The organism is Salinibacterium sp. SWN167, assembly GCF_015864665.1.
In the GTDB taxonomy this organism is placed as follows: Bacteria; Actinomycetota; Actinomycetes; order Actinomycetales; family Microbacteriaceae; genus Rhodoglobus.
Map to the genome: position 1 here is coordinate 227904 of NZ_JADYWU010000001.1, position 56602 is coordinate 284505.

At 58.5% G+C, this 56602-nt stretch carries 56 protein-coding genes, 2 tRNA genes and 1 pseudogene (1 of these 59 running past the window's edge); 32 read left to right on the plus strand and 27 right to left on the minus strand.

Going from position 1 to position 56602, the window contains the following annotated elements; translation table 11 throughout:
* Positions 1–520: the 3' end of a protein kinase gene (locus tag I6E60_RS01060; RefSeq protein WP_197122263.1), read on the plus strand. The gene continues 1163 nt to the left of window position 1, outside the view; 520 of the gene's 1683 nt are visible here — the last part of the coding sequence; its start codon lies beyond the left edge, outside the window; its stop codon occupies positions 518–520.
* Positions 521–588: 68 nt separating this feature from the next.
* Complete coding sequence (gene pknB, locus I6E60_RS01065; protein WP_197122265.1) at positions 589–2313, plus strand: Stk1 family PASTA domain-containing Ser/Thr kinase; 1725 nt, start codon at positions 589–591, stop codon at positions 2311–2313.
* Between the two features lie 77 nt (positions 2314–2390).
* On the opposite strand, the gene I6E60_RS01070 is transcribed toward pknB, so the two are convergent.
* From I6E60_RS01070 to I6E60_RS01080, 3 genes are read right to left on the minus strand one after another with little or no spacing between them, the layout of a single operon-like run.
* Positions 2391–3026 carry a gamma-glutamyl-gamma-aminobutyrate hydrolase family protein gene (locus tag I6E60_RS01070; protein ID WP_197122267.1) on the minus strand — a complete coding sequence of 212 codons (636 nt, stop codon included), beginning with the start codon at positions 3024–3026 and terminating at the stop codon, positions 2391–2393.
* Complete coding sequence (locus I6E60_RS01075; protein WP_197122269.1) at positions 3023–3181, minus strand: hypothetical protein; 159 nt, start codon at positions 3179–3181, stop codon at positions 3023–3025. Before I6E60_RS01075 ends, I6E60_RS01070 begins: the two co-directional genes overlap by 4 nt.
* Positions 3181–3954: a class E sortase gene (locus I6E60_RS01080; protein WP_197122271.1), complete on the minus strand. Its 774-nt coding sequence runs from the start codon at positions 3952–3954 to the stop codon at positions 3181–3183. Before I6E60_RS01080 ends, I6E60_RS01075 begins: the two co-directional genes overlap by 1 nt.
* 81 nt (positions 3955–4035) lie before the next feature.
* On the opposite strand from I6E60_RS01080, the gene I6E60_RS01085 reads away from it, so the two are divergent.
* The gene (locus I6E60_RS01085) at positions 4036–4266 is read left to right on the plus strand and encodes a cell division protein CrgA (RefSeq protein ID WP_197122273.1); all 231 of its coding nucleotides are present in this window, start codon (positions 4036–4038) and stop codon (positions 4264–4266) included.
* A gap of 59 nt (positions 4267–4325) precedes the next feature.
* On the opposite strand, the gene I6E60_RS01090 is transcribed toward I6E60_RS01085, so the two are convergent.
* Both I6E60_RS01090 and I6E60_RS01095 read right to left on the minus strand, forming a co-directional pair.
* On the minus strand, positions 4326–4922 hold the full coding sequence (locus tag I6E60_RS01090; RefSeq protein ID WP_231601088.1) for a rhomboid family intramembrane serine protease: 597 nt from the start codon (positions 4920–4922) through the stop codon (positions 4326–4328).
* 242 nt (positions 4923–5164) lie between these two features.
* Positions 5165–5704 (minus strand): peptidylprolyl isomerase, encoded by a 540-nt coding sequence (locus I6E60_RS01095; RefSeq protein WP_197122277.1) that lies wholly within the window; start codon positions 5702–5704, stop codon positions 5165–5167.
* A 133-nt stretch (positions 5705–5837) separates the two neighbouring features.
* Here I6E60_RS01095 and I6E60_RS01100 point away from each other — a divergent pair, with 133 nt between their 5' ends.
* Positions 5838–6389, plus strand: a complete 552-nt coding sequence (locus I6E60_RS01100; RefSeq protein WP_197122279.1) for a hypothetical protein — start codon at positions 5838–5840, stop codon at positions 6387–6389.
* Between the two features lie 105 nt (positions 6390–6494).
* Here the strand turns inward: I6E60_RS01100 and I6E60_RS01105 are convergent, their stop codons facing one another.
* From I6E60_RS01105 to dnaA, 12 genes are all read right to left on the minus strand, one after another.
* Entirely contained in the window at positions 6495–7283 is a 789-nt protein-coding gene (locus I6E60_RS01105) for an SDR family oxidoreductase (protein ID WP_197122281.1), read from the minus strand.
* Positions 7280–8065 (minus strand): TetR/AcrR family transcriptional regulator, encoded by a 786-nt coding sequence (locus I6E60_RS01110; RefSeq protein ID WP_197122283.1) that lies wholly within the window; start codon positions 8063–8065, stop codon positions 7280–7282. Before I6E60_RS01110 ends, I6E60_RS01105 begins: the two co-directional genes overlap by 4 nt.
* Positions 8066–8197: 132 nt before the next feature.
* Positions 8198–8270, minus strand: a tRNA-Ala gene (locus tag I6E60_RS01115).
* Positions 8271–8300: 30 nt separating this feature from the next.
* Positions 8301–8374 (minus strand) — tRNA-Ile (locus tag I6E60_RS01120).
* Positions 8375–8422: 48 nt separating this feature from the next.
* Entirely contained in the window at positions 8423–8830 is a 408-nt protein-coding gene (locus tag I6E60_RS01125) for a DUF3566 domain-containing protein (protein ID WP_197122285.1), read from the minus strand.
* Complete coding sequence (gyrA, locus tag I6E60_RS01130; protein ID WP_197122288.1) at positions 8823–11399, minus strand: DNA gyrase subunit A; 2577 nt, start codon at positions 11397–11399, stop codon at positions 8823–8825. Before gyrA ends, I6E60_RS01125 begins: the two co-directional genes overlap by 8 nt.
* 59 nt (positions 11400–11458) lie before the next feature.
* Positions 11459–13453, minus strand: a complete 1995-nt coding sequence (gene gyrB, locus I6E60_RS01135) for a DNA topoisomerase (ATP-hydrolyzing) subunit B (protein WP_197122289.1) — start codon at positions 13451–13453, stop codon at positions 11459–11461.
* A 166-nt stretch (positions 13454–13619) separates the two neighbouring features.
* Complete coding sequence (locus I6E60_RS01140) at positions 13620–14120, minus strand: DUF721 domain-containing protein (protein WP_197122291.1); 501 nt, start codon at positions 14118–14120, stop codon at positions 13620–13622.
* A complete protein-coding gene (recF, locus tag I6E60_RS01145; RefSeq protein WP_197178436.1) occupies positions 14113–15276 on the minus strand; it encodes a DNA replication/repair protein RecF in 1164 nt (387 codons plus the stop codon). Before recF ends, I6E60_RS01140 begins: the two co-directional genes overlap by 8 nt.
* An 11-nt stretch (positions 15277–15287) precedes the next feature.
* Positions 15288–16172: a phosphogluconate dehydrogenase (NAD(+)-dependent, decarboxylating) gene (gene gnd / locus I6E60_RS01150; protein WP_197178439.1), complete on the minus strand. Its 885-nt coding sequence runs from the start codon at positions 16170–16172 to the stop codon at positions 15288–15290.
* 15 nt (positions 16173–16187) lie between these two features.
* Positions 16188–17333 carry a DNA polymerase III subunit beta gene (gene dnaN / locus I6E60_RS01155; protein WP_197122295.1) on the minus strand — a complete coding sequence of 382 codons (1146 nt, stop codon included), beginning with the start codon at positions 17331–17333 and terminating at the stop codon, positions 16188–16190.
* Positions 17334–17659: 326 nt separating this feature from the next.
* On the minus strand, positions 17660–19075 hold the full coding sequence (gene dnaA, locus I6E60_RS01160) for a chromosomal replication initiator protein DnaA (RefSeq protein ID WP_197122297.1): 1416 nt from the start codon (positions 19073–19075) through the stop codon (positions 17660–17662).
* A 287-nt stretch (positions 19076–19362) separates the two neighbouring features.
* On the opposite strand from dnaA, the gene rpmH reads away from it, so the two are divergent.
* From rpmH to I6E60_RS01200, 8 genes are all read left to right on the plus strand, one after another.
* Positions 19363–19500, plus strand: a complete 138-nt coding sequence (gene rpmH / locus I6E60_RS01165) for a 50S ribosomal protein L34 (RefSeq protein ID WP_055810406.1) — start codon at positions 19363–19365, stop codon at positions 19498–19500.
* A 60-nt stretch (positions 19501–19560) separates the two neighbouring features.
* The gene (gene rnpA, locus I6E60_RS01170; RefSeq protein WP_374189212.1) at positions 19561–19851 is read left to right on the plus strand and encodes a ribonuclease P protein component; all 291 of its coding nucleotides are present in this window, start codon (positions 19561–19563) and stop codon (positions 19849–19851) included.
* 20 nt (positions 19852–19871) lie between these two features.
* The gene (yidD, locus tag I6E60_RS01175; RefSeq protein ID WP_231601222.1) at positions 19872–20159 is read left to right on the plus strand and encodes a membrane protein insertion efficiency factor YidD; all 288 of its coding nucleotides are present in this window, start codon (positions 19872–19874) and stop codon (positions 20157–20159) included.
* A gap of 7 nt (positions 20160–20166) precedes the next feature.
* Positions 20167–21150 carry a membrane protein insertase YidC gene (yidC, locus tag I6E60_RS01180; protein WP_197122303.1) on the plus strand — a complete coding sequence of 328 codons (984 nt, stop codon included), beginning with the start codon at positions 20167–20169 and terminating at the stop codon, positions 21148–21150.
* Positions 21147–21677: a R3H domain-containing nucleic acid-binding protein gene (locus I6E60_RS01185; protein ID WP_197122305.1), complete on the plus strand. Its 531-nt coding sequence runs from the start codon at positions 21147–21149 to the stop codon at positions 21675–21677. Before yidC ends, I6E60_RS01185 begins: the two co-directional genes overlap by 4 nt.
* Before the next feature lie 14 nt (positions 21678–21691).
* Positions 21692–22327 carry a 16S rRNA (guanine(527)-N(7))-methyltransferase RsmG gene (rsmG, locus tag I6E60_RS01190; protein ID WP_197122307.1) on the plus strand — a complete coding sequence of 212 codons (636 nt, stop codon included), beginning with the start codon at positions 21692–21694 and terminating at the stop codon, positions 22325–22327.
* Positions 22328–22391: 64 nt separating this feature from the next.
* On the plus strand, positions 22392–23309 hold the full coding sequence (locus I6E60_RS01195; protein ID WP_307784348.1) for a ParA family protein: 918 nt from the start codon (positions 22392–22394) through the stop codon (positions 23307–23309).
* Entirely contained in the window at positions 23309–24259 is a 951-nt protein-coding gene (locus tag I6E60_RS01200) for a ParB/RepB/Spo0J family partition protein (RefSeq protein WP_197122309.1), read from the plus strand. Before I6E60_RS01195 ends, I6E60_RS01200 begins: the two co-directional genes overlap by 1 nt.
* Positions 24260–25280: 1021 nt before the next feature.
* On the opposite strand, the gene I6E60_RS01205 is transcribed toward I6E60_RS01200, so the two are convergent.
* Together I6E60_RS01205 and I6E60_RS01210 are read right to left on the minus strand one after the other, a co-directional pair.
* Positions 25281–26231 carry a D-alanine--D-alanine ligase gene (locus I6E60_RS01205; protein WP_197122311.1) on the minus strand — a complete coding sequence of 317 codons (951 nt, stop codon included), beginning with the start codon at positions 26229–26231 and terminating at the stop codon, positions 25281–25283.
* A gap of 8 nt (positions 26232–26239) precedes the next feature.
* The gene (locus I6E60_RS01210) at positions 26240–27544 is read right to left on the minus strand and encodes a PLP-dependent aminotransferase family protein (RefSeq protein ID WP_197122313.1); all 1305 of its coding nucleotides are present in this window, start codon (positions 27542–27544) and stop codon (positions 26240–26242) included.
* A 237-nt stretch (positions 27545–27781) separates the two neighbouring features.
* On the opposite strand from I6E60_RS01210, the gene I6E60_RS01215 reads away from it, so the two are divergent.
* Positions 27782–28726 (plus strand): oxidoreductase, encoded by a 945-nt coding sequence (locus tag I6E60_RS01215; RefSeq protein ID WP_197178443.1) that lies wholly within the window; start codon positions 27782–27784, stop codon positions 28724–28726.
* Positions 28727–28759: 33 nt separating this feature from the next.
* On the opposite strand, the gene trxA is transcribed toward I6E60_RS01215, so the two are convergent.
* From trxA to I6E60_RS01235, 4 genes are all read right to left on the minus strand, one after another.
* Positions 28760–29086 carry a thioredoxin gene (trxA, locus tag I6E60_RS01220; protein ID WP_197106872.1) on the minus strand — a complete coding sequence of 109 codons (327 nt, stop codon included), beginning with the start codon at positions 29084–29086 and terminating at the stop codon, positions 28760–28762.
* Positions 29087–29115: 29 nt separating this feature from the next.
* A complete protein-coding gene (gene trxB / locus I6E60_RS01225) occupies positions 29116–30102 on the minus strand; it encodes a thioredoxin-disulfide reductase (protein ID WP_197178445.1) in 987 nt (328 codons plus the stop codon).
* Positions 30103–30260: 158 nt separating this feature from the next.
* Complete coding sequence (gene murJ / locus I6E60_RS01230) at positions 30261–31949, minus strand: murein biosynthesis integral membrane protein MurJ (RefSeq protein WP_197178447.1); 1689 nt, start codon at positions 31947–31949, stop codon at positions 30261–30263.
* Positions 31942–33612: a DUF6049 family protein gene (locus I6E60_RS01235; protein ID WP_197178449.1), complete on the minus strand. Its 1671-nt coding sequence runs from the start codon at positions 33610–33612 to the stop codon at positions 31942–31944. The genes murJ and I6E60_RS01235 overlap by 8 nt, the downstream gene beginning before the upstream one ends.
* 124 nt (positions 33613–33736) lie before the next feature.
* Between I6E60_RS01235 and I6E60_RS01240 the strand changes: the two genes are divergently transcribed.
* The 12 genes and pseudogenes from I6E60_RS01240 to I6E60_RS01295 all read left to right on the plus strand — a co-directional run bounded on the left by I6E60_RS01240 (position 33737) and on the right by I6E60_RS01295 (position 43932).
* Entirely contained in the window at positions 33737–35164 is a 1428-nt protein-coding gene (locus I6E60_RS01240) for a CCA tRNA nucleotidyltransferase (RefSeq protein WP_197122323.1), read from the plus strand.
* A 183-nt stretch (positions 35165–35347) separates the two neighbouring features.
* Positions 35348–35689, plus strand: a pseudogene (gene rpsF / locus I6E60_RS01245) (30S ribosomal protein S6); the annotation flags it as partial.
* Positions 35690–35811: 122 nt separating this feature from the next.
* Complete coding sequence (locus I6E60_RS01250; RefSeq protein ID WP_197122327.1) at positions 35812–36318, plus strand: single-stranded DNA-binding protein; 507 nt, start codon at positions 35812–35814, stop codon at positions 36316–36318.
* A gap of 42 nt (positions 36319–36360) precedes the next feature.
* On the plus strand, positions 36361–36624 hold the full coding sequence (gene rpsR, locus I6E60_RS01255; RefSeq protein ID WP_009773575.1) for a 30S ribosomal protein S18: 264 nt from the start codon (positions 36361–36363) through the stop codon (positions 36622–36624).
* Between the two features lie 12 nt (positions 36625–36636).
* Positions 36637–37089, plus strand: coding sequence for a 50S ribosomal protein L9 (gene rplI, locus I6E60_RS01260; protein WP_197122329.1), 453 nt, complete (start codon positions 36637–36639; stop codon positions 37087–37089).
* Between the two features lie 396 nt (positions 37090–37485).
* Positions 37486–38874: a replicative DNA helicase gene (gene dnaB, locus I6E60_RS01265; protein WP_197106864.1), complete on the plus strand. Its 1389-nt coding sequence runs from the start codon at positions 37486–37488 to the stop codon at positions 38872–38874.
* 86 nt (positions 38875–38960) lie between these two features.
* Positions 38961–39605, plus strand: a complete 645-nt coding sequence (locus I6E60_RS01270) for a hypothetical protein (protein ID WP_197122331.1) — start codon at positions 38961–38963, stop codon at positions 39603–39605.
* Positions 39605–39850: a hypothetical protein gene (locus I6E60_RS01275; protein ID WP_197156358.1), complete on the plus strand. Its 246-nt coding sequence runs from the start codon at positions 39605–39607 to the stop codon at positions 39848–39850. Before I6E60_RS01270 ends, I6E60_RS01275 begins: the two co-directional genes overlap by 1 nt.
* 222 nt (positions 39851–40072) lie before the next feature.
* Positions 40073–41056 (plus strand): siderophore ABC transporter substrate-binding protein, encoded by a 984-nt coding sequence (locus I6E60_RS01280; protein WP_197178452.1) that lies wholly within the window; start codon positions 40073–40075, stop codon positions 41054–41056.
* A gap of 92 nt (positions 41057–41148) precedes the next feature.
* Positions 41149–42135, plus strand: coding sequence for an ABC transporter permease (locus tag I6E60_RS01285; protein WP_197178454.1), 987 nt, complete (start codon positions 41149–41151; stop codon positions 42133–42135).
* The gene (locus I6E60_RS01290) at positions 42128–43180 is read left to right on the plus strand and encodes an iron chelate uptake ABC transporter family permease subunit (RefSeq protein ID WP_374189208.1); all 1053 of its coding nucleotides are present in this window, start codon (positions 42128–42130) and stop codon (positions 43178–43180) included. The genes I6E60_RS01285 and I6E60_RS01290 overlap by 8 nt, the downstream gene beginning before the upstream one ends.
* On the plus strand, positions 43177–43932 hold the full coding sequence (locus I6E60_RS01295) for an ABC transporter ATP-binding protein (protein WP_197178457.1): 756 nt from the start codon (positions 43177–43179) through the stop codon (positions 43930–43932). Before I6E60_RS01290 ends, I6E60_RS01295 begins: the two co-directional genes overlap by 4 nt.
* 121 nt (positions 43933–44053) lie before the next feature.
* Here I6E60_RS01295 and purB read toward each other — a convergent pair whose 3' ends face one another.
* Entirely contained in the window at positions 44054–45445 is a 1392-nt protein-coding gene (gene purB, locus I6E60_RS01300) for an adenylosuccinate lyase (RefSeq protein ID WP_197178459.1), read from the minus strand.
* Between the two features lie 8 nt (positions 45446–45453).
* On the minus strand, positions 45454–45984 hold the full coding sequence (locus I6E60_RS01305) for a low molecular weight protein-tyrosine-phosphatase (protein ID WP_197178461.1): 531 nt from the start codon (positions 45982–45984) through the stop codon (positions 45454–45456).
* Between the two features lie 375 nt (positions 45985–46359).
* Between I6E60_RS01305 and I6E60_RS01310 the strand changes: the two genes are divergently transcribed.
* Positions 46360–47787: a hypothetical protein gene (locus I6E60_RS01310; protein ID WP_197178463.1), complete on the plus strand. Its 1428-nt coding sequence runs from the start codon at positions 46360–46362 to the stop codon at positions 47785–47787.
* Here I6E60_RS01310 and I6E60_RS01315 read toward each other — a convergent pair.
* On the minus strand, positions 47784–48179 hold the full coding sequence (locus tag I6E60_RS01315; protein ID WP_197122349.1) for a phage holin family protein: 396 nt from the start codon (positions 48177–48179) through the stop codon (positions 47784–47786). The two genes, I6E60_RS01310 and I6E60_RS01315, sit on opposite strands and share 4 nt — an antisense overlap.
* Positions 48180–48317: 138 nt before the next feature.
* Here I6E60_RS01315 and hisC point away from each other — a divergent pair, with 138 nt between their 5' ends.
* The 5 genes from hisC (at position 48318) to I6E60_RS01340 (ending at position 54118) form a co-directional block, all read left to right on the plus strand.
* Entirely contained in the window at positions 48318–49388 is a 1071-nt protein-coding gene (gene hisC, locus I6E60_RS01320; protein ID WP_197178465.1) for a histidinol-phosphate transaminase, read from the plus strand.
* Positions 49389–49412: 24 nt separating this feature from the next.
* Positions 49413–50528 carry a thiamine pyrophosphate-dependent dehydrogenase E1 component subunit alpha gene (locus I6E60_RS01325; RefSeq protein WP_197178467.1) on the plus strand — a complete coding sequence of 372 codons (1116 nt, stop codon included), beginning with the start codon at positions 49413–49415 and terminating at the stop codon, positions 50526–50528.
* Positions 50528–51505 (plus strand): alpha-ketoacid dehydrogenase subunit beta, encoded by a 978-nt coding sequence (locus I6E60_RS01330; protein WP_197178469.1) that lies wholly within the window; start codon positions 50528–50530, stop codon positions 51503–51505. Before I6E60_RS01325 ends, I6E60_RS01330 begins: the two co-directional genes overlap by 1 nt.
* A 14-nt stretch (positions 51506–51519) precedes the next feature.
* Positions 51520–52911 (plus strand): dihydrolipoamide acetyltransferase family protein, encoded by a 1392-nt coding sequence (locus tag I6E60_RS01335; RefSeq protein WP_197122357.1) that lies wholly within the window; start codon positions 51520–51522, stop codon positions 52909–52911.
* A gap of 70 nt (positions 52912–52981) precedes the next feature.
* Entirely contained in the window at positions 52982–54118 is a 1137-nt protein-coding gene (locus tag I6E60_RS01340; protein ID WP_197122359.1) for an AI-2E family transporter, read from the plus strand.
* A gap of 4 nt (positions 54119–54122) precedes the next feature.
* Here the strand turns inward: I6E60_RS01340 and I6E60_RS01345 are convergent, their stop codons facing one another.
* Positions 54123–55400 carry a D-arabinono-1,4-lactone oxidase gene (locus I6E60_RS01345; RefSeq protein WP_231601090.1) on the minus strand — a complete coding sequence of 426 codons (1278 nt, stop codon included), beginning with the start codon at positions 55398–55400 and terminating at the stop codon, positions 54123–54125.
* A 129-nt stretch (positions 55401–55529) separates the two neighbouring features.
* On the opposite strand from I6E60_RS01345, the gene I6E60_RS01350 reads away from it, so the two are divergent.
* A complete protein-coding gene (locus I6E60_RS01350; RefSeq protein WP_197178471.1) occupies positions 55530–56534 on the plus strand; it encodes a metal ABC transporter solute-binding protein, Zn/Mn family in 1005 nt (334 codons plus the stop codon).
* Positions 56535–56602: the final 68 nt, after the last annotated feature.

Here is a 56602-nt window from a genome sequence, read left to right on the forward strand (position 1 = left end):
CGCGCTCAGCGAAGATGAACTCTTGGACCGCAAGCAAGATGCGGTCGCGCAGATTCTCGAAGACAAAGAGCTCGTGCTCGATGCTCAGATCGGCACCGAGGCACCGTCGTCTGAAAAGGTTGGTTTCTCGTACCAGGCAGCCCCTACCGGCAACGTCTCTAAGGGCGAAACCATCACGGTCTACTTCTACGACAAAATTGCAGTAACTCCGGACCCGACGCAGCCTTCTGCGACGACGTTGACCCCACTCGGCCCCTACTACGGAGACGAACCTGTCACGGTGAAGTGGACGACGTATGAGGGTTGCCCTGCTGGTCATCCGCTAACGTCATTCAACTTCCTCGTGGTGGGCGGCCCCAACGCTGGAGCTTCCAGCTATGCCGCCGGCGTGAGCCAGTTCGACATCGTGCTGCCGTCGAATGAGGGCGACACTACAAAGATCTCGTACACCGCAGTGTGTACCGATCTTGAGTCGCCGTCTTCTGAGCCGGTCACGGTCACGATCGTTGCCGGTCCGTGAGGCAATATCACTACTCGCAACGGATAGACTGAGTCGGTACAGACCCCACAACAAACAGGAGTGAACCAGTGAGCGAAGGCGTGGCAAAGGGCGTACGCCAGCTCGCCGGGCGATACCAAATTGGCGAACTTCTTGGCCACGGCGGTATGGCTGATGTTCACTTGGGAATGGACACGCGGCTAGGTCGTCGTGTGGCGATCAAGCTGCTCAAGCCGTCGCTGGCGAACGACCCTGCGTTCCGTACCCGTTTTCGGCGGGAAGCTCACGATGCCGCAAAGATGGCGCACCCCACCATCGTGCGAATTTTCGATGCTGGCGAAGAGTCCGTAATCGATGAGACGGGTCATGAGACCCTCATCCCGTTCATCATCATGGAATACGTCGACGGGCGTCTGTTGAAAGACATCGTGGCTGAAGGCCCGATTGCTCCCGACGAGTCAGCACGCATCGTCTCGCAAGTACTCACGGCTCTTGAGTACTCGCATCGTGCTGGAGTCGTTCACCGCGATATCAAACCCGGCAACATCATGGTCACTAAGAGTGGCCAAGTGAAAGTCATGGACTTCGGCATCGCCCGTGCGGTTTCTGACTCCGCTGCGACGATCGCTGAGTCGAGTGCCATCGTCGGCACCGCCCAATATTTCTCTCCCGAGCAGGCTCGTGGCGAAGGGGTGGATGCCCGCTCCGACCTCTACTCCACCGGCGTTGTTCTGTTCGAGCTTCTCACCGGGCAGCCGCCGTTCACTGGAGCAAACCCGGTCGCCGTTGCGTATCAGCACGTGAACTCGGAGCCAGTGCCCCCGAGCACGATGGTTGCCGCTGTCTCCCCTGCTCTCGATGCTGTCGTACTGCGGTCGCTCTCGAAGGATCGCTTCGACCGCTACCAGAGTGCTGCCGAGTTCCGCACCGACCTTGAGGCAGCTGCTGCCGGCTCGGTTCCGGAACGCAAGCAACTCGCATCCACCGATTTTAATTCCACCCTCTTCGGGGTCAACCCGAATAGCACTGCCGGCAGCGACGCCACCTTCCGTCAGCTCGCGGTCGATGAGAACGATCGCACTCCGCGCACCCAGAACCGTCCTCCGGTTGCCTGGATCTGGGGCGGAATTGCTCTCATGGTTGTCATCATTGTCTCTGTCGTCGTCTGGGCCTTCAGCCTCACTCCGGCTCAGCTCTCTGGAACCAGTGCAGTGGACGTTCCGGATGTCGCGAGCCTGACTTACGAAGAGGGTGCCGCTCTGCTCACAGAGCTCGACCTCATTCCGAAGCGGGTCAATCAGGCCAGCGAGACTATTGAAGAGGGCATCATCATCCGCACAGATCCTGGCCCCGGCCAGACTGTGCCTCTCGGCCTCGAAATTCAGGTTGTTGTCTCGCTTGGTCGCACTCCGGTGACCGTGCCGAATGTCAGCAACATGCAAGAAGAAGCGGCGATCAAGCTCCTCGAGTCGGCGGGGCTGGTCTACGGCACAACCTCCCAGACCTATTCGCCCAATCTCAGCAAGGGCACCGTCATCAGTTCCGACCCCCGCGGGGATGCGGAGCGCACCTCAGACGGTGAGGTAATCCGCGAGGGTGAAACTGTAAACCTCGTCGTGTCCAATGGGCTCGTGCAGGTTCCTGATGTCACCGGCAAAGACATCGGTGAAGCGAACACGACGCTCACCGGCCTGCAGCTCAGCGTGAAGTTGAGTGCGGACTTCGGATGCTCCGGCAATACGGTCAGCTACCAATCAATCGTGGGCGACCAAGCTCAGAAGTCCGAGATCACGCTGCAGTACTGCGCTGGCTAAGACTGCGATAGTCTCACGCCTCACTGCTGAGCGTTATACGGCCTTTCGCCAGCTCCGGCGGCGTCTGCCGACGCTTCCTAGTTGTGAACGAGGGGCGTCAGGGTCTTCGCTAGTGCGGGCGCTTCAGTCATGCCGACGCGAGACAACCAGTTGCCGAGCATCAAGTAACCACCCTCGGTGAGCACAGACTCGGGGTGGAACTGCACTCCGTACACAGGCTGCGTTGCGTGCTGCACACCCATGATGATTCCGTCATGCGTGCGAGCAGTGACCACGAGGTCATCAGGCACAGTGCCATCAACGATGGCAAGCGAGTGATACCGCGTAGCGGTGAACGGCTGAGGCATGTCGCGGAAGATGAGGCTGTCATCATGTTCGATTTGCGACGTCTTGCCATGCATGAGCTCAGCCGCGTGAGTAACTGTGGCGCCGAGAGCCTCAGCAATCGCCTGATGCCCGAGACACACTCCCAGCAATGGCATACCCGAGGCAAGAGCTGCGTGCACGATCGGGATGCTCACGCCAGCGTCGGCCGGAGTGCCCGGACCAGGCGAGAGCAGCACCGCGTCGTAGTCCGCGAGAACGGCGGCCGCGTCATCCGCGCTGAAAGCGTCGTTGCGCACGACCTCGGTGGTAGCGCCGAGCTCAAGCAGATACCCGTTGAGCGTGTACACAAAGCTGTCGTAGTTATCAACGACGAGGATGCGGGTCACTGTTGCACCGTCGCATCCAGTGGAGTCACCAGCGGCAAAGCCCAAGGGAAGACCCACATGAACAGGGCAGCCACGATGGCCGCGGCCATCACCAACAACAGGAGAACGCGAATAATTGCGGGTCCTGGAAGCACCCGCCAGAGGGCAGCGTACATTAGCCAGCTCCTTCGAGATTGAGGGCGATCGCCGAGATCTCCGAGGGGGCACCCTCAGATCGCGGATACCAAGTGTCGTACACCGCGTAGGCGATGATGCGCTCGTCGGCGGTGTGGATGGGGTTGCAGCTCGTGAGCGTCATGATGCGATCACTGGCCGCTGCTCCCCCGAACTGTGGAACAGGCTCCAGAACTCCAACACCGGATGCCAGAACATATTCAAGAGAACGGTAAACGTAGCGGTACCAACCGGCTTCGGTCTCAACATAAATGCTGTCACCAAGCTGAAGCTTGTCGATATCGAAGAAGGGGTCCCCGTAGCCGGTGCGGTGAGCAGCAACCGCAAAGTTGCCGACCTCGCCGGGCATTTGGGTTCCGGTGTAGTGGCCAACGCCTTGTGCATTGAGCACGCTGTAGAGGCTCACGCTTTCGGCGATCGGAATTGCGTAGTCCTCGCCAAAACGCGGAACGATCAACGTGCCGAAGGCGACTGCTTGTCCGGGAGCTTCGTCGACCACGGGCACGCCGGGGTCGGCACGCTCATCCGGCGCCAGAGTGACAGCTTCGCCCTTGCTCCACTCTTGGCTGAGCTCGAGAGCGTCATCGCGCTGTGCATTGCTGACGAAATAGCTGTTTACCCAGGTCTGCCAGACAAGAAAGAGCAACACAACTACGCCGGCGGTAATGAAGATTTCACCGAGCACACCAATGAAAGAGATAGGGCGGCGGGGCTTCGCACTGCGCCGCACGCGGCGGCCGTCTTCGAGAACCATAAGCGCAATTCTATCCGCAGACTCTGGCTGGTTTCCGCGCGGCCGTTCAGCACTCAGGGCGTTCGCGCTAGAATCTCTCCCATGGCCCGTAACTCTGCAGAAAAATCATCGTCGCGTCCCGCTGAAGACGCCCCCAACGCGGTCTGGTTCAAGCCCGTCATGTTTGGCTTCATGCTGATCGGGCTCGCGTGGATCATCGTCTTCTATGTGAGCAACCAGCAGTTGCCTGTTGCATCGCTCGGCAGCTGGAACATCCTGGTCGGCTTCGGAATCCTCTTCGTCGGATTCCTGATGACAACACGGTGGCGTTAGAAATTACACGCGTGTAGTTATACCCAGTGTTAATAACCCTGTGGATAACTTTTAGTCAGCTATAGAACGAAGATCCGCACCAGTGTCAGGCTGATCAAAGCCGCGACGACGAGGGCCACTAACGCGATCTCCGAATTAGCGGATCGCTTATTCCTTTGGCGCACGAAGATAAGCGCGAGAACGGCACCCGTGACGAGTCCACCCACGTGGGCCTGCCACGAGATGTTCAATCCGGGAATGAAGCCGGCGACGAGGTTGATCACGAGCACGATCAGCAGCACGCGGTTGTTCACGCCCATACGGCGCTGAATCACGAAGAACGCTGCAACGATTCCGAAGATTGATCCGGATGCGCCCAACACGACCGAGGTCGGTGCAAGCAGCAGGACGGCAACAGAGCCACCCAACGCACTAATCAGATACAGCGCGATGAACCGCGCTCTACCCAGCGGAATCTCCAGCACGCGCCCAAAGATGAAGAGCGTGAACATATTGAAGCCGAGGTGGAAGATGCTGCTTGTTGAATGCAGGAAGGCCGAAGTAATCATCCGCCACGGCTCAATAGCCGTCAGAGGCGGATAGTACACGAGCGCTTGAGTCACTCCGAGACCCGGAATGAGCTGCAGCAGGAAGATTGCGACAGTGAGACCGATCAACGTGTATGTGACTACGGGTTTGCCCTGGGAGGCTCGAGCTGCGCGAACCAGAACAGGTTTGCGCTTCGGCCCGTTAGCGCGGGCTTCTTTAATGCACTCGGGGCAATGTACGCCCACAGCGGCCTGCGTTTGGCAGCTGGGGCATACGGTGCGCCCACATCGTTGGCAGAGTGTAAAACTTTGCCGGTCAGGATGCCGGTAGCAATAGTTGCCACTGGCATCCGGGGATGTGGTCACGAAGGTTAGACCTCGTCGATCGTGACGGACTCGATGACGATGTCGGTGAGGGGCTTGTCGCTGCCATCGGTGTCGACGGCTTCGATTGCGTCGACTACCTTGCGCGACTCGTCGTCAGCAACGGCACCGAAGATGGTGTGCTTGCCCTGAAGCCAGGGAGTAGCAACCGTGGTGATGAAGAACTGCGAACCGTTGGTTCCCTTGCCTCCGCGCGTTCCGGCGTTTGCCATGGCGAGGATGTAGGGAGCCGAGAAGTCGAGCTCGGGGTGGATTTCGTCGTCGAAGTTGTAGCCGGGGCCGCCGATGCCCTTGCCCAGGGGGTCGCCGCCCTGAAGCATGAACTGCTTGATGATGCGGTGGAAGATGACGCCGTCGTAGAGAGGCGCTGTGGTCTTCTGCCCGGTGGCGGGGTGGGTCCATTCGATATCGCCCTTGGCGAGACCAACGAAGTTAGCAACGGTCTTCGGCGCGTGGTTGCCGAAGAGGTTGAGACGGATTTCTCCGAGGTTTGTCTTGATCGTGGCAACTGCGGTGTGTTGAGACATAAGGTCAATTCTTACATAGCGAACCTGAGCCTCAGATCCTTGTTATTCAGGGGGCTCACAGGCAAAGCAGTGCGCACACAGAAGAGGCCATGGCAGTATGGACTCACCGTTCGACCATCTTTGGAGGTTTCCCGTGGCACTAACTCGCAAACGCCGGAAAGAACTCAAGCGCTTGAAAGGTCAAGCTGAAGACCTGTGGGCCGACCAAAAGGAGCTGCTTGATCACGCTTCTGCGGTTGTACGAGAGGCGAGCCATCAGGCCGCCAGTTACGCCCGCGAAGAAGTCAGCCCCAAGATTCACAACACGATCGACTCCCGGGTGAAGCCCGTTGTGTCGTCATCCGTTGCTGGAGCCCGCTCAGTGGCCGAGAGCACCCGCTCCAAGGTCAAGGGTGATGTGTTGCCTGCTGTCACGTCAGCGCTCGGCACAGCCCTTGCAGCTCTCGAAGTAGCCAAGAACCAGCAGGTTCGGGATGCGTTCGCTCGCGTTTCGGGTCTCGCTGCGACCGCTGGCGAGAAGACCGGGCTTATGAAGGCACAACCCCAGCCCAAGTCTGCCGGCTTCGGTCGCTACATTCTCATCGGCATCGGCGTCGTTGCTGCAGTCGGCGTTGCGTACGCCGCGTGGCAGACACTTCGCGCGGATGATGACCTGTGGATCGACGACGAAGCAGAGACGGCGTAGCCTTCCGCTGCTTCGCACCTCACACGGTGTAGCTCCAACCTCTAAAAGTTCTGGCCCAGTTCCCAACGAACTGGGCCAGAACTTTTTTGTCGTGCGCTGACCTTGCTAATCAAGTCCGCCATTCGCGAAGAGAATTTGGCCATTGATCCACCGTGCAGGGCCCGCGAGAAACGAAACTACCTCCGCGATATCGTCTGGCTGTCCCAATCGCTGAAGTGGCGCCGCTTGGGCGAGCTTCTCGATGGTGGCGTCGTCTTTGCCATCCAGAAACAGTGGCGTTGCGGTCGGCCCAGGAGCCACAGCATTGACCGTCACGTCCTTGCCGCGAAGTTCACGGGCGAGAGTGAGCGTCAGACCTTCCACCGCGGCTTTGCTAGCCGTGTAAGCGCCGTAGGTGGGGAATTGCGTGCGCGTCACCGAGGTGGAGAAGTTCACGATCGCACCGCCCGCCTGCACCCGTCGTGCTGCTTGTTGAGAAACCACGAACGTGCCGCGGATGTTGGTGCGGTGCATCCGATCCAAGTCATCGAGATCGAGTTCAACGATCGGGGCAAGCACCATGATTGCTGCCGTGTTCACCACGACGTCGATTCGACCGAATTCTGCCTCGACCGCGTCAAAGGCCGCGATCATCTCTTCCTCATCAGCTACGTCTCCCCCGACTGCAATTGCACGGGCACCCGAGGCGATGAGCTGAACTACCGTCTCATCGGCGCGAGCCTTGTTACCGCTGTAGTGCACGGCAACCGCAAAGCCATCCTGGGCGAGGCGCTCAACAACGGCCCGGCCTATTCCGCCCGATCCGCCCGTGACGAGCGCGACGCGGTCGAGCCTCGTGGTGGGTATACCCTCCGAGTCATCCCGCAGGGCATGGGTTGCTGGCGTGGGGTTCATGGCGTTCCATCGCTCTCGTCGACAGTGGTCAGATTCTGGATGCGGTCAAGCCAGTCATCGAGAAGCGCGAGTTCGTTTGCGCTGAAGCTTCCGCTCGCGACTAGGGGTAGCGCGGCCCGAAGCGTGATCGCGGCCGTCTGTGGTGCTGGGGTGCGCGTCACAGCCGCTCCAGACTCGCTCGTCGGTGCCGACGAATCAGTGCTGGCGGGATCATCCGCGTCCGCGTCCGTGTCCGTGTCCGTGTCCGTGAGAATCGCGGCCACGATGCTTTCGCGCATCCTTTCGGAGATGCCCTTGTCTGGGTTCTGCACGGGGCGAAGAATGAGTGCGAGTGCGACTCCGGTGTTTGCTGCCATCACTTGTTGTGCGGCGATGGCCGGGCTCACCCGAAGTCGTCCTTCCGCGGCGAGTCGTTCCAACACTTCTCGAAGCAGCCGAAGCGCTTCTGCCGCCGAGTCAGTTGCGACCGCGACGGTAGAGCCGAAGAGCAGGCGATACGCCTGGGGATTTGCGAGGGCAAAGGCGGTGTGGCTGTCCCAGCCTCGACGAAGGTCAACAAGAGGGTCGGCAGATTTCACTGCTGCGCGCTTCACGCTCAAGTAGCGGTCCCACACGTGGTCGACTGTTGCGCCGAGCAATCCTGCTTTGTCGCCAAATAGACGATAAAGCGCCGGCTGCTGAACCTGCGCTGCTTCGCACACCGCCCGCGTGGAAATATCTCCGTGGGGTGAATCGGCAAGCAGCTGGGCCGCTGCTTCGATTATCGTCGCGCGTGCATCCATGATATCGACGATAACACAGACATGTAATCATTGATAACAGAGTTAGTGCCGAGAATCACACGATCACATTGCACTCCCCCGGACATGCAAAAACCCCGGCCAGAAGACTGGCCGGGGTTTTTGTTCTTGCTGTGGAGCCTAGGGGAATCGAACCCCTGACCTCCTGCTTGCAAAGCAGGCGCTCTACCAATTGAGCTAAGGCCCCAATTTAAGGAACCTCTTGTGGAGATTCCAGTGGGGGTACGTGGACTTGAACCACGGACCTCTTCGTTATCAGCGAAGCGCTCTAACCGCCTGAGCTATACCCCCGTTGGGCAGATACGAGAGTATCGCATTCTGACCGTTTGGCGTAATCGACTAGTTGTTAGTGAAACCCACGAGGATTCCGCCAGTAAGTCGAACGCTGAAGTTATAAAGCATACTCGAAATTGCGCCGAGTGCAGTACCGATCAAAACGTTCAAGATGGCAACGACCAGCGAGAATCCTCCGACCTGGGCAAGAGAGAACGTTGTCGCCACGCTGAAGGTTTCGTCACTCAAAATATCCCGGAAGATCTCATCGACCTTTCCGAAAATTCCGGTGGAGTTCAGCACGATCCACACCAGAAGCGATGCCACCACGAGGACAATTCCCAAAGACACTGCTACTAGGAATGAGAACTTAACGGCCGACCAGAAGTCGATGTACACGAGCTTCAGGCGAACCTGTTTTACCGATGTTTGGCGCTGCGACTTGCGCTGCAGCTTCTCTGCGACACTACTCATCTACCGACTCGTCCTTCCCAGCAGGGGCATCTTCGCTTGGAACACTATCGTTCCCAGCTTCAAGTTCTTTTTTCTCTAGATTTCGTTCGCTGTTTCGTGCGATTGCAATGATCTTGTCATCCGCTGCGAAGCGGGCAAAAACCACTCCCATGGTGTCACGGCCCTTGGCCGGAACCTCAGCGACAGATGAGCGTACCACCTTGCCACTGGCAAGAACCACAAGAACTTCGTCCTCATCCCCGACCATCAAAGCACCGGCCAAGTCGCCACGAGTACCGTCAAGTTTGGCAACCTTGATACCCAAACCACCACGACCCTGAACGCGGTATTGGTCGGCAGCAGTGCGCTTAGCGAAGCCACCCTCAGTGACGACGAACACGAAGCCACTGTCGGGAACCACGCTCGCGCTGAGCAGTTGGTCATCCTCTCGGAAGCTCATCCCCATCACACCAGACGTTGAACGACCCATGGGGCGCAGTGCTTCATCGGATGCCGTGAAGCGAATGGACATTCCCTTACGCGAAACCAACAAAACGTCGTCGGTGTTCTCCACCAGCAGGGCCGACACGAGTTCATCGCCTTCCCGCAGATTCACGGCGATGATGCCACCGCTGCGGTTGGTGTCATATTCCGCCAAGGCGGTCTTCTTGACGAGACCCTTGAGCGTTGCAAGAACTAGGTATGTGGACTGTTCATAGTCACGGATGTCGAGAATCTGAGCGATCTCTTCGCCGGGCTGCAGCGCCAAGAAGTTGGCAACGTGCTGCCCCTTGGCATCCCGGCCACCTTCTTGCAGCTCGTAGGTCTTGGCGCGGTACACGCGGCCGGTGTTCGTGAAGAACAACAACCAGTGGTGCGTCGTGGTGACGAACAAGTGGTCAACAATGTCATCGGCCCGAAGTTGTGCGCCCTTGACTCCCTTGCCACCGCGGTGCTGGCTGCGGTAGTTGTCGCTGCGGGTGCGCTTGACGTAACCGCCGCGCGTCACAGTAACCACCATCTCCTCTTCGGGGATGAGGTCTTCCATGCTCATGTCGCCATCGAAACCCATCATGATTTCGGTACGGCGGTCGTCGCCGTACTTGGCAAGCAACTCCGTCAGTTCTTCACTGACGATGTTGCTCTGGCGTTCCTTGCTCGCAATGATTGCCTTGAACTCAACAATTTCGAGCTCGATAGCATCGTGTTCGTCGATGATCTTCTGGCGCTCAAGGGCCGCGAGTCGACGCAGCTGCATGTCGAGAATTGCGCGGGCCTGAATCTCATCGATGTCAAGGAGATCGATCAAGCCGTTGCGCGCATCTTCAACGGTGGGCGAACGGCGGATGAGGGCAATGACCTCATCGAGAGCGTCCAGAGCCTTGAGGTAACCACGCAAGATATGGGCACGTTCTTCAGCCTTGCGCAGGCGGAACTCGGTGCGGCGAACGATCACTTCGATCTGGTGGGTAGCCCACTCGGTGATGAAGCCATCAATCGAGAGCGTGCGCGGGATGCCATCGACAATCGCGAGCATGTTCGCACCGAAGTTTTCCTGCAGCTGCGTGTGCTTGTAGAGGTTGTTGAGAACAACCTTCGCCACAGCATCGCGCTTCAGCACGATGACGAGGCGCTGGCCGGTACGACCAGACGTCTCGTCGCGGATGTCGGCGATCCCGGCGAGCTTGCCGTCCTTGACAAGGTCGGCGATTTTCAGTGCCAGATTGTCGGGGTTCACCTGGTACGGGAGCTCGGTGACGACGAGGCACGTGCGACCCTGAAGTTCTTCGACATTCACTACAGCACGCATCGTGATCGAACCACGACCCGTGCGGTACGCATCCTGAATTCCCTTGACACCAAGAATTTGCGCGCCGGTCGGGAAGTCCGGCCCCTTGATGCGCTGAATCAGCGCCTCAACGAGCTCTTCGTGAGAAGCATCTGGGTTGGCCAAGTGCCAGAGGGCACCCTCGCCAACTTCGCGGAGATTGTGCGGCGGAATGTTTGTAGCCATACCGACCGCGATACCCACAGAACCATTGACGAGCAGGTTCGGGAAACGGCTAGGAAGAACCGTCGGCTCTTGGGTGCGGCCGTCATAGTTGTCTTGGAAGTCGACGGTGTCTTCTTCAATGTCCCGCACCATTTCCATAGCGAGGGGAGCCATTTTGGTTTCCGTGTAACGGTGGGCAGCAGCACCATCGTTGCCGGGAGATCCGAAGTTTCCTTGGCCTAGGGCCAATGGATAACGAAGGCTCCACGGCTGTACCAAACGAACGAGGGCGTCGTACACCGACGAGTCACCGTGCGGGTGGAACTGCCCCATGACATCACCGATGACGCGGGTGCACTTGGAGAAACCCTTGTCTGGGCGGTAGCCACCGTCGTACATCGCGTAAATAACACGACGGTGCACAGGCTTCAAGCCATCGCGCACCTCAGGAAGCGCACGACCCACGATGACGCTCATCGCGTAGTCGAGGTAGGAGCGCTGCATCTCCAGTTGAAGATCGACCTGATTAATCTTGTCGTGGCGGTCGTCTATGGGTGCATCCTCGAAGGTCTTCTTCGGAGTTTCTTCGTCAGCCATTAAGTGTCAATTCCAGTCTGTGTGAGTCGCGAGTGCGGGCGCCGTGTGCTCGTAGCGAGCTAGATGTCTAAGAAGCGGACGTCTTTGGCGTTGCGCTGGATAAAGTTTCGGCGAGACTCAACGTCTTCGCCCATGAGGGTCGAGAAGATTTCGTCTGCCGCGGCAGCGTCATCGAGGGTGACTTGAAGAAGCGTGCGAGTGGCGGGATCCATCGTGGTTTCCCACAATTCCTTGTAGTCCATCTCACCAAGACCCTTGTAACGCTGGATGCCGTTGTCCTTCGGCATGCGCTTGCCCTCCGCGAGACCCATTTCGGTCAGGGCGTCGCGCTCAGCATCGCTGTACACATACTGGTGTTGCGCGTTGCTCCACTTGAGGCGGTAGAGCGGGGGCTGCGCCAAGTACACGTAACCCAAATCGATCAGCGGACGCATGTAGCGGAAGAGCAGAGTGAGAAGCAGCGTCGTGATGTGCTGGCCATCAACATCAGCATCAGCCATCAAAACGATCTTGTGGTACCGAGCCTTCTCGGGGTCGAAGTCTTCGCCGACACCAGCGCCGAACGCAGTAATCATTGCTTGGACTTCGGCGTTGCCGAGAGCGCGATCGAGGCGCGCCTTCTCGACGTTCAAGATTTTGCCTCGCAGCGGGAGGATTGCCTGGAACTCGGGGTTACGACCTTGTACAGCGGAACCGCCGGCCGAGTCACCCTCAACCATGAAGATCTCAGACAGTGACGGGTCTTTGCTCGAGCAGTCGCGCAGCTTTCCGGGCATTCCACTCGACTCAAGCAAACCCTTACGACGAGTCTGTTCGCGCGCTTTACGGGCAGCGAGTCGCGCTTGGGATGCCTGAATGGCTTTGCGAATAACATCGCGGGCCTGCGTGGGGTTGCGGTCGAACCAGTCACCGAGCTGCTGCCCAGCAATTCGCTGAACGAATGCTTTCGCTTCGGTGTTACCAAGCTTGGTCTTGGTCTGGCCTTCAAACTGGGGCTCGCCCAGCTTGATTGAGATGACTGCGGTCAGCCCCTCACGCACGTCATCACCAGAAAGGTTGTCGTCCTTTTCCTTGATGATGTTCTTCTCACGCGCATAGCGGTTCACCAAAGTAGTGAGCGCAGCGCGGAAACCCTCTTCGTGGGTTCCACCCTCGTGAGTGTTGATGGTGTTGGCATAGGTGTGAACACTTTCGGAGTATCCCGCCGTCCACTGCATCGCGACTTCGAGCGAAATTCTCTTCTCGGTGTCTTCCGATTCAAAGGCGATGACATCCGGGTGGATGAGTTCGTTCTTCTTCGTCTTGTTCAAGTACTCCACGTAGTCAACGAGTCCACGCTCGTACATGTAGCTCTCGGAGATTTCGTCTTCGCCACGTTCATCAGTGATAGTGATGCGCAGTCCCTTGTTAAGGAATGCCATCTGCTGGAAGCGCGCGCGCAGAGTTTCGAAGTCGAACTCGACTGTTTCGAAAGTCTCCTTGCTCGGCCAGAAAGTCTGCTGAGTACCTGTTTCGTCGGTGCTTTCGCCTTGGGTAAGGGGACCTGTCGGCACACCGTTAGCGAAGCTCATCCGCCAGACGTGTCCCTGACGACGAACCTCGGTGTCGATTTCTGCCGAGAGTGCGTTCACTACAGAAATACCAACACCGTGGAGTCCACCGGAGACGGCGTAACCGCCGCCACCAAATTTTCCACCAGCATGCAGGATCGTCATAACCACTTCAACAGTGGACTTCTGCTCCTGCTGGTTAAGATCGACCGGAATACCGCGGCCGTTATCGCGAACTCGAACCGAGCCGTCTTTGCGAAGCCAAATGTTGATGTTGTCGCAGTAACCCGCGAGAGCCTCATCCACAGAGTTATCCACAACCTCATACACAAGGTGGTGAAGACCGCGGGGGCCGGTCGAACCGATGTACATACCGGGGCGCTTGCGCACGGCCTCAAGACCCTCAAGGATCTGGATCTGATCGGCACCGTAACTGTCAGCGGCAACATGACCGTTGGCAATGATATGGCTTTCGGGCACGTCGTTCTCGGGCGTCGATGTCATCTGAAGTTAGGCTCCTGCCGCTAGTTCACGCTGGCCATTCAGAGCGGATAACTCCCTGAGGAGGCGCGTCCGACGGCTTTTGAGATTCTACCAAATTCCGGGAGCCCGCGGCGCTCAAATTGCCTTCTGCGGGAGTTTCTTTAGTAGCGTGACCTATTTTGCCTTCCTAGCCGTAAGTATCTCGCGGGCCCCTACCTGGAATTGATCTGGGGCCTCTTTTCCACGAAGGGGCGTTGGGCCCTTCAAAGCGCACGGATTCCACACCGGCTTCCGGATGCTGTTGAGCGATAGTCGTTGTGATGTGGCCACGCATGAGTCGAAGTTGGGTTGCCCACGCGGTGGAATCGCACCGGATGGTCAGCACTCCCTCTTCAATCCCGATCGGTTCCGAGTGTTCTGCCGTTTCGGCGCCAACAATTGTGGTCCAGGCAAGAATCAATTCAGAGCGAGCCAAGGGAGAGCTCCACCCCATGCTCATCGTGAGGTTATCCATCACATCGCCAAGTCCGTGCGGATCGCGACCGGGGGCAAAAGGAACGCTCGTTCCCGGCTCCTTGCGATTACGCTTGCGCGCCATATACGAACGTTTGCTGGCATCACCGAAAACATCGCGGAATCGGAGATAGACCGCAACGTGCTCATCCACCGCAGGATCCCGGTCATTCATCGTCAATCACCTCGCCGGCGCTGATGCGCACTACATTCGCCGCGAGTTCCGCCGGAACATCGCCAAATACCGCAGCGGTTATGAGAACTTGCTCGAAACCCGCGATCGAAGTCGCAAGTCTTTCGCGACGAGATTGGTCGAGCTCTGCAAAGACATCATCCAAAATAAGCACCGGGTCGCCTGCCGAAGAATCGCGACGCAGCAGTTCAGCGGATGCCAGCTTCAGCGCGAGAGCGAACGACCACGATTCGCCGTGGCTGGCATACCCTCGCGCTGGCAACCCATTGAGTCCGAAGATCAAGTCATCGCGGTGCGGTCCAACGAGGGTAATTGCTCGATCACGTTCTGCTTTTCGTACGGATGCCAGGGCCGCGGTGAATGCTGCCGTCGCGTCAGCGACCGAAATTATTTCGCCAACCGCGCTAGTGGCTACCGCGCTTTCTGAGTCATCCTGACGAGAAATGATGCTCAACGAATTGGCGAGCGATGCACCGTGATCTGCACCGACGATACGTTCGTAAGCAAGGGACACTTCGGGGCTCAGATCAGCAACCAAGGCGCTGCGGGCGCTGATGATTTCGGCACCAAAGGCGACGAGCCGTTCATCCCACACATCAAGAGTGCTCAACTGGGCGTCTCGAACGCCGGATGCCCGCGCTGATTTCAGCAACATGTTGCGTTGCTTCACGACACGTTCGTAGTCGCTCATTACCCCACTGAATCGTGGAGAGCGAAGCACGAGAAGCTCATCGATAAAGCGCCGCCGCCCGGAGGGTTCGCCGCGCACGAGCGCCAAATCCTCTGGCGCGAAGAGAACACTGGAAAAGTAGCGCGGAAGTTCGCGGGTACGGATAACTGAACGATTGATCTGAGCACGGTTAGCCCCAGAACGATTGATCTGCACTTCGGCCAAGAATTTTCGTTCATTATGTTCGAGGCGCACTCGCACAATTGCGGCATCCGTTGATTGCCGAACCATGGCGTGATCAGTCGAGACGCGGTGTGAACCGAGCGTGCTCAAGAATCCAAGAGCCTCAACCAGATTCGTTTTACCCTGGCCATTGGAACCTACGATGAGGGTCGGTCCTGCGGCCAGTTCTAGAGTCAGGCCCTTGTAATTACGGAAATCTTTGAGCTCCACATGAGTTACACGCATTGCGGCGAAACTTAGCTCTTGCGGACGCTATGCCCGCCGAACTGATTGCGGAGAGCGGCGACCGCCTTCATGGAAGGAGAGTCTTCTTGACGAGAAACGAAACGTGCAAAAATTGCGGCGCTAATCGTCGGAACAGCAACGGCTTGATTGAGAGCCTCGTGTACAGTCCAACGGCCCTCCCCCGAATCCTCGACGTAGCCAGCAATATCAGCGAATTCGGGATCTTCTTCGAGAGCTTTCACGAGAAGTTCAAGCAACCAGGAGCGAACGACTGTTCCTCGCTGCCAAGCTTTAAAGGTGCCGGGAACGTCTTCGATGAGATCCTTGCGGCTGTCGAGTAGTTCAAAGCCTTCGGCCCAGGCCTGCATAAGGGCATATTCGATACCGTTGTGGACCATCTTGGCGTAGTGACCTGCACCAACGGGGCCAGCATGAACAAAACCCTCTTCGCGCGGGCCTTCGGGGCGAAGAGCGTCGAAGATCGGCATCGCTCGTTCGATATCTGTCTTATTGCCACCGGCCATCAGCCCGTAGCCGTTATCAAGTCCCCAGATTCCACCGGAGACTCCGACGTCCACGAAGGAAAGATTGAGTTCTTCGAGCTGATCACGGTGAAGTTGATCATCCGTAAACCGCGTGTTTCCACCATCGATGACGAGATCGCCAGGTGTGAGCAATGCCGCGACATCGGTAATTACAGAATCCGTAATCGTGCCGGAAGGGACCATAACCCACACAATGCGGGGGGCCGGCAACGCATCCACCAAGTCGGTCAGATCGGCCACATCGCTAACCTCAGGATTGGGGTCGTACCCGGTCACTGTGAGACCGGCGGCTCGCATGCGCTCGCGCATGTTGCCACCCATTTTTCCTAGGCCAATGATTCCGACATGCATAGTTTCCGCCATGGATTACCTCAACAAAAGGTTGGGCTGCAACAGGTACTTGTAGTTGTCGCTGCCTGGCTGATCCTTCGATGACTGGCTCGTAATTAGCACAGGGCCTGGCTTGTTCGGGTTTTCGGTCTTGGTGAACGAAATTCGCACGAATTCGGAATGAACCGAACTCAAGCCATCGATCAAAAATTGCGGCTTGAGTGAGACCACGGTGTCGTCGCCCGTGAGGAACGCGTCGATGGTTTCGGATGCCTGTGCTTGTTCAGACCCGATGGCTTCCAAAGTGACGCCCTCGGTCGTGAAAGTAAAACGCAGGGCAGCTTCCCGCTCAAGCACGAGGGACACTCGACGAACGGCTTCAATGAGCTCGCCAGTGTTCATGACAGCGAAGTTATCCACAGTCTCGGGAAAAAGTCGGCGAACCGGTGGAAAGTTTCCTTTGATGAGCAACGAGGTCACAGTTTTCTTATCCGCCTGGAATGCAATGAGCTCACGTTCATCGGAACTCGTGATCGCGACGGAAATCTCGCCGCTGTTGCCGAAAGTCTTTCCCACTTCGACCAAAGTCTTGGCCGGCACCAATGCGGTTGCAGCTTCGACTCCGGATGCACCGGCATCCCATTCGATGTCACGAACGGCTACTCGGTAGCGGTCAGTGGCAACAAGCGAGATGTTATTTTCAGAAACCTCGAGCTGCACACCGGTGATGACGGGCGTGACGTCGTCGCGTGATGCGGCAACCGCGACCTGAGAAATAGCGGCGGCGAAGAGGTCAGCCTTGAGCGTTCCCACCTTGTCGGAGATCTGCGGAAGTGAAGGATATTCTTCAACCGGCATGCTCGACAACGTGAAATGGCCGGTGCCACAGGCGACGGTGATTTTGTTGTCTTCGGTGCTAAAACGCACAGGAGCGTTGGGAAGTCTGCTGGCAATGTCAGCCAAAAGCTTGCCAGAAACCAACACACGACCAGGTTCTTCAACCTCAGCGAGGATCTGTGTTCGTGCGGAAACCTCGTAGTCAAAAGACGAAAGCGTGAGGCCCTCATCGGTAGCTTCGATCAAGACACCGCTCAAAATCGGCAGCGTTGTGCGTTGCGGCAGCAGTTTTACCGCGAACGAAACCGCCTCGCTGAAGACGTCACGATTGACTTGAAACTTCATGAACTACCCCTAACCGGATCAAGCTCTGGCCGTTAATACTGGCACAGCCAATCCACTTGCGAACTACAGGTTATTTGGGATTCAAATTTCATTCTTTAAAGGTCACACTCTTAACCGTTGTGGATTGTGTGAATAACTCTTCCAAATTCATGTAATTACTGGAAACTACATCGGTGTGAGTTGTTGACGGCCAGTGGAGAACACTCGCACTCTTCGTGGAAACTCGAATCACGCAGATTCTTGATTCCACAGAAAAATTCTTGTGGTCAACAATCTTTCCGGCGAGTTGGGAGGGTTATCCCCAAGTTATCCCCAAGTGGGAAAACCTATTTCTGGCTGAAACGCTGGTTTTGTTTGATGCGACTTGTGAGCTCAGTGACCTGGTTATAGATCGAGCGACGCTCTTTCATGAGTTCAGTGATCTTCTTATTGGCGTACATCACTGTCGTGTGGTCTCGATTTCCAAACAGCTGACCAATCTTGGGCAACGAGAGGTTCGTCATTTCTCGACAGAGATACATAGCGATCTGACGCGCGGTTGCAATTGCTTGCGAACGGGAAGAGCCATAGAGGTCGTCGACGGAAAGCTTGAAGTAGTCAGCGGTGTGATTGATGATGTCGACCGGCGCTATGACGTTATCTTCATCAAGAGTGATGAGATCTTTCAGCACGGTCTGGACAAGAGCCATATCGACTTCGGTGCGGTTAAGGCTCGCAAACGCCGTAACTCGAATCAATGTTCCTTCGAGTTCACGAATATTTGATGAGACCTTCGATGCCATGAATTCGAGGATGTCGTTGCCCACCTGCATCTTCTCGCTCTGGGCCTTTTTGCGAAGAATGGCGATTCGCGTTTCAAGGTCGGGCGCCTGCACGTCGGTGATGAGGCCCCATTCGAATCGCGACCGCATCCGGTCTTCAAAACCGGTGAGGTGTTTCGGAGGTAGGTCGCTGGTAATGACCACTTGCTTGTTGTGATCGTGAAGGGTGTTAAAGGTGTGGAAGAACGCTTCTTGAGTGGAGTCCTTACCTTGAAGGAACTGGATGTCATCGATCAGCAAGATGTCGATCTCACGATAACGAGACTGAAATACTGACGCGCGGTTATTAGCGATCGAGTTGATGAAGTCATTGGTGAATTCTTCGGAACTCACGTAACGCACCCGGATTCCCGGGTAGAGGCTCTCGGCATAGTGACCTATGGCATGCAACAAGTGAGTCTTGCCAAGCCCGGACTCGCCATAGATGAAGAGCGGGTTGTAGGCCTTCGCTGGTGCTTCGGCGACAGCCACTGCTGCTGCGTGAGCGAAGCGGTTGGATCCACCAATAACGAAGTTGTCAAAACTGTATTTGGGATTGAGCCGTGAATCGCCGCGTCGAGGCGTTGATGTTTCGACGGGCTTTTGTGGAGTCGGTTCAATGTAGGGCTGCTCGGTACGCGGTATGTCTTGAGAAAGGGCATCCTGTTGGATTTCAGGATTGACCACGGTGGCGAAGTTTGAAATTCCGTGTTCGTCGTCGAGAGCGGCGATCGCGTCGATGAACGGCTGGCGCAGTCGTTGTTCGAGCATCCCCCTCGTGAGCTCGTTGGGAACCTCGAGATAGAGGGTGCCGGCCATGACGCCTTTTGGTTCAACCAGATTCACGAATCCCTGCAGTTGAGGGGTAATTCGCTCATCACCGTTGAGGTGTGTCAGAACTGTTTGCCACAGTCCTTTAGTCGGGTCGGGTGTTTCCGACATTCTTTTCCCATCCCTTGGCAGTATTTACTCACAGGCTTATCCACTGGTGAGTACAGCTATTCTCGCTGAAATACTGCGGTCTTTTGGCCGTTGTGCACTGATAGTCATCGTAGTTGTCCACAGCATGTCGTTACCAATAAGGATGTATTCTGTGTGGATAATGCGCCGTTGCAGAAAGTGTGGTTTGACCGCACCCGTTTAACGCCGTAGTTTTAATCAGTTGACTTCTGGCCCTTGGGCCTACCAATTCTTCCCGGCTGCTAGAGCTGGGCCTTGGAGATATAGCTATGAGCAAGAGAACTTTTCAGCCCAACAACCGTCGCCGCGCGAAGGTTCACGGTTTCCGTCTGCGTATGCGCACCCGTGCCGGTCGCTCGATCCTGAGCGCTCGTCGCCGCAAGGGACGCACCGAACTCTCCGCGTAATCTCGTCCGGTGCTGTCTAAGGCAAACCGTGTGGCGCTCCCTAGCGATTTTCGCTTGGCTGTGCGTCGCGGTCGTCGTTTCACAGCACCGCACTGCGTTGTCCACATTGTGAATAATGAGCGGTCTCAGAGCGTTCGCTTTGGTTTCATTGTTTCTAAAGCGGTAGGCAATGCGGTTGTACGCAATCGAGTTCGGCGTCGGCTTCGTGCTGCTGCTGCTCAGCTTCTTCCTCACGTCCAGTCGAACGTAGACATTGTGGTTCGTGCGCTGGCAGGTTCTGAGCAAGCTGCGTGCACTACGCTTCAGGCTGAGATTGCAGAAGGGATCGACCGCATCGTGGTGAAGGTATGAGTTCCGTCGTGGCATTTGCGATGCTCCTTCCGCGCAACGTGTGTGTCCTTGTCTTGCGGATTTATCGAGCAGTGATCTCACCTCTCTACGGTGATGTCTGCCGGTATTACCCTTCGTGCTCTCACTACACACTCCAAGCAATTCAGGAACACGGTGTTATCCGTGGTGTGTGGCTTGGTTCTCGTCGTCTTCTTCGTTGCCACCCGTGGGCCGAAGGCGGAATCGATGACATCCCGGTTCGCCGGCACGACCGCTACCAGATCACTCGGTTCGGCTTTGTTGTAGCCGCAAGCCACGAAAGGGGCTAACTACTTCATGGATCTTTTTGCTTTCTTCGGCAGTCTGCTTTGGCCGATCAAGTGGGTGATCGAGGCAATCCTCGTGGCCTTCCACGAAATCCTTACATTCTTCGGAATGGACGCGGATGCCGGCCTGACCTGGGTTCTTTCGATCGTCGGTCTCGTCTTGGTTGTGCGCGCAGCTTTGATTCCGGTCTTTGTTCGCCAGATCAAGAGTCAGCGACGCATGATGGAAGTCGCGCCGCAACTCAAGAAGATTCAGGACAAGTACAAAGGCAAGAAGGATCAGTTCTCTCGTGAGGCGATGTCTCGCGAAACAATGGCGATGTACAAGAACGCGGGGACTAACCCGTTTAGTTCGTGCCTCCCTCTTCTTCTGCAGATGCCGATCTTCTTCGGGCTCTTTTCGGTGCTGCGCAATGCACAACTTGAGGGAAACGCTCCTGGTGTAGGCCTGCTCAACGCTGAGCTCTCAGAATCCTTCGGAACCTCGTCACTTTTCAACATCGCTCCCCTGCACCTTGCAATCAGCACGGCAGACGGCAACACCGCGGTCATCGTTACTGCAGTGATCATGGTCATTCTCATGACCGGTTCACAATTCATTACACAGCTTCAGATCATGTCGAAGAACCAGTCGGCTGAAATGAAGGCAAGCCCCATGTACCGCCAGCAGCGGATCATGTTGTACCTACTCCCCCTCGTTTTTGCCTTCTCTGGGTTTACTTTCCCGCTGGGCGTTATGTTCTACTGGCTCGTCTCCAACTTCTGGACCATGGGTCAGCAGTTCCTCGTTATTCGCAACATGCCTACTCCTGGTAGTGAAGCGGCGCTCGCTCGCGAAGCTCGTTTGGCAAAACGTAATCAGCGCAAGGGAATCATCGAAGAAGCTCCCGAATCCGACTCCGGAACTGCTGTGATTGAAGAACCTAAGAACGTGCAGCGGGATCAACCTGTAAGTAAGAACCGCGCAAAGAAGAAGCAGGGAAAGAAGAAATGACGAACGTTTCTGATACTGACACCACCGCAGTCGAGTCCGCTCCTGTGGAGGATCGCGACGACCGCACGACCGCGCAACTCGAGGAAGAAGGCGACATTGCTGCCGACTACATCGAAGAACTGCTCGATATCGCTGATCTTGATGGCGACATCGAGATTGATGCTCGTGCCGGACGCTCTTACGTTTCCGTGACATCGAGCGAGGACACGAACCTCCGGTTGTTGTCGAAGCCCGAGACTGTGACGGCTCTTCAGGAACTCACTCGCATCGCGGTTCAGAACAAGACAGGTGCATTCTCGCGTTTGATTCTTGACATCGGAGGTTCGCGTGAGGCTCGTGCTGCTGAGTTGTCGAAGCTCGTAGACACTGCCGTTGAGCGCATTGAGGCCGGCGCAGATTCTGCAGCACTCCCCGCGATGTCGTCATACGAGCGCAAGCTTGTTCACGATGTTGTTGCGGAGCGCGGTTTCGTCTCGCAATCAAGCGGCGAGGGTCGCGACCGTCACACGGTCATTACCCGTTCATAGTTTCACGTGAAACATTGACGGATGAGCTGGGGCTTGAGCGCGAGCCTGAGATAGCGGCTGAACTCTTTGGGCCTCGTATTGATGTTGCTCGAGCGTATACGGAGAGCCTTGCTCTCCGCGGCGAGGAACTCGGACTAATTGGTCCGCTTGAAGTGCCACGACTATGGACTCGACACATCATCAACTGTGTGCTTGTCGCTCCCCTGCTTCGCCCAGGATTTGTCGGAGATATCGGTAGCGGTGCAGGGCTTCCGGGATTGGTTCTCGCGATTGCGCGACCAGATGTTGAATTTGTGTTGATAGAACCGATGGAGCGGCGTGTCGATTGGCTCAATGCTGAGTCCGAACGCCTCGGCCTCTCGAATGTTGTGGTTAATCGTTCTCGTTCGCAGGATGCTCCGTACGCTGAAGGATTGACTCAGATTACGGCCCGCGCGGTCACCGCTCTTTCCAAGCTCATCCCATCAACCGAGCATCTTTTGGCCCCTGGCGGAGAGATGGTCTTTATGAAGGGTGCGCGCATCGATGAAGAGATTGAAGCTGCATCTAAAGCCATTCGTAAAGCGCGGCTGAAGGATGTCGAGTCGATCGTTCTTGGCGAGGGAATCACCCCCGAGATCACTAGGGTCTTTCGGGCTAGAGTGGACTGATTCGACTCCGCTCAGCGCAGTCTTCACACTCCCCGTTTTTCATCACCCTGAGAGAAAGTTTCACGTGAAACATCCCGAAAGCGAAGTCAACGAACAAGGCAAGTCGTTCGATGAAACCACGCCGCTTGCGCGGGAAGTCGCGGATCTGACTCGCCGACGTGAAGCTGTTGCGTCCGCTTCACTCCCCTTGCCTGAAAATCCTCGCGTGTTTACCGTCGCGAATCAGAAGGGTGGGGTCGGAAAAACTACCTCGACGGTGAATCTCGCCGCCGCGCTCGCTCGGACCGGGGCACGGGTCTTGGTGATCGATCTCGATCCACAGGGTAACGCTTCAACCGCTGTTGGTGTGGAGCATCGCTCGGAGACCCCGAGTGTCTACGACGTCATGATCAACGATGTGCCGATGGCCGACGTTGTACAAAAGAGCCCCGAGTTCAACGCTCTTTATTGCGTACCCGCCACGATTCACCTCGCTGGCGCGGAGATTGAGCTCGTTTCGCTCGTGGCTCGTGAACAACGCCTACGTTCTGCGTTGGATGCCTTTCTGGCGGAAACGCCCGAGCCATTCCACTACGTATTCATTGATTGCCCGCCGTCACTGGGCCTGCTTACAATCAACGCTTTCGTAGCCGCGCAGGAAGTGCTCATCCCCATTCAATGCGAGTACTACGCGCTCGAGGGTTTGAGCCAACTGCTGAACAACATCAAGCTCATCGAGCGTCATTTGAACCCTCGTCTCCGGGTATCGACTATCTTGATGACAATGTACGACTCTCGTACCAATCTAGCTAACCAGGTTGTGGACGATGTGCGGCAGCACTTCCCCAAGCAGGTATTGACCACGGTCATCCCTCGCTCAGTACGGATTTCCGAAGCTCCCAGCTACGGGCAAAGTGTCATCAGTTACGACCAGAACTCCCCCGGATCGCTCTCTTACCTTGAAGCAGCGGCCGAGATTGCTTACCGAGGAGCACGCAAATAATGGCAGCACCAAAACGTACGGGTCTCGGTCGTGGAATCGGCGCTCTTATCCCCTCCTCGGATGAGAATGAAGAACGTCCCGTCGACGTGTTTTTTCCTGGCGGAGAGCTAACACCGGACAAGCTTCGGTCGGTTCCTGGCGCTCGGCTAGCCAGCCTCTCCCCCCTTGATATCGTTCCCAACTCTCGCCAGCCACGAACTGAGTTCCGTCAAGAGGAACTCGAAGAGCTCATCATCTCGATCCGCGAAATAGGCGTGCTTCAGCCAATCGTTGTTCGTCCCCTCGCTGGTGCTGTTGACGGTCAACCGCAATATGAACTGATCATGGGCGAGCGTCGTCTGCGTGCGAGCAAGCACTTAGGCTTGGCGACAATTCCTGCTGTGATTAAGAGCACAGCAGATGAAGACATGCTTCGCGATGCGTTGCTCGAGAACTTGCACCGCGCAAACCTCAATCCTTTGGAAGAAGCATCGGCGTACCAGCAGCTTTTAGCCGACTTCGGCATCACCCAAGAACAGCTGGGTGAACGAATTGGACGCTCACGGCCCCAAATTACGAACACTTTGCGTCTTTTGCGCCTTCCAGAAAGCGTTCAGCGCCGGGTAGCAGCTGGCGTCCTGTCCGCAGGACACGCGCGAGCGCTCTTATCGCTTCCTGACAACGCTGGAATGGAGCGTTTGGCGGAGAAAATTGTCAACGAGGAGCTCTCTGTTCGTGCCGCCGAAGCAGCTGCAGGCTCCTTATCGACCAAGCCTCCTCGCTCAAAGCCGTCACGGGGCAAGAAGCAGGGTCATCTCGATGAGATCGCAGAGCGCCTGGGCGACCGACTGAACACCCGAGTGAAGGTTTCGCTCGGTGCGAGCAAGGGCCAAGTCGTAATCGACTTCGCAACCGTCGCAGACCTCAACCGCATTCTCGAAGAGCTCGGCGATACTGGTTTCAACTCCTAAATCGTTCTTGCACCGTTCCATCGGATTGGTATGCGGTCTGGCCCGGCGCCGCGTCTGGGTTGGTTGTAGCAGTGGTCCTTTAGCGGGGCACTGTGCTCGGTGCCTAGTGCCTAGTGCCTAGTGCCTAGTGCCTAGTGCCTAGTGCCTAGTGCTCAGTGCCTACGTTGCTCAGTGTCTTGATGCTCGGTGCCTTGAAGTTCGGTGCCTTGAAGTTCGGTGCCTTGAAGTTCGGTGCCTTGAAGTTCGGTGCCTCGGCGAATGTTTGGGCCTTTGCGTCTACAGAGATTCTCCTCGCACATTAGGTTGCGGTTCGCACGCTCCCTTTTCGGCGCATGTGCAATATGGCTAGGCGATCCCATGGTCTGCCGCTGCTCCCCCGCCCCATGTTGTATGTGGGAGCGGGGTGACCTGACGGCGCTAAAAGACACCTCCGGTTTTGGCGTACAGGGCCAGCGATATGTCCGTTTGCAACAGGGGGTTTGAGATTCCCGCTTCTTCGCGCAGGGAAATCACGCTGCGCGACGACACACGGCCGCCTCCACCGGAGTGTGAGGTTGCGGGGTTTATCGGGCACGATAGTTCAGACCCCGTGATTCCCGCGGTTGGGATCACGAGTGTTCCACGTGAAACATTGAAGTCTCGGCCAAATCCGTAACTTTGTGGGCAACGATGTTTCACGTGAAACCACTGCACGAGATTCGTTGCGCCTCGAAGAGTGAGCACAGATGTTCCACGTGAAACGCTACCGGCGTGGACGCTTCTAGATCGGCCCACGAGCTGTGCGATCGCAGCCATCAGTACCCAGTACCCAGTACCCAGCAACCCGGTACCCGGCCACCAGCCACCGGCCAGAGGTGAAAGAAGCTGGGTGCTGGCTGCCGTGTTCTGGCCCCTCAACTCAACCCGCAGTCGATTAGTGGACCGAATGCGGCGCAACCGCGCCGACTGATACAAAATGGGCTGTAAAAAGGCCAGGGCTCTGAGTGAGTGCATTCCCTAGCTGTGGTGCATGATGCGCTGGTTAACCTTCCATCGCGATGTCCGCGAGAGCAGCATAGACCCAGCCGAGATCGTGTCCGGCGGCGACGAGGGCTTGGGGAAGAATCGACGTCTCGGTGAGGCCGGGCAACACATTGGCTTCGAGGAACCAGGGCGTGCCGGCGCCATCCACAATTATGTCGACGCGCGATAGGTGGCGAAGGCCCAACGCGGAATGTGCTGCGAGAGCGGCTTCGGCCGCGCGGTCAGCTTCACCTTCGGAAATTCGGGCGGGAGTGTAAAAGCGGGTCTGACCAGCATTATAACGAGCCTCGAATGTGTAGGCTCCGTCGACCGGTTCGATCTCGACAGCGGGCAGAGCAACCGGGCCCATGCCGCTATCGAGGATTCCAATCGCGATTTCTACACCCGTGATGCGCTGTTCGATGAGGGCTACGTCGCAGTAGTTGTAGGCATTGACCATCGCCTGCGGGAGATCAGAACGATCGGTAACGATCGAGACGCCCTGCGCGGAACCACCCTGTGCGGGCTTCACAACGAGCTCCCCCGAAAGTTCATCGGCCAGTTCATCGAGGATGCTGTGGGCGCCAAGTTCACGGAAGGAGTCCCGCGACAACGCGATCGACAGCGGCGTGCGCACTCCTACTCGCGAGACTAGAGCCTTAGCGGTGGGCTTGTCCCACGCGAGACGCGCGGCATCCGCTCGCGATCCAACATAAGGGATGCCGATGAGGTCGAGAAGACCGCGCAAAGCACCATCTTCACCACTGGCACCGTGCAAAGCAGGCCACACGACATCCGGCTTCGATTCGCGAATATAGGGGAGCAGGGTGGCATCCGGATCCCGGAGCTCGACGATCTTGCCCTGAGCGCGCAATCCGTCGGCTACGCGGCGACCAGACCGGAGGGAAACGTCGCGTTCGTGCGAGATTCCGCCAGCAAGAACGAGGACGCGAGTGGGTGAATCGTTCATGAGGTGTCCTAGCTGAGGTTGGCTGGAGGGTTGATCATCGACGGTGTGGGAGGCACAACCGTGAGAGGGGCTGTTTGCGAGAATGTGCTGAGCAACTCAAGTTCTCCGTTGATCACAGTGGAGAGACGACGGATGCCTTCACGAATGAAGTCAGGCGTCGGGTAGCAGAAGGACAGACGCATATTGCTGCGCCCATTCCCATCCGCGTAGAAAGCCGTACCTGGCGTATAGGCCACTAATTCCTTGACCGCGCGGGGCAACATCGACTTCGAATCGAGGTTATCGGGGAGCGTGACCCAGATGTAGAAACCACCGTTGGGTACAGTCCACTCGAGGTCGGGCAGGTAGTCGTCGAGGGCATCCAACATGGCATCACGACGTTCCCGGTAGACGCCACGGAAGGTGTCGATCTGGCCCTTCCAATCAGAGACATTCATGTACTCGCTAATGATGTTCTGGGTAAACGAGCTCGGCGATAACACGGCCGCCTCATTCGCTAAAATGAGTTTCTCTCTAATCGCGTGGGGAGCGAGTACCCAACCAACCCGGAAACCGGGAGCGAGGGTCTTCGAGAATGTGCCCAAATACACGACACCGTCTTCTTCGACTGAGCGCATCGCGTGCGGTGGCGGACCATCGAAATAGAGGAGGCCGTAGGGATTGTCTTCGAGCACCAGAATGCCGTTTTCGCGGGCAATCTCGAGAACTTCAAGACGTCGTTCCCAGCTGAGAGTGACTCCAGCGGGGTTGCTGAAGGTCGGAACCGTGTACAAGAACTTGATTGTCTTGCCCGCGGCCCGCACTGAGGCAATGTGAGCCCGCAGCGAATCGGGAACGAGGCCGAACTCATCCATCTCAACATGCGTAATCTCGGCCTGGAACGATTTGAATACGACCATAGCCGTGACATAGCTGGGGCCCTCGGCAATAACGACGTCGCCGGGATTGATGAAGAGTTTCGTAACGAGCTCAAGGGCGTGCTGCGAGCCAGTCGTGACGACAACGTCATCGACGCTGGCACGGATTCCCTCGAGAGCCATTACTTCGAGGATTTGCTCGCGAAGTGCAGGTAGTCCCTGGCCGGAGCCATATTGAAGGGCGGCCGCACCGCGATCGCGCATTACACGATCGATCGACTCGGTAATGAGGTCTTGAGGCAGGGCGGAAACATATGGCATGCCGCCGGCGAGAGACACAACTTCGGGGCGCGAGGCCACCGCAAACAACGCTCGGACCTCAGAGGCCGCAAGGCCGGAGGCACGATCTGCATAGTGGTCAAACCACTGGTCAAGGTTGTTTGGCTGTGTTGTCATGGGCAATCCCGTTCGGTTGACTTTAAACAATAGGCGTTTGACCCTAAGGACTCGAAACTGAGCGACGTTTACGGGGCGATCTCAGCCAAACCTCATCCTTCTTCGCTCCGAATAAGGTTCAAAGGCGACGCAGAGAAAGTCGTGTTCAAATGATGAGGTCTGCTTTGAAAATGGGTAGCTTTCGTCACGATCACCCCAGCACTCTGACAGCACTCGACTACGAAATTGAGAATATTAGTGAACGCTCGCACCAGCTGGACAGAATCTGACATCGGAGACCTCACCGGCACCGTGGCACTGGTGACGGGTGCGAACTCTGGGCTCGGGTTTGAAACAAGTCGTGCCCTGCTCAAAGCAGGGGCGCACGTTGTGATGACGATGCGCAGCGCCGAGAAGGCTGCAGTCGCTAAGCAGGCATTGCTGGACGACCTCGGTTCCGTGTCACTCGAAACAATGTTGCTTGATCTGGCCGATCTGGAATCAGTCCGTCGATTCAGCGAGATGTTTCACGGGAAACATTCGCGGCTAGACCTGTTGATCAATAACGCAGGAATCATGATGACGGATGCCCAACTCACGATCGATGGCTTCGAGTCTCAACTGGGCACCAACCACCTCGGTCACTTCGCTTTGACTGGTCATCTGATGGACCTCATCGAGGCAACTCCGGGCGCACGAGTAGTCAGTCTTTCCAGCCTTGCTCACCGCTGGGGGTTCATGGAATTCGGCAACCTGATGTTCCACAACGGCTCGTACACTCCCCGAGCCGCCTACGGTCGCTCCAAGCTCGCCAATCTTCTCTTCGCTTACGAGCTTCAACGCCGCTTCGAAACAACCGGGGTGGATGCGATCTCCGTGGCCGCACATCCCGGCACGGCCGGCACAGGTTTAGCCGACCACCTCTTCAATCGCTGGTATCTGCGCCCGCTCAAATCACTGGTTTTCTTGGGTATTCAGTCGCCGAGGCAAGGCGCGAGGCCCTCTCTGCGGGCCGCAACCGACCCCACGGCGCAGGGCGGCGACTTCTTTGGCCCCGGCAGCCGTAACGAGCATCGAGGTGCTCCTGTATTGGTTGAGTCGAACGCAGCCTCACACTCGGACGTCGACGCGACCAAACTCTGGCTTGAGTCAGAGCGTCTCACGGGCGTTAAATACGAAAGCCTCCGTACACCCACCAAATAGTGGATGCTGGAGGCTTTCGGCAGAGACTGGGCTTTAGGCTAGGAACTCTGCGAGGTCTGCTTCAATTGCAGGCTTCGGCTTTGCGCCGATAACGGTCTTGACGACCTCGCCGCCCTTGAAGACCTTCATCGCGGGGATGGAGGTGATCTGGTACTTCATAGCCATCTGGGGGTTGTCGTCTACGTTGAGCTTGACGATCTTGATCTTGTCGGAGTTTTCGCTGGCGATCTGGTCAAGGATGGGGCCGACTGCGCGACAGGGGCCACACCATTCAGCCCAGAAGTCCACCATGATGGTGTCTTTTGAGTTGATGACGAGTTCTTCAAAGTTGGCGTCGGTTACTTCTGTTGCTGCTGACATTTCTAATTCCTTTGTTCGATGGGACGTTTTTAGACGGAGGCAGCTACGGGAGCTGCTGGTTCCGCGGGCTGGATTGCGCTGGCAACGAGTTCGCGGGGCAATGATGCAAGGTAGTGCTCTGCATCGAGCGCAGCGACGGTGCCGGAGCCGGCGGCCGTAACTGCTTGACGGTAGGTCGGGTCGATGACATCGCCGGCCGCGAATACTCCAGTGATGTTGGTGCGAGAGGAACGACCATCCACTGCAACGGTTCCGTCGGCGTTGATGTCGAGCTGGCCGTGTACCAAGTGGGTGCGGGGGTCGGCGCCGATCGCGATGAACAAACCGCTGAGTTCAACCTGTGAGGTGGAACCATCGACGGTGTCGGTGAGATCAATGCCATCAACGAGGGTTGAACCGGTAATGCCGGTTACAGCCTTGTTCCAGAGGAACTCAATCTTCGGGTCGCTAAACGCACGCTCCTGCATTGCTTTCGAGGCACGCAGCTCATCCTTGCGGTGAATCACGTAAACCTTCTCAGCAAACTTGGTGAGGAACGTCGCTTCTTCCATGGCCGAGTCTCCCCCGCCAACGACAGCAATCGTCTTCTGGCGGAAGAAGAAACCGTCGCACGTAGCGCACCAAGAAACTCCGTAGCCGCTGAGGCGCTCTTCGTCGGGAAGTCCAAGCTTGCGATAAGCAGACCCAGTTGCAAACACAACCGCGAGTGCTTCGTGCACTTCTCCATTGCCGAGAGTGACCTTCTTGATCTGGCCCTCAAGCTGAAGATCGGTGACGTCATCGAGAACAATCTCGGCGCCGAAACGCTCAGCCTGCTTCTGCATTTCCATCATGAGCTCGGGACCTTGGATGCCGTTGGCAAAGCCGGGGTAGTTCTCGATCTCAGTGGTCTTCATGAGCTCGCCGCCAGCCTCAACAGAGCTCGCAATGACGAGGGGCGCAAGGTTCGCGCGCGCCGCGTAAATCGCAGCAGTGTACCCGGCTGGGCCGGATCCGATGATGATGAGTTGGCGCACTTTTTGTGTCTCCTTGGGATTGTGATTACCCGGTTCAACACATCCTAGCCACGGAGTATTCCGAGTGGCTGGGGCGTGCGGGGCTAACACCCAGGAGTTCGGAGCACCGTCACTTTAAGTTCGCTTTTTGACGGCAGAACTGTGGGACGGGCCGGCCGTTAGTGGCGGCGAAGTCGAGACACGATCGGTCGAGCGAACGCGAAGAACTCGGAATTGCGGGTGAGGGCAAGAGTTGCCGCGTAGACGATCAGCATGCCGGTACCCGAAAGGGCGATGGAGACAAAAGCACCGGCGAAGCCAGAGACGGCGAAAGAACCCTCCCCTAATCCGCCCAGGAGAGTCAGGATGCCGAAGCCGGCTGCGGCCGACGGAATCATCGCCGCGAGGAACCACAGAGCGCGAAGCACGAGAGGAAGTAGCTGGAATCCTGGAACGCGTTTGCGGACCACGATCAACGCAATGATCGTCTGCATCGTGCCGGCGATGCTGATCATCGCGGCGAGCCCCATCGCAATGCGATCGAGCGGAAAAGTGGAGACGTATAGAGCGCCCGCAACATAGACCAGAACCTGAATCGTCTGCAAGATGAAGGGAGTTCGAGTGTCTTCGAAGGCATAGAAAACTCGCTGCAGTATGTACATGATGCTGAAGGGAACCAGCCCGACCAGATAAATGATCAACACGATCGCTAGGGACGATTGCTCGGCATAGACAGTGGAGAAAAGTGCGCTGAACGGGAATGCGATCACCATGAGGCCGATGGCTGCGAACATCAGCAGCATCAGAATTGAGCGTATGGCGGCTGATACGTCGTCGCGCATGGCCGTGAGGTTTCCATCACGCGCATGGCCACTCATCCGGGTGAAGTAGGCCATCCCGATCGAGACCGAAATCACGGAGTGCGGCAGCATGAAAATGAGCCACGCGGTCGTGATGACGAAGACCGATGCGGCGACAGTAGAGGCGAGGCTGGCAATCTGGGTGCCAACAGCACCCGCAACCTGCGTGACAAGAATCATGCCGAAGGTCCAGGCCGCTGCTTTGCCGGCGTTGCCGAGCCCCACTCCGCGCCAGCGGAACTCCGGGCGATAGTGAAGACCGGCGCGACGCCAGAAGAAGGCCAAAAGTGTTGCCTGCACCGCGACACCGAGAGTGGCGCCGCCGGCGAGCACTCCGATCATCTGCGGCGTCCAGTCCTCGGACGAGTACTGTGTCACGTCGCCAAAGAGCAAGCTGAAGACGAACAGCCCAATGAGCATGACCACGTTGTTAGCTACGGGTGCCCACGTGAACGGCCCAAACTTGCCGCGAGCGTTGAGGACCTCACCGAGGAGTGAATACAAGGCGTAGAAGAGGATTTGAGGAAGGCACCAGTAGGCGAAGGCCGTCGCGAGTGCGAACTCTGCTGGCCCAAAGTTGACGCTGGGTCGCGCATACACCTGCACAAGAAGAGGCGCGCTCAACGTTGCTGCGACTGTAATGACGAGGAAAACGACGATGCCGAGCGTCACTAGACGGTTAATGAACTTCTGGCCGCCGTCTTTGTGCAGAGCGGCCCGCACGATCTGCGGAACAATGACCGCGCTCAGAACGCCGCCAGCCACGATGGCATAGACCGCTTTGGGAAGCTGGTTGGCGATGGCATAGGTATCGCTTGTGCCGAACAGCCCCAAAGTGCGGGCAAGCACCATGGCGCTCAGAAACCCCAAGATGCGAGAGACCAACGTGCCGGACGCTAGAAGAGCGCTCGCTCTCCCGATTGTCGAGTTCTTGACCTCTGGCACGGCCGCGGCGGGCAGGGGCACTCCGGGCGTTGGCATCGCGTCGGGATTGGGTCGGTCAGTCATCTGCCGGCTTTCTGCGGCGAACGATGCTGCGAACGAATCCGACCGCGAAAATCACGAAGACGAGGGCTCCGAACGCAAGCACGAGGGGAGTCTCCCACCCTGCCTGCACGTTGATCTCGCTGACCGTGGTGGAGCCGATCTTCAGTCCGGTGCTGCTGCTGAGGCTAATTTCGACATCCACGACCCCGTTTGACAACGATTGCACCGGAATTTCGCCCTTGGCTTGAGAATAGGGTTCGATCGTCAGCTCTACTCGACTGTCCCCCACGGCGAGGAGGCCGGTTCGTGGGTCGACCGTGATGAAAACGGTGACAGCTTGACCAAGATTGTTGCTGACCGACACGGGAAGAAATCCGTTGTCGGCTAGAACCAGAAAGTTGCTGGCCTCCACGACGGTCACTGAAGTGCGCAACTCACGGGAGTCGACCAGGAAGTTGTTTACTTCAGCCAGCCAGTCAGTGGAATCCTCAGTCTCTACGGTGCCGAGCACGTCGAGCAAAGCAAGCCGTCGTTCCGCGATAAGAGATTCAGGGTCTGCGGCGATCGAGAAGAACGTGCGTTCCGCTTGGGCTGCGGCGAACATTCGTGAAACATCACCGATGCGCGATTCCGACTGAGGCATGTCGTTGATTGTTGCCGCAGTGGCTTCGGTCGATGCTAGTTCGCTCAGATTTACCATCGTGATTGACGGGCTGGCCGTCATGGTGGCAAGGGCGGCATCTAGTCTCGCCGAGCTGAGTTCCAATGAGTGATCGATCGTGATCAACACGGATCCGGTGTCTGCCGTTTGGCTAGCACCGGCGTCGAGCACGGCCTGGCTGAGTGCCGTTTCGGCGGCAGTCACGTCGCGGTCGAGGGTGGATCCAAGCGCGTCATCCATTGCTGAGGAAGCAGTTGCATCAGCCACGAGGGCGGTAACACCATCGATGGTGGTTACCGAGCCGGCGCCGGATTCTCGAGAGACGTTCGTCGACGACAAAACGATCGTGCTGTAGCCACTATCGGAAAACGCAGCCAGATCACTCGCAACAACCGTGTCGGTGCGGGGAAGAATAAAGCCATCGATTTCGTAATCCCAGGCGAGCAAGGACTCCGTAGTGGGAAAACTAGGAACCGCGTCCGGGTCCTCCGCCTGCGCGGTAGCTGTCGAGGAAGGCGTAGGCGCCGGAGTGTCACTCACCGCGAAGTTGGACGAGTCGAGAGCGAAGTCGAAGGAGATGGGTTCTACCGTGGCGCCCAGCTCCGACTGAGTCGCCAAGGTGATGTCCGCGTTCGCGTAGGACAAAGGAACGATCTCATTGTCGATGAGTGAGAGTCGTTCGAGCCACTCGCGCGCCGAGGCGGGAGCACTTGTGCCGAGCACGCGAATGGAAGCCACGATCATCGGATCAACTGCGATTGCCACAGGCTTTCCAGCCATGGCATCCAGTTGACGCGTGAGAAGACCAAGAGGTTCCGTGTAGTCAGCCAGGGCGTCTGCGTCGAGAAGACCGCCACTGCCGGTGGGAACCGTCAACGGAGCAATAATGGCAACATCGGTAGCCGCGGATGCCGTCGTTAGCACCGGAGCATCGGTGACAGCAGGCGCGGCGCTGGCTCCGCTCGCGGCAAGAGTGAGCCCGAGACCGAGCGCCAGAGCGGCACTAAAGACTCTTATAAGCAAGGGATTACCCCGTACTCTCGCGTGGCCAGCATGGTGTGAGTTTATTCGTCCTTGTCTGAATGGTGGGTGCTTTGCTCGGTTGGGGACAAATTGCACTCGTTGCTCGTGCGAAACTAGTCGCATCATGGAGAGTGTTGCCCACGCGATCGAGAGTCTCGGACAGCTTGCCGACTCTAAACCCGTAGCCACCTTATCGGCGCGCTTCGCTGCTGAGGGATTCGAACTCGCCCTCGTGGGTGGTCCGGTGCGGGATGCGTTCTTGGGCCGCAAGGTCACAGACCTCGATTTTGCAACTAATGCGACCCCCGACGACATCATGCGCATGGTGAAGCCGATTTCAGAAGCGCAGTGGGATATCGGCCGGGACTTTGGCACGATCGCTGCCCGCATTGATGGCGAGACGGTTGAGATTACGACCTACCGTGCCGATAGTTATGACGGTGCGACCCGTAAGCCTGTTGTCGCCTTCGGTGATTCTCTCGAAAAAGATCTGGAACGTCGCGACTTCAGTGTCAACGCGATGGCGTTGCGATTGCCGGAGCGCGTTCTCGTTGATCCGTGGGGCGGCGTTGAACATCTCCTCAGCAAGACTCTGACAACGCCGGGCTCCCCCGAGGTCTCGTTCGGTGATGACCCGCTGCGCATGATGCGTGCCGCACGGTTTACGTCGCAGCTGGGTTTCACGGTCTCCCCCGCTACTGTCGCGGCGATGAAGCAGCTCGCTCCGCGCCTCGACATTGTGAGCGTAGAGCGCGTGAGCGATGAGCTGACAAAACTTTTGAAGACGGATGACCCCGTGCCGGGCATCCGCCTCATGGTCGAAACCGGCCTTGCTGACCAAGTGTTGCCTGAAGTGCCCGCCTTGAAGCTTGAAGTGGACGAGCACGCCCACCATAAGGACGTCTACGAACACTCCCTCACCGTGTTGCGTCAGGCGATCGATCTCGAGAAGCGTCGGCCGGGCATTGAAAGCCCCGATCTGATTCTGCGTCTTGCTGCGCTTCTGCACGACATTGGCAAGCCATCGACCCGCAAGATCGAGCGCGGTGGCGTTGTTACTTTCCACCACCACGATGTTGTGGGTGCGAAGCTCGCGACGAAGCGTTTGCGTGCACTGCGCTTCGACAAGGAGACCATCACCGCGGTGGCGCGCCTTATTGAATTGCATTTGCGGTTCTTTGGCTACACCGAGGGTGCCTGGACCGATTCGGCCGTGCGCCGTTACGTTCGGGATGCCGGTGACCAACTTGAACGTCTCCACATCATTACGCGGGCGGATGTCACCACGCGCAATGTGCGCAAGGCCGATCGACTTTCGTTTGCCTACGACGATCTCGAGGACCGCATTGCGGCTATCGCTGAGGCAGAGGGAGTTGCTGCAGTTCGTCCCGATCTTGACGGTGAGCAGATCATGGCGATCCTCGGGCTTAAGCCGAGTCGTGAGGTGGGCGAGGCCTACAAGTTCTTGCTCGACCTGCGTCTGGATGAAGGACCGCTCGGTGACGACGAAGCAGAAAAGCGATTGCGAGCCTGGTGGGCTGCCCGCCAGTAGACGCCCGCTAGCGAAAGCGGCTTTTCTTCTCACCTTGAGTATTAGCGTGCCAAGCAACTACACTGGGCAGGTTGTCTGACTGCCTTTGGGCAGTTCGATGAACGTCAACACCCTCCTGTTACAGACCGTCTGTAACCGTTTAAGTCCGAAGGAGGTGGGTTTGTGACGCATCAGTACGAACTCATGGTCATCCTCGATCCAGAGATCGACGAACGCACCGTGGCTCCCAGTCTCGACAAGTTCCTCAATGTCATCCGTAATGACGGTGGCACCATCGATAACATCGATATTTGGGGTCGCCGTCGTTTGGCCTACGAGATCAACAAGAAGACCGAGGGCATCTACGCCGTCGTCAACTTCACCGCAGAGAGCAAGTCAACAGACGAGCTCGACCGCCAACTCTCACTCAGCGAAGCTGTCATGCGCACCAAGGTGCTGCGTGCAGAAGCTGGGTTCGCTCAGGTAGCTGCTGCCAAGAAGGTTGCTGAAGAGAAGGCCGCCCGCAAGGCAGCTGCTCCAGCAAAGACTCCTGCAGCCGCAACCAAGGCTCCTGCTGAAGAAGCTAAGGCTGCTCCGGCGCCCGCCGCTCCCGCCGCTCCTGCTGCTCCTGCTGACGAAGCCAAGGCTGAAGCGGAAGCTAAGTAACCGTGGCCGGCGAAACAGTCATTACGGTCGTGGGGAACCTCACGGCAGATCCCGAACTGCGTTACACGCAGGGCGGACTTGCCGTAGCTAACTTCACCATTGCCTCTACGCCGCGCACCTTCGATCGAGCATCCAACGAGTGGAAAGACGGAGAAGCACTTTTTCTCCGCGCTTCCTGCTGGCGTGAATTCGCCGAGCACGTTGCCAGCTCACTGACCAAGGGAACCCGCGTTGTTGCGCAGGGTCGTCTTCGTCAGCGTTCCTACGAAACCAAAGAGGGCGAAAAGCGCACGAGCATGGAACTGGAGATCGACGAAATCGGTCCCAGCCTCCGTTATGCAACGACGCAGATCACCCGCGCCCCCCGTGACAGCTCGGCCCCTCGTGGAGTCCAGCAAAACGGTGGCGGCCAGGCAAAGGAAGAGCCGTGGGCAGCTAGCGCTCCTGCAGCCTCATCTGGCGATGTATGGAACACCCCTGGTAACTACTCCGACGAGACGCCTTTCTAGGCACTCGACGATCAGTCTTATTTACAGAAAGAAGTAACACTCATGGCAGGAAAGAGCAGCGGCGACCGCCGCAAGCCCATCCGCAAAGGCAAGGACGGCAAGAACGCCGCACCAGCCAAGTCGATCCGCGTAGGCGTTATCGACTACAAGGATGTCGCTACGCTTCGTAAGTTCATCTCCGAGCGTGGAAAGATCCGCGCCCGTCGTATTACCGGTGTTTCCGTTCAGGAGCAGCGTCTCATCGCCACGGCCGTCAAGAACGCCCGTGAGATGGCATTGCTGCCCTACGCCGGCGCAGGCCGTTAAGGAGCCACCGACATGTCAAAGCTCATCCTCACTCACGAAGTGACTGGTCTCGGCGCGCCTGGCGACGTTGTAGACGTAAAGAACGGCTTCGCCCGTAACTACCTCATCCCCCAGGGCTTTGCCGTGGCGTGGACTCGCGGTGGCGAAAAGCAGGTCGAGTCCATCAAGGCAGCACGCGCATCGCGCGAGCACGCCACGCTTGAAGAAGCTCAGGACCTCAAGGCTCGCCTCCAGGCGACCAAGGTCAAGCTCACCGTGACCGCTGGTCAGGGTGGACGTCTGTTCGGTTCAGTTAAGCCCGCTCACGTAGCGGACGCTGTTGCCGCTGCAGGACTTGGCGACATCGACAAGCGCAAGATTGAAATCTCGTCGGCAATCAAGGTTGTTGGAGATCACGAAGCTACGATCCGTCTGCGTGACGACATCGTTGCAACGATCACCCTTCAGGTGGTTGCTAGCAAGTAACTGTTTTATCGCAAGGACGACGAGCCGCTTGGCTCGTCGTCCTTGTGTTTTAAGGCCCGTTGTCAAGCCTTTTGTGCACAGGATTACGAAAAATACGGAACCCTCAATCTCGACTTTAGGCATGTTTTTACACATTGTGTGTGAAAACTAAAAGTGCAGGTCAAGCGGCGATTCGAGTGTTTATTCCCCGCTGTTTCCACAGTTGTTTCCACAGGTTGTTCACACAGCAGTCGGCGTTTCGTCCGAGTTGTGCACAGGTTTATACACATCCCCAGTTGTGGGTAGTTGATTCTGCTTCGTAGGGTAAAGCAGCCTTGGAGCGGGTCCCAGTGAGGAGCCTGCCCGAGTGTCAGGGGCTACTCGTATAAATAGAGCTGCCCCACAAGGAGGAAAACCATGTCGATCGCGCACCTAGGCCTTTCGGGCGACGAGCGTCAATCAGGCGAATCTCGAGGCAGCTCCCGCGGTGACCGCGTACCTCCCCACGACCTCCTTGCCGAGCAAAGCGCCATCGGTGGAATGCTCTTGAGCAAGGATGCTGTCGCCGATGTCATCGAGACCGTACGCGGAGTCGACTTCTACGTCCCCAAGCACGAAACCATCTTCAACGCAGTACTCACCCTCTACTCGCACGGTGAACCAACTGACGTCATCGCCGTTACCGACGAGCTCACGAAGACAGGTGAGCTCTCCCGAGCCGGTGGAGTTGAGTACCTTCACACGCTCACTGGTCTCGTACCAACCGCAGCCAATGCCGGCTTCTACGCGACGATTGTCACGGAGAAAGCGGTCCTTCGCCGTCTTGTTGAAGCGGGGACACGCATCGTTCAGATGGGTTACGCCAGCGAGGGCGAAGTTCTCGACCTTGTCAACAACGCCCAGGCCGAGATCTACTCCGTGACCGGTGGCGTGGAAACCGAAGACTACGTACCCCTCACGACCGCCGTCGAGAGCGCAATCGACGAAATCGAAGCAGCTCGCGGCCGCGACGGCCAGATGATCGGTGTTCCCACCGGATTCGCTGAGCTCGATGAACTCACCAATGGGCTTCACCCTGGTCAGCTGATCATTTTGGCCGCGCGACCCGCTATTGGTAAGTCGACTCTTGGTTTGGACTTCGCCCGCGCAGCATCCATTCACCATGATTTGCCGTCGATTGTGTTCTCGCTCGAAATGGGACGAAGCGAAATCGCTATGCGACTGCTGTCGGCAGAAGCCAGCGTTCCGCTGCAGCACATGCGTAAGGGTTCGGTGCACGCCAACGACTGGACCACCATCGCGCAGACTCGTGGCCGCATCAATGATGCTCCGCTTTATATTGACGACAGCCCGAACATGACTCTGGTGGAGATTCGCGCCAAGTGCCGTCGGCTCAAGCAAAAGGTTGGCCTGCGCATGGTCATCATCGACTACTTGCAGCTCATGACGAGCGGCAAGAAAGTCGAGTCGCGTCAGCAAGAGGTCAGTGAGTTCTCTCGTGCACTCAAGCTGCTCGCCAAAGAGCTGGAAGTTCCCGTGATTGCTATCTCCCAGCTGAACCGTGGTCCTGAACAGCGTGCCGACAAGAAGCCAGCGCTCTCCGACCTTCGTGAATCGGGGTCGCTCGAGCAAGACGCCGACATGGTGATTCTGCTTCACCGGGAAAGCGCGTACGAAGCAGACAGCCCCCGCGCCGGTGAGGCCGACCTGATCATTGCCAAGCACCGAAACGGACCGACGCGCACCGTCACCGTGGGCTTCCACGGTCACTTCTCGCGCTTCGTCGACCTGCCGCCAGGGTCCTAGGCGTTTCTGGTCAGCATCCCCGACAGGGGAGTGTCCCAAGCGGCCTACACTAGAAGCATCCGCTTGTTGAGAAAGAAGGCAATCGCTTGACTAGTGCTCACGCTGAGCCGCTGCCGGCATCCACTGCGTGGTACGTGCCGCTAGCTCGCGCTATTCCCGCCCTTGCTCTGGCCATCGTCATCACGTTCTCGGCCGACCATTCGTCGCGCCTCGGTCTTGTCACCCTCGCAAGTTTTACCCTCGTGGTCGGCGCCGTTCTTCTCACGGCGAGCATCATGTCGCCGCACCGGGGTATCGCTCGCTCCTTCACGATCACGCAGAGCGTCGTCACGCTCGCCACTGCCGTCGCCGCGTTCGTCGCGACGGGCGGAGGCCAGGCCTACTTCGTCTTCTTGCTGACAGCCTTCGCCGCCATCACCGGTTTTCTTGAGCTCTACCTTGGTCTCCGCAGCCGGGGACGTGACGCGTCATCCCGCGACTGGGTTTTCGTCGGTGGCCTGACTGCGCTACTCGCGCTCATCGTGCTGCTTGTGCCGCCGGGATTCAGCCAGCCCTACACAGGACCCGATGGAATCGACCGAGAACTCACGGCATCCATTGTGGTGGTCGGTCTTCTCGGAGCTTATTGGGCCATTCTTGGTGTGTACCTAGTGATCGCGGCATTCTCGCTCAAGTGGAGTCGAACCGATCATGATGTTGTAACCGCAGCCGTGCAAGAGAAAGAAGAATAGTGGCCTCCCCAGACAAGCGTGACCGCACGCGTCCAGCCGAAATGCTCGGTCTTTCCGCGATTTTCGGGCTGTTCGCCGGTCTCGTCGTTTTCATGTCGACCCGTGAACTGATGCTCGCCCTCATCTTCACTGGGGTTGCGTTCATCGTCTCGCTTGTTGTTATCGCAATGCTCGTGCTCGCCGTTCGTCCCGATAAGGACGAACTTCTTGACATGGATGAGCAGGACCGCGACGCCTCGCACTAGTGTGCTCTGACGTACGGGGGTAGTGTGCACCCGCCTAAAACGGCTGAAGTGCGCCCCGATCGACCTCTTTGGAGCGCCCAGAAGTTCATGCGGTTGGTGACTGGAACTTCTTTGACTCCCAGTCTTTATTAAGGTTAGGCTTACCTAAGCAACACTCGCTGCAGCGGGTGTTGCGTTTTTACGCCCGACCGCTTTCGGTCATCCGAAATAACTAAGGACACCATGAACTTTTCACGAACCCGGCACGGAGTACTCGTCGGAGTACTGGCGCTCGCGCTTGCTGCCTGCAGCACCGCTACCCCCGAAGCTGCAGATTCAAACGGGGCTGAAGCATCTGTTCAGTTCGAAGACAACAACGGCAGCCACACGCTGTCGACGCCATTCACCTCGGTAGTCGCCACGGATAACCGCACGTTCGAAACTCTCTCGGACTGGGGAATCGAACTCAGTGCCGCTGCTGTCGCGCTGATGCCGAGCACGATTGCCTACACCGAAGATGACTCGATCATCGACCTGGGTAACCACAGCGAGCCCGATCTCGAGTCCGTCGTTGCCGTTCAACCCGACGTGATCATCAACGGGCAGCGGTTTGCGCCGTACCACGACGACTTCGCCAAGCTCGTGCCTGACGCCGTGGTCGTTGACCTTGACCCGCGCGAGGGTGAGCCCTTTGACGCCGAACTCAAGCGCCAGACCACCGTTCTGGGTGAGATCTTCGGCAAGCAAGCAGAGGCCGAACAGCTGAATGCTGACTTCGATGCCTCCATCGAGCGCGTGAACGCGGCGTACAACAGCGAAGACTCCGTGATGGCTGTCATCACCTCCGGTGGAGAGATCGGATACGCGGCTCCGACCGTCGGTCGTACCCTCGGCCCGCTTTTCGACATCTTCGACTTCACCGCCGCACTGGATGTCGATGACAGCAGCGAAGACCACCAGGGTGATGACATCTCGGTAGAGGCAATTGCTGACTCCAACCCCGACTGGATTCTCGTGATGGACCGCGACGCCGCGATTCTCGCCGACGACCCCAGCTACGTGCAGGGCAGCGAGGTGCTTGAGAACTCCGAAGCACTCTCGGGCGTCACCGCGGTGAAGGAAAGCAACCTCGTATACATGCCGGCTGACACCTACACGAACGAAGGCATCCAGACGTACACCGAGTTCTTCAACGCTCTCGCTGACGCTCTCGAAGCCAAGAACTAGCAATACTCACCCCGTTCGGCGCTGAAGTTTGCCCTCGGGCTAGCTTCAGCGCCGAACGGTTCTGGCTTTCAATCAGAAACCCTCACTCACGGATGACATCAACACTCGCCCGACGACGGCCCGCCAACACGACCACCCTTTTCGACTGGAAACTCCTGCTCGCGACGGTGGGCGTTGTGCTGCTGTTGGTTGCCTCGCTCTTCATCGGTGTCTACGACATTTTTGGGGCGGATGACGGCCAACGAATGTTCGGCATTACTCGCGTTCCCCGAACGGTTGCCCTCGTGCTCGCGGGTGCAGCGATGGCAATGAGCGGGCTCGTCATGCAGTTGCTGACGCAGAACCGCTTCGTGGAACCGACCACGACCGGCACTACCGAGTGGGCAGGCCTCGGACTGCTCACCGTGATGATTCTCTTTCCGGGAGCCAGCCTCCTCGCCCGCATGACCGGTGCGGTCATCGCCGCGTTCATCGGCACCGGGGTGTTCTTTCTCTTCCTGCGCCGCGTCACCCTGCGCTCGTCGCTGATCGTGCCGATCGTCGGCATCATGCTCGGTTCCGTCGTTGGCGCCATCTCCACCTACATTGCTCTTTCGACCGACATGCTTCAGAGCCTCTCCGTGTGGTTCGCCGGCAGCTTCACTTCGGTGATGCGCGGGCAGTACGAACTGCTCTGGATCGTCGCAGTCGTCGTGGTCGTGATCTTCCTGTTCGCCGACCGGCTCACCGTGGCGGGGCTCGGCCAAGACATTGCTACGAATGTCGGTGTGAACTACAACCAGATTTTGCTCATCGGCACCGCGCTCATTGCGGTAGCGACCGGAGTCGTGACCGTTGTCGTCGGCAATCTGCCGTTCCTCGGGCTGATCGTTCCCAACATCGTGTCGATGTTCCGCGGCGATGACCTGCGCAGCAACCTGCCCTGGGTGTGCCTGCTCGGCATCGCCATCGTGACCGTGTGCGACATCGTGGGCCGCACGATCATCATGCCGTTCGAAGTACCCGTGTCGCTCATTCTGGGCGTCGTGGGTGCGGTCGTCTTCATTGCCCTTCTGTTGAAGCAGCGCCGCCGTGCATAGTCCCGTGGATGCTCGAGAGAAGCCGACTATTGCCGTCGGCGCGGCCAGCGTGACAGGGCCCTTCCCCACGGTCAAGGCGCGTCGCCGCTACTGGATACTCCTCAGCATCCTGAGCGTGGTCGCTGTCGCGATCGCCGTCGGCCTGCTGGCGTGGGATAACCCAATGCCGGTCGGTACCGACGGGTTCTGGCTCATCGCGGAGCTGCGCGCTACCAACGTGATTGTGATTGCCGTCGTGGCCTTCTGCCAGGCGATTGCGACCGTGAGTTTTCAGACGGTGACCAACAACCGGATTCTTACGCCATCCATCATGGGCTTCGAGTCTCTGTATGTGGCCGTTCAAACCTCCGCGGTGTACTTCTTGGGCATCAGCGGCATCGTTGCCCTGCAGGGTCTCCCCCAGTTCTTGCTTCAGATCGCGCTGATGGTGGGGCTTTCGCTGCTGCTGTACGGCTGGCTGCTCACGGGAAAGTACGGCAACCTGCAGATCATGCTGCTCGTCGGCATCATCATCGGCGGCGGGCTCGGAGCGGTGTCGACCTTCATGCAGCGCCTGCTCACGCCGAGCGAGTTCGACATCCTCACGGCCCGCCTGTTCGGGTCCATCTCCAATGCGGATGCCAGCTACCTGCCCATCTCGCTCGTGCTCTGCTTGGTGGCCGGCACCGTGCTTCTCTCGCAGGGCCGGCGCCTCAACATCATTGCGCTGGGTTCTGACACCGCCACGAATCTAGGAATCAGCTACCGCTTCGAGATCATGCGCGTGCTGTTCTTCGTGTCGATTCTGATGGCTGTCTCGACGTCGCTCGTCGGCCCGATGACCTTCTTCGGGTTCTTGGTCGCCACGCTCGCCTACCAATTCGCGGACACCTACGACCATCGCCACATCTTCCCGATCGCGGTATTGGCCGGGTTTGTGGTGCTGGGCGGAGCGTACTTCGTGATGAAGAACCTGTTCTACGCGCAAGGAGTGGTGTCGATCATCGTTGAACTTGTCGGAGGAACCGTCTTCCTCATCGTCATTCTGAGAAAGGGCCGCCTGTGATCACCCTGAACAATGTGGGCAAAAGCTACGGCCACGAAATCACCATTGGCCCCGTCGACCTGACGATCCCCGAGGGTGGCATCACCGCGCTGGTAGGCCCGAACGGTGCGGGCAAATCCACGCTGCTGACCATGATCGGTCGCTTGCTCGGGATCGACTCCGGCCACATCGAAGTCGCGGGCTACGACGTCGCGAACACCAAGTCGAAAGACCTCGCCAAGATCATCGCGATCCTGCGGCAAGAGAATCACTTCATCGCCCGACTCACGGTGCGTCAGCTCGTGGGGTTCAGCCGCTTCCCGTATTCGCAAGGCCGACTGACCGAAGCGGATGAGGTGGCGATCAACAATTCCATCAGCTTTCTGAACCTTGAAGGCCTACAAGACCGATATCTTGACGAGCTCTCAGGCGGGCAGCGCCAACGCGCCTACGTTGCCATGGTGCTCGCGCAAGACACCGAATACGTGCTGCTCGATGAGCCCCTCAACAACCTCGACATGAAGCACTCGGTGCAGATGATGCGCCACTTGAAGCGCGCCGCCCAAGAACTTGGCCGCACCATCATCATCGTGCTTCACGACATCAACTTTGCCGGGCACTACGCCGACCACATTTGTGCCGTCAAGGATGGTCAGGTCACCGAGTTCGGAACGCCCGCTGAGATCTTGACCGATGACGTGCTCACCCGGATCTTCGATACCCCGGTGCAGGTCATCGACGGGCCCAACGGCGCCCTCGCTGTGTACTACTAAGCCCCGAGGAGTGTGCGGCGCCCCTGTCAGACGGAGCAATCAGGGGCGCAAACGTCACAGGCCGGCCTCCGTGAGGAGACCGGCCTTTGTTTAGCGTGAGTTGCTCGCCGCAGTGCGTGGGCTACTTGGCGTCGCCGAGGTAGTCGACGAGCGAGCTGGCGAGGCCGACATAGGTCGCCGGCGTGAGCGCCTGCAAACGTGCCTTGGCATCCGCACCAATGTCGAGCCCCGAGATGAACTCGGTGAGGTCGACAGAGTTGATGCGCTTGCCGCGCGTGAGTTCCTTGAGGATCGCGTAGGGGTCGCTGATGGTGCTGCGGCCCGCGGTGACCTCGGCGCGAATGACCGTCTGGATGGCCTCGCCGAGGATCTCCCAGTTGCTGTCGAGATCAGCGTCAAGAGCATCAGGGTTGAGGGCGATCTCCTTGAGGCCGCGCTCGATGTTGTCGAGAGCGAGCAGCGAGTGACCGTAGGCGACACCCACGTTGCGCTGCGTCGTGGAGTCGGTGAGGTCGCGCTGGAGTCGTGAGGTCACGAGAGTCTGAGCGAGCGACTCCAGAAGAGCGCTCGAGAGCTCGAGGTTGGCCTCAGCGTTTTCGAAGCGGATCGGGTTGATCTTGTGCGGCATTGTCGACGAACCGGTTGCGCCCGCCTGCGGAATCTGGCGGAAGTAGCCCATCGAAATGTACGACCACACGTCGGTGCAGAGGTTGTGCAGCACGCGGTTCGCGTGACTTGTGGCTTGGTACAGCTCCACTTGCCAGTCGTGCGATTCGATCTGCGTGGTCAGCGGGTTCCAGTCGAGCCCGAGCGACTCCACGAACTCCTTCGAGAGCGCCGGCCAGTTCTGCTCAGGGTCTGCCGCGAGGTGAGCAGCAAACGTGCCAGTAGCTCCGCTGAACTTGCCGAGGTAGCTGATGCCTTCAATGCGGATCATGATGCGGTCGAGTCGGTACACGAAGACCGCGAATTCCTTACCCATGGTGGTCGGCGTCGCCGGCTGACCGTGGGTGTGAGCGAGCATCGCGTTGTCGCGCATGAGCTCGGACTGCGCGCGAAGGGCAGCGAGCACGGTACGGAACTTGGGCAGCCAGACTTCGCGTACGGCATCCGAGATGGTGAGCGCGTACGAGAGATTGTTGATGTCTTCGCTCGTGGCGGCGAAGTGAGTGAGTTCAGCGATCGTGTTGAGACCGAGCTCGTCGAGCTTGGCGCGCACCAGGTACTCCACGGCCTTGACGTCGTGGCGGGTGGTGGCTTCGAGGCGAGCGAGTTCATCGATCTGCTCTTGACCAAAATCGGTGGCGAAGGCGCGCAGGGCGGTGACCTGGTCGGCGCTCAGCGGGCTCGAACCGAACAGGCTCTTGCTCGTGAGGAAAATCAGCCACTCGACTTCAACATGCACGCGGGCCCGGTTCAGGCCAGCCTCGGACAGGTACTCCCCCAAGTCCGAAACGGCGGGACGGTAGCGGCCATCGAGGGGGCTCAGTGGTTGAACGGGCAACGGGCTCATGGGGCTCCCTAGTTGTTGGGGGTTGGTGCTGTGATGCCTGGCGTGATCTGACGAAATAGTGAGCCGCACGCTTTCTCGATCATGCCGAGGACATGATCAAAAAGTGCGGCATCCGAATAGTAGGGGTCTGGCACGTCGATAAGAGGAGCGAGTTCGCTGTTAAAACTCAACATGGGCTGCACTTTTGATCGGTCTTGATCGTTGGGTGCCCACGTGCGCAGAATGCGTTCCTGTCCTCGATCGAACGCGACAATGAGGTCGAACTTGTCAAACCATTCGGGGTCGAACTGGCGGGCGCGATGCCCAGAACCATTGTAGCCGCGTGCGGCAAGGGCGCTTATGGTGCGGGGGTCAGCTGACTCCCCCACATGCCAGTCACCGGTGCCGGCGGAAGTAACCGCGATGCGGTCCTGAAGGCCAGCTTCGGCAACAAGCTCTCGAAACACTGTTTCGGCCATCGGAGAGCGACAGATGTTGCCGGTGCACACGAAACAGACCCTAAAAGCAGTCGAGTCTGAGAGTGCTCGCTCGAAGGTCATGCTTCATTCTGTCGCAGTTTCAACTCCCCAACAGCGCTGGTCTACGTATTCCCTTCCCCGATACGTGTTGGTAGCCACTGTGTGGGGCGGGGTTTGGCGAGAGTTGTGACAGCGAAAGGCGACCATTGACTACACCCCTGGATGCGACTGCTCGCGTCGCACTTGAATTTCAAGCCCAACAACTCCGCATGATCCTTGCCCGGCTCAGCTCTGTGCGAGAGTTTCTTCCCCACGCGGGCATCGACTGGCGCGGTCCTGCCCAGGAGCTGTTCGATGCCGGGGTGCTTGAACTGCACCGGGACCTAACGCGAGCACGGACCTTGATTGAGACGGCAGAACATCGAACGATGTTGGCACTTCAGCAGATGGGCTCCTATGTCGGATGAACTCATCATCTCCGGTGGTGGCAGCGTTTCGGTCTCGACGGAGGAAATGCTCATCGCTGTCAGCACACTCCAGCGGGCGGCCGAAATGACGCGGGACATCGCCGGTGCCATTCAGATGGTGGATGCCCGGCTCACCCTCAGCCAACTCGAGATGCTCGGCATCCCTACGGCTGCCGCGCTCGCCGAGGATGACCTCGACTTCGCTTTCTCTGACCTTCAGAGAGTCGCTCATCGTGCCGAGCACCTGAGTAATCTCGTGCGATTCGCTGCCGACAGCTACGGGTTGGCTGAGGCGTTCGCCGAGGGAGTTTCTCGCAAGATCACGGCCGATGCCGCGGCGTGGCTCGGTTTCTTGTTCCCGACGCACGCCGCAGTGTTGGCATTGTCGGTGACAGCGGTGCCGATTCTGTTGGGGATCACAGCAGCAGCTCTCGTGACGGGCCGCAATCCAGCAGAAGTGTTCGTCAGCGAAAAGTTCACTGCTGAACTCAACGAACTCATAAGCGATCCGGCGTATGTACTCGCTGTTCGCTTCGGTGTGATGAATGCCGATGAGTTCTTGGCCGGAGCCGCAGGGTTACCGCCATCACTAGTGAGCGTCTTGAGCGCGGCGGGTGTTCTGGGGCTTCCCACCGCAGCCGGGGCGATCCAGCGGCTGGGAGGTATCGCCGGGGTGCTGAAAGAAACGCCGGTGCAACTGGTCAGCAAGAGCGACACCACTCGCGTGGAGCCCGCCCACTCTGTTGAGGAACGCGCCGAACGAATTCCCCAACCCACCCCAGATTCTCCGTTTCAGATCCGCATAGAAAAGACATCATTTCCCGGAGAGGACGACTCCTTCGAGGTGTACGTTTCCGGGACCGTTGACTTTGCTATCTCCGACTCAGCTCAACCGTTCGACGGCACGAGCAATCTCAGCCTCGCCGCGGACCAGGAGGCGGCAGCATCCGCAGCAGTCATTGCAGCGATGAAGGAAGCGGGCGTTACCGGCGAGAGTCCGGTTGCTTTGACCGGGCATTCCCAGGGAGCAACTATCGTTGCCCGGCTCGCAGAATCGGAAGACTACAACGTCACCGGTTTAGTCGGGTTCGGAGGCAACACGGGTCAGATCAAGATCCCACCAACCGTTCCCACGCTCCTCTTCGAGCACAGCGATGACATCGTTCCGGCAGCAGGGGGGATTCAAGGAAATCAGCACGCGGTGATCGTGGAGCGAGAGGTCTTTGCTGGCCGTGCACTACCCGACGGTGTTATGGCGCCAGCCCATCAACTGGACGAGTATCGAGAAACTGCGCGCCGAATAGACAGCACAGACAGTGAACTTCTTCGCGACGCCGTGTCGAACCTAACGCCGACCGTTCACAAGGATGCTGTAACCACCGTCACTAGTTACGGGTACGAGCGGGTGCAGCCTTAGCGCTTTCGGCCTACTACGGGCCGAACCAGGATGCCGATGAACCAGCTGATGAGACCCAAGACGAGCGCGCCAAGCACTCCCCACCAGAATCCGTCAACAACGAGGCCGAAACCGAAGAGACCTGAGATCCAGCTCGTGAGCAACAGCAGCAGACCATTCACCACGAGAGCAAGAAGGCCCAGTGTCAGAACGTACAGCGGGAAAGCAACAATACGGATCAGATTGCCGAGCACGCCGTTCACAATTCCGAACACCGCAGCGACCAGCAAGAAGGTCAGAACGACCTCAAGGGTTCCCCCGGGAGCAAAAGGAATGATCTCGACCCCGGCAACAACCACCGTAGTCAGCCACAAAGCAAGAGCATTGATAAGCAAGCGCACGATGATTCTCATACGTCAACTATGCAGCACGGGTTTGCGCTGCCGCAACGGCTATCCGCTGAAGGGCGGCACAACGAGGCGCGCGAATCGCCTCGCACATTGTCACCGGCGCGAAACGAATGCATCCACTCGCGCCCCTAGGCTGGTGACGTGACCAGCAAACGAGTACAGCTCCGCCCCGAAATCGCCGCCATCGTGCCCTACCGTCAGGGAGCGCCCGCCGCCGCGGGTGCCTTCAAGCTGTCCTCCAACGAAAATCCCTACGAGCCGCTGCCCTCGGTGCTCGCGCAATTGTCGACGCACTCGATCAACCGCTACCCCGATGCATCCGCCCTCGAACTGCGTACCCAACTGGCCGAACGCTTCGGAGTCACCCCCGACAGCGTGCAGGTGGGAGCCGGTTCTGTTGCCGTGCTCGCCCAACTCGTGAGCGCTGCCGCCGCCCCGGGCGACGAAGTCATCTACGCCTGGCGCAGTTTCGAGGCTTACCCCTTGCTGGTGTCGGCGGCCGGGGCCACGAGCGTGCAGGTCGCGAATCAGGCCGACCACCGGCATGACCTTGCGGCCATGAGCGCCGCCATTACGGCATCCACTCGCGTCGTGATCGTCTGCAGCCCCAATAACCCCACCAGCACTGTCGTGACGGATGCCGAATTCCGCGACTTCATGGCCACCGTTCCCGAGAACGTTCTTGTCGTTCTCGACGAGGCCTACGGCGAGTTCGTGACCGACCCCGACGCCGTTCGTGGAGAAACCCTCGCCGGTCAGTACCCCAACCTCGTGTTGCTCCGCACCTTCTCCAAGGCCTACGGCCTCGCTGGCCTGCGCATTGGGTATGCCATCGGCGCCGAATACGTGATGGATGCGGCGCGAGCGGTAGCGATTCCGCTCTCGGTCACGGAGCTCGCCCAGAAAGCGGCCACCGCATCCCTCGAACATGAAGATGAATTGTTGGAGCGGGTGACCCACATTAATGCGGTGCGCGACAGAATCGTTGCTGGCCTCAGCGAGCAAGGCTGGGACGTACCCGCCCCCAACGGCAACTTTGTGTGGTTGCCGACCGGGTCAGCAACCGACTGGGCTGCAGAGGTATTCCGGTCACACGGGATCGTCGTTCGGGCGCTCGGCGAGGGCCTTCGGGTAAGCGTTGGCGAAGAGGAATCTGTGGAGAAACTCCTAAGAGCAGCCCAAGAGGTTGTCGCTTCAAGGGAAACGATCTAACGCTGGCCGCGTTAGATTAGTCGAATGCCTTATACCGCCGCGACGGTTCAGCTGCTGTCCCCCGAGGGCACGCTCGTTCACAGCGATGCCAGCGAACAGTACCTTCCGTACGTAGACAAGCTCAGCGACGACGCTCTTCAGGAGTTCCACCGCCACATGGTGGTGATGCGCCGCTTTGATATCGAAGCCGCCAACCTGCAACGTCAAGGCCAGCTCGCCCTCTGGGTGCCGAGCCATGGTCAAGAGGCCGCTCAGGTAGGTTCTGCTCTTGCCGCTAAACCTCAAGATCACCTCTTCCCCTCATATCGGGAGCATGTCATCGCCCTGATGCGTGGTGTTGACCCGATCACGATTCTGTCGATGTTCCGGGGCCTCAGCCACGGTGGCTGGGATCCGAAAGAGCACAGCAACTTTCACCTCTACACGCTCGTGATCGGTTCGCAAACGTTGCACGCCACCGGCTACGCCATGGGCCTGAATCTCGATGGACTGGCTGGCACCGGGGATCCCGATAAAGACACTGCCGTCATGGTCTACTTCGGCGATGGCTCCACGAGTCAGGGTGACGTGAGCGAAGCAATGGTCTTCGCCGCTAGCTACCAAACGCCTCAAGTTTTCTTCTTACAAAACAACCACTGGGCGATCTCGGTGCCCGTGTCACGCCAGTCGCGCACCCCGCTCTACCTGCGCGGTGAAGGTTTCGGCATCCCGAGCGTGCAAATCGACGGCAACGATGTGCTCGCCAGCTTCGCAGTGAGCAAGGCCAATCTGGATGCCGCCCGCGCCGGCGAAGGCCCCCGCTTTATCGAGGCCCTCACTTACCGTATGGGTGCCCACACCACGAGCGACGACCCCTCGAAATACCGCGACAACAGCGAACTCGAGTTCTGGGCTCAGCGTGACCCCATCACCCGCTTCGACACCTACCTACGGGGCCGCGGCGCGAGCCAAGCTTTCTTCGACGAAATTGCGGCAGAGGGTGACGACCTCGCTGCCGACATCCGTAAGCGCATCACCGAGTTGCCGGTGCCGGCCAGCTCGACGATGTTTGACAATGTCTACTCAGACCCGCATCCGCTGATGGATGCGGAGCGCGCGGCGCTCGCTGACTTCGAAGCATCGTTTGAGGAGGGCAACTAATGACTGAAACGATGACGATGGCGAAGGCCCTCAACGAGGGCATGCGGGCTGCACTGGCACGCGACAGCAGAGTTCTTCTGATGGGCGAAGATATTGGTCCGCTCGGCGGAGTCTTTCGGGTGACGGAGGGACTTCAGGCTGAGTTTGGCGACAAGCGAGTACTCGACACTCCTCTCGCCGAATCGGGAATCGTGGGTACCGCGATCGGGCTAGCCATGAGCGGATTCCGCCCGGTGTGCGAGATCCAGTTCGACGGTTTCATTTTTCCGGGCTTTGACCAGATCACTTCCCAACTGGCCAAACTGACGGCGCGCCACGAAGGCACATTGACGATGCCAGTCGTAATCCGCGTTCCTTACGGTGGACACATTGGTGCGGTCGAGCATCATCAGGAGAGCCCAGAAGCCTATTTCGCTCACACTCCCGGGCTTCGATTGTTGAGCCCTGCCACCCCGCATGACGCTTACTGGATGATTCAAGAAGCCATCGCCAGCAACGACCCGGTGATGTTCTTCGAGCCCAAATCGCGTTACTGGCAGAAGGGTGAGGTCGACCGCGAGTCGGCAGGCATCGCCACTCACTCCAGCCGCGTCGTGCGCGAGGGCACCGAAGTGACCCTCGTTGGCCATGGCGCGATTGTGTCGATGTTGTTGCAAGCAGCAGAACTCGCCGCCGAAGAAGGCACAAGCGTTGAGGTTGTTGACCTTCGGTCGCTCTCCCCCATCGACTTTGACCCGATTGTGGCATCCGCCCAGAAAACGGGTCGCGTTGTCGTTGTTCAAGAGGCACCAGGGAATGTCAGCGTGGGCTCGGAGGTTGCCGCTACGGTAGCCGAGCGTGCGTTCTACTCGCTCGAAGCACCTGTGCTGCGCGTGAGCGGCTACGACACCCCGTTCCCTCCCGCCAAGCTGGAATCCGTGTACTTGCCTAGTGTTGACCGCATCTTGGATGCTGTCGACCGGGCATTGGCCTACTGACGAAGGAGGCCCTCGTGGCCGTATCTGAATTTCCTCTCCCCGATGTGGGCGAGGGGCTAACTGAAGCCGAGATCGTCTCCTGGAAAGTTGCGCCCGGCGATGAAATCGTCGTCAACCAGGTGCTCGTTGAGATCGAGACGGCTAAGTCGCTCGTTGAACTGCCATCGCCTTTTGCAGGCACCGTGCAGAAGCTGCTTGTTGAGGAGGGGATGACCGTTGAGGTCGGAACCCCGATCATCACCGTGCAGTCGGTAGGCGGCTCACTTGAGCTGACCGCTCCGGGCTCCGGCGAAGACGAGAGCCACGGCATGATGTCTGACGTCGGCGCCGAGGGCAGCGCTGAGGATGACACGGCTGCCGCGGTCGCCGACACAGCATCCACGATCGCTAGCGAAGACGATAAGCCAGGGGCAGTGCTCGTGGGCTACGGCACCGGCGGGCATGTCAGCTCGCGTCGCCGCAAGGGTGCGCAGCCGGCGAAGGATGTCGTTGCCGCCAGCGCTCCCTCGAAGCCGCGCCCGGCATCCGTCCCCGCTTCGTTCGCAAGCCCGATCATTGCGAAGCCACCGATTCGCAAGCTCGCCAAAGACTTGGGCGTTGAACTTGCCGAGGTCGAGGCGACAGGTTTGGCTGGTGAGACCACCCGCGAAGACGTGATTCGTCACGCGTCGCAAGCGAGTGTCTTCCGCAACATCGAAACCCCGGAGTGGGGTGACGAACGCGAAGAGCGCATTCCGGTCAAGGGTGTGCGCAAGGCAATCGCGAAGGCAATGGTTCACAGCGCCTTCACTGCACCGCACGTCAGCGTCTTTACTGACGTGGATGCCACGCGGACCATGGAGTTCGTGAAGCGCCTCAAGAGTTCCACCGATTTTGCTGGCGTGCGCGTGAGTCCGCTATTGATCATGGCGAAGGCCGTGAACTGGGCTGTGCGTCGCAACCCGACCGTGAACTCGAGCTGGACCGATAAAGAGATCACCGTTCACCACTACGTAAACCTCGGTATCGCTGCGGCAACGCCGCGGGGACTCATCGTTCCGAATATCAAAGATGCCCAAGAACTGAGCCTTCTCGAGCTCGCCAAGGCCCTCGAGCAGCTCACGCTGACGGCACGCGATGGCAAAACCCAACCCGCCGAAATGTCGAACGGCACGATCACGATCACTAACCTCGGTTCGTACGGCATGGATACGGGAACCCCCATCATCAACCCGGGTGAAGCGGCGATTGTTGCGATGGGCACGATCAAGCAAAAGCCGTGGGTTGTCGACGGCGAAGTGCGGGCCCGTTACGTCACGACGGTCAGCGCGAGCTTCGACCACCGCATTGTTGACGGGGATGTTGCGAGCCGTTTCGTGGCAGATCTTGCGAGTGTGCTGGAAGAGCCTGCTCTGCTGCTCGACTAGTAGCTGAGCGTTAGGCAACAACACTCCATCGCTTCACCACATCAGGCGAAGCGATAGGTAATGTAGCCGAATGATCTTCGGAAAGAAATCGTCGGTGTTTCCCTCCACATCCGATTCGACGCGCCCTGGAATCCACGACCTCTGGACCGACCGCTTGGGCGCTTGGTCCATTCGGGCGCTTCAGGTGCTCTTGCTGCTCACGCTCATCTCGGTGATTGTGTTTGCGCTGACGCAGATCAAACTTGTCGTTATTCCCGTGCTTATCGCTCTGATCTTCGCTGCGGCTGCGAGCCCGATCGTGGTCTGGATGCGTCGCCGTGGTGTCGGACGAGCACTGTCGACCTGGACCGCGCTGCTTGGCGGAATCGTGGTGTTCGGTGGGTTGGTTACCGCGGTCGTTTTCGCCGTAGAGGATCAGTGGTCGGAGCTTTCTGATTCGGCTGTCGAGGGCTTTGAGCAACTCAAGGACTTCGCGCTCGACGGTCCGTTCCCGATCGATCAGACAGCCCTCGATGATGCCTGGAACGCGGTGATCGACTTCGTGACGAGCGCAACCTTCGGTCTCGGAGCTATTCAGGGCGTTTCAGCGGCGGCTCAGGTGGTCACGGGAATCCTGCTCGGTTTCGTGATCCTTTTCTTCTTCCTCAAAGACGGCGACCGCATCTGGGAGTTCTTCCTTCGCCCGCTTGATGGCGAACGCCTCGCACGCGGACACCGCATCGGTCACACTGCCGTGCGCACTCTGGGCGGCTACGTCCGCGGCACGGCAACGGTTGCGGCCGTTGACGCCTTCGGTATCGGTATCGGACTGCTCATTTTGCAGGTTCCTCTGGCGCTGCCGCTCGCGGTCATTGTGTTCTTGGGCGCCTTCATCCCTCTCGTCGGTGCGACCGTCGCCGGCATCTTGGCCGCCGTTGTCGCTCTCGTGACCAACGGTTGGGTCGTGGCACTAATCGTGCTGGGCATCGTCGTGTTGGTGAATCAGCTCGAGGGCAACTTCTTGCAGCCCGTCGTGATGGCGCAGTCGCTGAGCATCCACCCGCTCGTCATTTTGGTGGCATTGACGGCCGGAACGATTCTGGGCGGCATTGTGGGCGCAGTGTTGGCCGTGCCGATCGCTGCGGTGGGGTGGTCGATTCTCAAGACCTGGAACGAAAAAGGGCACCGGCCCGATGTTGATCCGGCGGCCGCGAAAAAGAAGAAGTAGCGCGCTAGCGGGGCCCTAGGGTCCGTTCGAGAAACGGATTCCAGAACTTGCCGTGAGGGTCGTACTCTCGCTGAAGCGCAACGAAGTCGGCGGTTCGCGGAAAGCGTTTGTGGATGACGTCGGCGCCATAGTGAAAAAGCTTGCCCCAGTGCTGCCGCGGTGCGAATGGTGCAAGAGTTTCTTCGATCACCGGCAGTAGCGCTGCGACCTCGGCAGGGTGCTTCGCCCAGGTGAAGCCGATGCACAGCACATCCCGCTCGTAGGCGGGGCTCATCCACAGGGCGTCGGCCGCAGCAGTACGGATCTCTGAGATGAGCAGGTGCGGCGAGATCTGGGCGCCAAGAGAGCGCAGTGCGCGCAACGCTTCAACGCCGTGCTCGCGCGCGACGTAGTACTCGCTTTGCAACTCATCGCCGCCGTTGGAGGGTTGACCGTCGAGGCGAAAGTGCGGCATCCGTTCTGACCACGGGCCGGGCACGCTCGCGCGCTGGTTCACATGCTCGCGCGAAGCTTCCTCGGAATCGTCGTACCAGGTGCCGCCGAACAGGGTGGAGGCCAGTGGCGCCTCAGCGCCATCGCTGAGGCGGGTCTTGAGCCAGACCTGGGCCACGGTAGGGCTAGCGAAGTCAGCAAGAAGGCTCACGCTGTAGGCGCTAGCCATCACCTCATCCAGCTGTTCGAGCACCGTCTCCCACGGCGCGAACCGGTAGATGTCTTGACGCACAACATAGCTGGGCTGGATGTCGAGGGTCACGTGCGTGATGATGCCAAAAGCTCCGAGCCCCACCGCCAGCGCTGACAGGTCGTCGCTGGAGCGATCGACCGTCACGAGGGAGCCGTCTGCCGTGACGAGTTCGAGAGCGGCAATGGCGGTGGAGAGGATGCCGTTGCCGTCTCCGGAGCCGTGGGTTGCGGTAGCGGTGGCTCCGGCAACAGAGATGTGCGGGAGAGACCCGGTGTTGTGCAGGCCGAAGCCGTGCTTCTGCAGTTCCGCCATCAGGATGCCGTAGCTGGTTCCCCCGGTGACGCTGACGGTCAGCGATGCCGCATCGATCCGAATTTCGGGGTCGAGTTCGGCCAGGCTGATGAGCGCCCCGGAGGTATCCGCAATGTCGCTGAAGGAGTGTCGGGTGCCGAGCGCTCGAACGCGGGGCCAGCGAGCCACTATTTCTTGCACCTCAACGACGGTCGTCGGTTGCTCAATCGTTTCGGCGATGTAGCTGAGGTTGCCGGCCCAGTTGGTGAGTGGTGTTGACACTGTGTACTCGCTTTCTGTGCCCATCGCAGGGCCCTTTGAGCGTAGCCAGCAGGGATGGATGTCGGCTGATTCGCCGTCCTCTCGTTCCAGGTGTACTCTATTGATAACGAATCTCATTACCGCTATTACCTACAGCTTTCGAAGGACACTCCCTTGTCTCGCTTCACCTCTGCCTTTTCTGCAACTCCGCGCTCACGCGCGCTGACCGCTGGGGCCGTGCTTGCGGTCTCCGCACTCACCCTCGCCGGATGTTCGGCCACCGAGCCCACCGAGGATGACGGCACGATCGCCGTCGTCGCGTCCACGATCGTTTACGGTGACATCGCTGCCACGATCGGTGGCGACGCCGTTACCGTCACGAGCTTGATCGATAACCCGGCTCAAGATCCCCACAGCTACGAAGCGTCGGCTCGCGACCAGCTCGCTGTCTCCGAAGCTGACCTTATGATCCTCAACGGTGGCGGCTACGACCCCTTCGCCGAAGCGCTGTATGAAGCTGCCGGTTCAGAAGCCCTCCTGATCAACGCGGTCGAAGTATCCGGGTTGCTTGAGGAAGACGGCGACGATCACGCTGACGAAGACGAGCATGCCGAAGAAGAGGGCGACGAAGAAGAGGACCACGACCACATCGAGGGCTTCAACGAGCACATCTGGTACAGCTTCCACGCCATCGAGCACGTTGCTGAACACATCAGCGAAGAGCTCACGGAACTGAGCCCCGAGAACAGCGACGCTTTCGAGGCAAACCTCGCAGCGTTCCTTTCGGATCTTGAAGGACTCGAAGACCAGGCCGACACCATCGCCGAGAGCGCGGAGGGTAAGGGCGCTGCGGTAACAGAGCCTGTTGCCGTTTACCTGCTTGAAGCGGTTGGCCTGCACGATGACACGTCGCCGGAATTCACTGAGGCGATTGAAGAGGGTTCGGATGTTCCCCCGGCTGCTCTGCTCGAGGTGCTCGACCTGATCGATTCCGGTCACGCCGCGCTGTTGGCGTACAACGAGCAGACCGCAAGCCCCGAGACTGAGCGAGTCCGCGAAGCGGCCGAAGCAGCAGGCCTTCCCGTGGTGTCATTTACGGAGACGCTGCCCGAGGGTGCAGACTACATCCAATGGATGACTTCAAACTTGGACGAACTCGCGGTGGTCCTTGTCCCGTAATGGTGGCAACGCTGTGAGTACTACAGCCACTACACCGGCTTCTGCCGCGGATGGTTCGGCGTCCGCGG

Bases quoted from the DNA above. Each gene is read 5' to 3' on its own strand.
- I6E60_RS01075 (WP_197122269.1), bottom strand. From the start codon at position 3,181: ATGTACGCTGCCCTCTGGCGGGTGCTTCCAGGACCCGCAATTATTCGC.
- I6E60_RS01315 (WP_197122349.1), bottom strand. From the start codon at position 48,179: ATGAGAATCATCGTGCGCTTGCTTATCAATGCTCTTGCTTTGTGGCTG.
- purB (WP_197178459.1), bottom strand. From the start codon at position 45,445: ATGAGCCCGTTGCCCGTTCAACCACTGAGCCCCCTCGATGGCCGCTAC.
- trxA (WP_197106872.1), bottom strand. From the start codon at position 29,086: ATGTCAGCAGCAACAGAAGTAACCGACGCCAACTTTGAAGAACTCGTC.
- I6E60_RS01210 (WP_197122313.1), bottom strand. From the start codon at position 27,544: ATGACAACACAGCCAAACAACCTTGACCAGTGGTTTGACCACTATGCA.
- rplI (WP_197122329.1), top strand. From the start codon at position 36,637: ATGTCAAAGCTCATCCTCACTCACGAAGTGACTGGTCTCGGCGCGCCT.
- I6E60_RS01080 (WP_197122271.1), bottom strand. From the start codon at position 3,954: ATGGTTCTCGAAGACGGCCGCCGCGTGCGGCGCAGTGCGAAGCCCCGC.
- I6E60_RS01330 (WP_197178469.1), top strand. From the start codon at position 50,528: ATGACTGAAACGATGACGATGGCGAAGGCCCTCAACGAGGGCATGCGG.
- I6E60_RS01240 (WP_197122323.1), top strand. From the start codon at position 33,737: ATGGAGAGTGTTGCCCACGCGATCGAGAGTCTCGGACAGCTTGCCGAC.
- I6E60_RS01125 (WP_197122285.1), bottom strand. From the start codon at position 8,830: ATGAGTAGTGTCGCAGAGAAGCTGCAGCGCAAGTCGCAGCGCCAAACA.
- gnd (WP_197178439.1), bottom strand. From the start codon at position 16,172: ATGCATGTCGGAATCATTGGCCTAGGAAAAATGGGTGGCAACATGCGC.
- I6E60_RS01205 (WP_197122311.1), bottom strand. From the start codon at position 26,231: ATGAACGATTCACCCACTCGCGTCCTCGTTCTTGCTGGCGGAATCTCG.
- recF (WP_197178436.1), bottom strand. From the start codon at position 15,276: ATGCGTGTAACTCATGTGGAGCTCAAAGATTTCCGTAATTACAAGGGC.
- I6E60_RS01325 (WP_197178467.1), top strand. From the start codon at position 49,413: ATGCCTTATACCGCCGCGACGGTTCAGCTGCTGTCCCCCGAGGGCACG.
- I6E60_RS01185 (WP_197122305.1), top strand. From the start codon at position 21,147: ATGACGAACGTTTCTGATACTGACACCACCGCAGTCGAGTCCGCTCCT.
- gyrB (WP_197122289.1), bottom strand. From the start codon at position 13,453: ATGACATCGACGCCCGAGAACGACGTGCCCGAAAGCCATATCATTGCC.
- I6E60_RS01305 (WP_197178461.1), bottom strand. From the start codon at position 45,984: ATGACCTTCGAGCGAGCACTCTCAGACTCGACTGCTTTTAGGGTCTGT.
- yidD (WP_231601222.1), top strand. From the start codon at position 19,872: ATGCTCCTTCCGCGCAACGTGTGTGTCCTTGTCTTGCGGATTTATCGA.
- rpmH (WP_055810406.1), top strand. From the start codon at position 19,363: ATGAGCAAGAGAACTTTTCAGCCCAACAACCGTCGCCGCGCGAAGGTT.
- I6E60_RS01110 (WP_197122283.1), bottom strand. From the start codon at position 8,065: ATGGATGCACGCGCGACGATAATCGAAGCAGCGGCCCAGCTGCTTGCC.
- rpsR (WP_009773575.1), top strand. From the start codon at position 36,361: ATGGCAGGAAAGAGCAGCGGCGACCGCCGCAAGCCCATCCGCAAAGGC.
- I6E60_RS01105 (WP_197122281.1), bottom strand. From the start codon at position 7,283: ATGAACCCCACGCCAGCAACCCATGCCCTGCGGGATGACTCGGAGGGT.
- I6E60_RS01085 (WP_197122273.1), top strand. From the start codon at position 4,036: ATGGCCCGTAACTCTGCAGAAAAATCATCGTCGCGTCCCGCTGAAGAC.
- dnaA (WP_197122297.1), bottom strand. From the start codon at position 19,075: ATGTCGGAAACACCCGACCCGACTAAAGGACTGTGGCAAACAGTTCTG.
- I6E60_RS01140 (WP_197122291.1), bottom strand. From the start codon at position 14,120: ATGAATGACCGGGATCCTGCGGTGGATGAGCACGTTGCGGTCTATCTC.
- dnaN (WP_197122295.1), bottom strand. From the start codon at position 17,333: ATGAAGTTTCAAGTCAATCGTGACGTCTTCAGCGAGGCGGTTTCGTTC.
- I6E60_RS01280 (WP_197178452.1), top strand. From the start codon at position 40,073: ATGAACTTTTCACGAACCCGGCACGGAGTACTCGTCGGAGTACTGGCG.
- I6E60_RS01285 (WP_197178454.1), top strand. From the start codon at position 41,149: ATGACATCAACACTCGCCCGACGACGGCCCGCCAACACGACCACCCTT.
- I6E60_RS01200 (WP_197122309.1), top strand. From the start codon at position 23,309: ATGGCAGCACCAAAACGTACGGGTCTCGGTCGTGGAATCGGCGCTCTT.
- yidC (WP_197122303.1), top strand. From the start codon at position 20,167: ATGGATCTTTTTGCTTTCTTCGGCAGTCTGCTTTGGCCGATCAAGTGG.
- I6E60_RS01095 (WP_197122277.1), bottom strand. From the start codon at position 5,704: ATGTCTCAACACACCGCAGTTGCCACGATCAAGACAAACCTCGGAGAA.
- dnaB (WP_197106864.1), top strand. From the start codon at position 37,486: ATGTCGATCGCGCACCTAGGCCTTTCGGGCGACGAGCGTCAATCAGGC.
- gyrA (WP_197122288.1), bottom strand. From the start codon at position 11,399: ATGGCTGACGAAGAAACTCCGAAGAAGACCTTCGAGGATGCACCCATA.
- I6E60_RS01345 (WP_231601090.1), bottom strand. From the start codon at position 55,400: ATGGGCACAGAAAGCGAGTACACAGTGTCAACACCACTCACCAACTGG.
- murJ (WP_197178447.1), bottom strand. From the start codon at position 31,949: ATGACTGACCGACCCAATCCCGACGCGATGCCAACGCCCGGAGTGCCC.
- I6E60_RS01310 (WP_197178463.1), top strand. From the start codon at position 46,360: ATGTCGGATGAACTCATCATCTCCGGTGGTGGCAGCGTTTCGGTCTCG.
- I6E60_RS01340 (WP_197122359.1), top strand. From the start codon at position 52,982: ATGATCTTCGGAAAGAAATCGTCGGTGTTTCCCTCCACATCCGATTCG.